The organism is Candidatus Methylobacter oryzae (genome assembly GCF_003994235.2).
Lineage (GTDB): Bacteria > Pseudomonadota > Gammaproteobacteria > Methylococcales > Methylomonadaceae > Methylobacter_A > Methylobacter_A oryzae.
On record NZ_RYFG02000112.1, the window covers coordinates 1 to 57,671 of the forward strand.

General features: G+C 47.2%; 52 protein-coding genes and 1 other RNA gene (1 of these 53 running past the window's edge). 17 read left to right on the forward strand and 36 right to left on the reverse strand.

Annotated elements, in window-relative coordinates; all coding sequences use genetic code 11:
- Positions 1-141 precede the first annotated feature (141 nt).
- The 3 genes from EKO24_RS16620 to EKO24_RS16630 all read left to right on the forward strand — a co-directional run bounded on the left by EKO24_RS16620 (position 142) and on the right by EKO24_RS16630 (position 1,876).
- Entirely contained in the window at positions 142-1,215 is a 1,074-nt protein-coding gene (locus EKO24_RS16620) for a DUF4062 domain-containing protein (protein ID WP_127028055.1), read from the forward strand.
- Between the two features lie 133 nt (positions 1,216-1,348).
- Entirely contained in the window at positions 1,349-1,609 is a 261-nt protein-coding gene (locus tag EKO24_RS16625) for a DUF4160 domain-containing protein (protein WP_127028056.1), read from the forward strand.
- Between the two features lie 12 nt (positions 1,610-1,621).
- The gene (locus EKO24_RS16630; RefSeq protein ID WP_127028057.1) at positions 1,622-1,876 is read left to right on the forward strand and encodes a DUF2442 domain-containing protein; all 255 of its coding nucleotides are present in this window, start codon (positions 1,622-1,624) and stop codon (positions 1,874-1,876) included.
- A gap of 61 nt (positions 1,877-1,937) precedes the next feature.
- Here the strand turns inward: EKO24_RS16630 and EKO24_RS16635 are convergent, their stop codons facing one another.
- The 4 genes from EKO24_RS16635 to phoB form a co-directional block, all read right to left on the reverse strand.
- A complete protein-coding gene (locus EKO24_RS16635; RefSeq protein WP_127028058.1) occupies positions 1,938-2,315 on the reverse strand; it encodes a rhodanese-like domain-containing protein in 378 nt (125 codons plus the stop codon).
- 216 nt (positions 2,316-2,531) lie between these two features.
- Positions 2,532-5,108 (reverse strand): ATP-dependent chaperone ClpB, encoded by a 2,577-nt coding sequence (clpB, locus tag EKO24_RS16640; RefSeq protein ID WP_127028059.1) that lies wholly within the window; start codon positions 5,106-5,108, stop codon positions 2,532-2,534.
- A gap of 303 nt (positions 5,109-5,411) precedes the next feature.
- Positions 5,412-6,692, reverse strand: a complete 1,281-nt coding sequence (gene phoR, locus EKO24_RS16645) for a phosphate regulon sensor histidine kinase PhoR (protein WP_127028060.1) — start codon at positions 6,690-6,692, stop codon at positions 5,412-5,414.
- 5 nt (positions 6,693-6,697) lie between these two features.
- Positions 6,698-7,417, reverse strand: a complete 720-nt coding sequence (phoB, locus tag EKO24_RS16650; RefSeq protein ID WP_127028061.1) for a phosphate regulon transcriptional regulator PhoB — start codon at positions 7,415-7,417, stop codon at positions 6,698-6,700.
- Between the two features lie 250 nt (positions 7,418-7,667).
- Between phoB and EKO24_RS16655 the strand changes: the two genes are divergently transcribed.
- The 6 genes from EKO24_RS16655 to EKO24_RS16680 all read left to right on the forward strand — a co-directional run bounded on the left by EKO24_RS16655 (position 7,668) and on the right by EKO24_RS16680 (position 15,418).
- Complete coding sequence (locus EKO24_RS16655) at positions 7,668-8,714, forward strand: phosphate/phosphite/phosphonate ABC transporter substrate-binding protein (RefSeq protein WP_127028062.1); 1,047 nt, start codon at positions 7,668-7,670, stop codon at positions 8,712-8,714.
- Positions 8,715-8,822: 108 nt separating this feature from the next.
- Entirely contained in the window at positions 8,823-11,897 is a 3,075-nt protein-coding gene (locus EKO24_RS16660; protein ID WP_206667302.1) for an EAL domain-containing protein, read from the forward strand.
- Between the two features lie 88 nt (positions 11,898-11,985).
- Positions 11,986-13,098, forward strand: coding sequence for a hypothetical protein (locus EKO24_RS16665; RefSeq protein WP_127028064.1), 1,113 nt, complete (start codon positions 11,986-11,988; stop codon positions 13,096-13,098).
- Positions 13,099-13,323: 225 nt separating this feature from the next.
- The gene (locus EKO24_RS16670; RefSeq protein ID WP_127028065.1) at positions 13,324-13,668 is read left to right on the forward strand and encodes a hypothetical protein; all 345 of its coding nucleotides are present in this window, start codon (positions 13,324-13,326) and stop codon (positions 13,666-13,668) included.
- Positions 13,669-14,163: 495 nt separating this feature from the next.
- Positions 14,164-15,120, forward strand: a complete 957-nt coding sequence (locus EKO24_RS16675; protein WP_161990617.1) for an NHL repeat-containing protein — start codon at positions 14,164-14,166, stop codon at positions 15,118-15,120.
- Between the two features lie 31 nt (positions 15,121-15,151).
- Complete coding sequence (locus tag EKO24_RS16680; protein WP_127028067.1) at positions 15,152-15,418, forward strand: hypothetical protein; 267 nt, start codon at positions 15,152-15,154, stop codon at positions 15,416-15,418.
- Between the two features lie 26 nt (positions 15,419-15,444).
- Here EKO24_RS16680 and EKO24_RS16685 read toward each other — a convergent pair whose 3' ends face one another.
- From EKO24_RS16685 to EKO24_RS16705, 5 genes are all read right to left on the reverse strand, one after another.
- Positions 15,445-15,993 carry a hydrogenase maturation protease gene (locus EKO24_RS16685; protein WP_127028068.1) on the reverse strand — a complete coding sequence of 183 codons (549 nt, stop codon included), beginning with the start codon at positions 15,991-15,993 and terminating at the stop codon, positions 15,445-15,447.
- Entirely contained in the window at positions 15,986-17,485 is a 1,500-nt protein-coding gene (locus EKO24_RS16690) for a Ni/Fe hydrogenase subunit alpha (RefSeq protein WP_127028069.1), read from the reverse strand. The genes EKO24_RS16685 and EKO24_RS16690 overlap by 8 nt, the downstream gene beginning before the upstream one ends.
- Before the next feature lie 195 nt (positions 17,486-17,680).
- Complete coding sequence (locus EKO24_RS16695) at positions 17,681-18,220, reverse strand: NADH-quinone oxidoreductase subunit B family protein (RefSeq protein WP_127028070.1); 540 nt, start codon at positions 18,218-18,220, stop codon at positions 17,681-17,683.
- A complete protein-coding gene (locus tag EKO24_RS16700; RefSeq protein ID WP_127028071.1) occupies positions 18,210-18,929 on the reverse strand; it encodes a 2Fe-2S iron-sulfur cluster-binding protein in 720 nt (239 codons plus the stop codon). The genes EKO24_RS16695 and EKO24_RS16700 overlap by 11 nt, the downstream gene beginning before the upstream one ends.
- Before the next feature lie 2 nt (positions 18,930-18,931).
- Entirely contained in the window at positions 18,932-20,761 is a 1,830-nt protein-coding gene (locus EKO24_RS16705) for an NAD(P)H-dependent oxidoreductase subunit E (protein WP_127028072.1), read from the reverse strand.
- Between the two features lie 145 nt (positions 20,762-20,906).
- On the opposite strand from EKO24_RS16705, the gene EKO24_RS16710 reads away from it, so the two are divergent.
- Positions 20,907-21,422 (forward strand): DciA family protein, encoded by a 516-nt coding sequence (locus tag EKO24_RS16710; protein ID WP_127028073.1) that lies wholly within the window; start codon positions 20,907-20,909, stop codon positions 21,420-21,422.
- Positions 21,423-21,453: 31 nt separating this feature from the next.
- On the opposite strand, the gene lpxC is transcribed toward EKO24_RS16710, so the two are convergent.
- The 19 genes from lpxC to rsmI form a co-directional block, all read right to left on the reverse strand.
- Positions 21,454-22,377: a UDP-3-O-acyl-N-acetylglucosamine deacetylase gene (gene lpxC / locus EKO24_RS16715; RefSeq protein WP_127028120.1), complete on the reverse strand. Its 924-nt coding sequence runs from the start codon at positions 22,375-22,377 to the stop codon at positions 21,454-21,456.
- 98 nt (positions 22,378-22,475) lie between these two features.
- A complete protein-coding gene (gene ftsZ, locus EKO24_RS16720) occupies positions 22,476-23,645 on the reverse strand; it encodes a cell division protein FtsZ (protein WP_127028121.1) in 1,170 nt (389 codons plus the stop codon).
- A 37-nt stretch (positions 23,646-23,682) separates the two neighbouring features.
- A complete protein-coding gene (ftsA, locus tag EKO24_RS16725; protein ID WP_127028074.1) occupies positions 23,683-24,909 on the reverse strand; it encodes a cell division protein FtsA in 1,227 nt (408 codons plus the stop codon).
- A gap of 37 nt (positions 24,910-24,946) precedes the next feature.
- Entirely contained in the window at positions 24,947-25,678 is a 732-nt protein-coding gene (locus EKO24_RS16730) for a cell division protein FtsQ/DivIB (protein ID WP_127028075.1), read from the reverse strand.
- Positions 25,679-25,749: 71 nt separating this feature from the next.
- Positions 25,750-26,682: a D-alanine--D-alanine ligase gene (locus EKO24_RS16735; RefSeq protein WP_127028076.1), complete on the reverse strand. Its 933-nt coding sequence runs from the start codon at positions 26,680-26,682 to the stop codon at positions 25,750-25,752.
- On the reverse strand, positions 26,679-27,584 hold the full coding sequence (murB, locus tag EKO24_RS16740; RefSeq protein WP_127028122.1) for a UDP-N-acetylmuramate dehydrogenase: 906 nt from the start codon (positions 27,582-27,584) through the stop codon (positions 26,679-26,681). Before murB ends, EKO24_RS16735 begins: the two co-directional genes overlap by 4 nt.
- 348 nt (positions 27,585-27,932) lie before the next feature.
- Positions 27,933-29,375, reverse strand: coding sequence for a UDP-N-acetylmuramate--L-alanine ligase (murC, locus tag EKO24_RS16745; RefSeq protein ID WP_127028077.1), 1,443 nt, complete (start codon positions 29,373-29,375; stop codon positions 27,933-27,935).
- The gene (murG, locus tag EKO24_RS16750) at positions 29,372-30,442 is read right to left on the reverse strand and encodes an undecaprenyldiphospho-muramoylpentapeptide beta-N-acetylglucosaminyltransferase (protein ID WP_127028078.1); all 1,071 of its coding nucleotides are present in this window, start codon (positions 30,440-30,442) and stop codon (positions 29,372-29,374) included. The genes murC and murG overlap by 4 nt, the downstream gene beginning before the upstream one ends.
- Positions 30,435-31,595, reverse strand: coding sequence for a putative lipid II flippase FtsW (gene ftsW, locus EKO24_RS16755; protein ID WP_127028079.1), 1,161 nt, complete (start codon positions 31,593-31,595; stop codon positions 30,435-30,437). The genes murG and ftsW overlap by 8 nt, the downstream gene beginning before the upstream one ends.
- 127 nt (positions 31,596-31,722) lie before the next feature.
- Positions 31,723-33,162 carry a UDP-N-acetylmuramoyl-L-alanine--D-glutamate ligase gene (gene murD / locus EKO24_RS16760; protein WP_127028080.1) on the reverse strand — a complete coding sequence of 480 codons (1,440 nt, stop codon included), beginning with the start codon at positions 33,160-33,162 and terminating at the stop codon, positions 31,723-31,725.
- A 3-nt stretch (positions 33,163-33,165) separates the two neighbouring features.
- Positions 33,166-34,248: a phospho-N-acetylmuramoyl-pentapeptide-transferase gene (mraY, locus tag EKO24_RS16765; RefSeq protein WP_127028081.1), complete on the reverse strand. Its 1,083-nt coding sequence runs from the start codon at positions 34,246-34,248 to the stop codon at positions 33,166-33,168.
- A 3-nt stretch (positions 34,249-34,251) separates the two neighbouring features.
- Positions 34,252-35,619 (reverse strand): UDP-N-acetylmuramoyl-tripeptide--D-alanyl-D-alanine ligase, encoded by a 1,368-nt coding sequence (locus EKO24_RS16770; protein WP_127028082.1) that lies wholly within the window; start codon positions 35,617-35,619, stop codon positions 34,252-34,254.
- Positions 35,616-37,151 (reverse strand): UDP-N-acetylmuramoyl-L-alanyl-D-glutamate--2,6-diaminopimelate ligase, encoded by a 1,536-nt coding sequence (locus EKO24_RS16775; protein WP_127028123.1) that lies wholly within the window; start codon positions 37,149-37,151, stop codon positions 35,616-35,618. The genes EKO24_RS16770 and EKO24_RS16775 overlap by 4 nt, the downstream gene beginning before the upstream one ends.
- 154 nt (positions 37,152-37,305) lie before the next feature.
- Complete coding sequence (locus EKO24_RS16780) at positions 37,306-39,033, reverse strand: peptidoglycan D,D-transpeptidase FtsI family protein (protein WP_127028083.1); 1,728 nt, start codon at positions 39,031-39,033, stop codon at positions 37,306-37,308.
- The gene (ftsL, locus tag EKO24_RS16785) at positions 39,034-39,306 is read right to left on the reverse strand and encodes a cell division protein FtsL (RefSeq protein WP_241674595.1); all 273 of its coding nucleotides are present in this window, start codon (positions 39,304-39,306) and stop codon (positions 39,034-39,036) included.
- The gene (gene rsmH / locus EKO24_RS16790; protein ID WP_127028084.1) at positions 39,307-40,233 is read right to left on the reverse strand and encodes a 16S rRNA (cytosine(1402)-N(4))-methyltransferase RsmH; all 927 of its coding nucleotides are present in this window, start codon (positions 40,231-40,233) and stop codon (positions 39,307-39,309) included. It abuts the gene before it with no gap.
- 20 nt (positions 40,234-40,253) lie between these two features.
- Complete coding sequence (mraZ, locus tag EKO24_RS16795) at positions 40,254-40,721, reverse strand: division/cell wall cluster transcriptional repressor MraZ (protein ID WP_127028085.1); 468 nt, start codon at positions 40,719-40,721, stop codon at positions 40,254-40,256.
- Positions 40,722-41,080: 359 nt separating this feature from the next.
- Positions 41,081-41,429, reverse strand: an RNA gene (rnpB, locus tag EKO24_RS16800) — RNase P RNA component class A.
- A gap of 92 nt (positions 41,430-41,521) precedes the next feature.
- Positions 41,522-42,385, reverse strand: a complete 864-nt coding sequence (gene rsmI / locus EKO24_RS16805) for a 16S rRNA (cytidine(1402)-2'-O)-methyltransferase (RefSeq protein WP_127028086.1) — start codon at positions 42,383-42,385, stop codon at positions 41,522-41,524.
- 32 nt (positions 42,386-42,417) lie between these two features.
- On the opposite strand from rsmI, the gene EKO24_RS16810 reads away from it, so the two are divergent.
- From EKO24_RS16810 to EKO24_RS16830, 5 genes are all read left to right on the forward strand, one after another.
- Positions 42,418-44,307 (forward strand): penicillin-binding protein activator, encoded by a 1,890-nt coding sequence (locus EKO24_RS16810; RefSeq protein WP_127028087.1) that lies wholly within the window; start codon positions 42,418-42,420, stop codon positions 44,305-44,307.
- A complete protein-coding gene (locus EKO24_RS16815) occupies positions 44,294-44,659 on the forward strand; it encodes a YraN family protein (RefSeq protein WP_127028088.1) in 366 nt (121 codons plus the stop codon). Before EKO24_RS16810 ends, EKO24_RS16815 begins: the two co-directional genes overlap by 14 nt.
- Positions 44,660-44,767: 108 nt before the next feature.
- Positions 44,768-45,355 (forward strand): SIS domain-containing protein, encoded by a 588-nt coding sequence (locus EKO24_RS16820; protein WP_127028089.1) that lies wholly within the window; start codon positions 44,768-44,770, stop codon positions 45,353-45,355.
- A 3-nt stretch (positions 45,356-45,358) separates the two neighbouring features.
- Positions 45,359-46,036 (forward strand): BON domain-containing protein, encoded by a 678-nt coding sequence (locus EKO24_RS16825; RefSeq protein ID WP_127028090.1) that lies wholly within the window; start codon positions 45,359-45,361, stop codon positions 46,034-46,036.
- On the forward strand, positions 46,029-47,426 hold the full coding sequence (locus EKO24_RS16830; protein WP_206667303.1) for an FAD-binding oxidoreductase: 1,398 nt from the start codon (positions 46,029-46,031) through the stop codon (positions 47,424-47,426). Before EKO24_RS16825 ends, EKO24_RS16830 begins: the two co-directional genes overlap by 8 nt.
- A gap of 85 nt (positions 47,427-47,511) precedes the next feature.
- Here the strand turns inward: EKO24_RS16830 and EKO24_RS16835 are convergent, their stop codons facing one another.
- The 3 genes from EKO24_RS16835 to EKO24_RS16845 are packed head-to-tail and all read right to left on the reverse strand — an operon-like array spanning position 47,512 to position 50,901.
- The gene (locus EKO24_RS16835) at positions 47,512-47,994 is read right to left on the reverse strand and encodes a flavin reductase family protein (RefSeq protein WP_127028091.1); all 483 of its coding nucleotides are present in this window, start codon (positions 47,992-47,994) and stop codon (positions 47,512-47,514) included.
- Position 47,995: 1 nt separating this feature from the next.
- Entirely contained in the window at positions 47,996-48,805 is an 810-nt protein-coding gene (gene nadC / locus EKO24_RS16840; protein ID WP_421743944.1) for a carboxylating nicotinate-nucleotide diphosphorylase, read from the reverse strand.
- A gap of 14 nt (positions 48,806-48,819) precedes the next feature.
- A complete protein-coding gene (locus EKO24_RS16845) occupies positions 48,820-50,901 on the reverse strand; it encodes a DUF1631 family protein (protein WP_127028093.1) in 2,082 nt (693 codons plus the stop codon).
- A gap of 93 nt (positions 50,902-50,994) precedes the next feature.
- Between EKO24_RS16845 and ampD the strand changes: the two genes are divergently transcribed.
- The gene (gene ampD / locus EKO24_RS16850) at positions 50,995-51,537 is read left to right on the forward strand and encodes a 1,6-anhydro-N-acetylmuramyl-L-alanine amidase AmpD (protein ID WP_127028094.1); all 543 of its coding nucleotides are present in this window, start codon (positions 50,995-50,997) and stop codon (positions 51,535-51,537) included.
- Positions 51,538-51,747: 210 nt separating this feature from the next.
- On the opposite strand, the gene lspA is transcribed toward ampD, so the two are convergent.
- The 5 genes from lspA to EKO24_RS16875 form a co-directional block, all read right to left on the reverse strand.
- Entirely contained in the window at positions 51,748-52,221 is a 474-nt protein-coding gene (gene lspA, locus EKO24_RS16855) for a signal peptidase II (RefSeq protein WP_196240034.1), read from the reverse strand.
- Positions 52,222-52,228: 7 nt separating this feature from the next.
- On the reverse strand, positions 52,229-55,060 hold the full coding sequence (gene ileS / locus EKO24_RS16860) for an isoleucine--tRNA ligase (protein ID WP_127028096.1): 2,832 nt from the start codon (positions 55,058-55,060) through the stop codon (positions 52,229-52,231).
- A 59-nt stretch (positions 55,061-55,119) separates the two neighbouring features.
- Positions 55,120-56,100, reverse strand: a complete 981-nt coding sequence (ribF, locus tag EKO24_RS16865; protein ID WP_127028097.1) for a bifunctional riboflavin kinase/FAD synthetase — start codon at positions 56,098-56,100, stop codon at positions 55,120-55,122.
- Between the two features lie 141 nt (positions 56,101-56,241).
- Entirely contained in the window at positions 56,242-56,520 is a 279-nt protein-coding gene (locus EKO24_RS16870) for an Lpp/OprI family alanine-zipper lipoprotein (RefSeq protein ID WP_127028098.1), read from the reverse strand.
- An 83-nt stretch (positions 56,521-56,603) separates the two neighbouring features.
- Entirely contained in the window at positions 56,604-57,146 is a 543-nt protein-coding gene (locus EKO24_RS16875) for a L,D-transpeptidase family protein (RefSeq protein WP_127028099.1), read from the reverse strand.
- A gap of 72 nt (positions 57,147-57,218) precedes the next feature.
- Here EKO24_RS16875 and EKO24_RS16880 point away from each other — a divergent pair, with 72 nt between their 5' ends.
- Positions 57,219-57,671, forward strand: the beginning of a protein-coding gene (locus EKO24_RS16880) for an alpha-D-glucose phosphate-specific phosphoglucomutase (protein WP_127028100.1). Its footprint extends 1,182 nt past the window's final position; the window shows 453 of its 1,635 coding nt (coding positions 1-453); its start codon is at positions 57,219-57,221; the stop codon falls past the right edge of the window.

The following is a 57,671-nucleotide window of genomic DNA, read 5'->3' on the forward strand; positions in this document are numbered from 1 at the left end:
TGAGGTTATCGCCACGTTCATCACCGGCTTTATGCCCGGCAAAGACCAGCTCAATCCACAATATTAACCAGCGGTCAATGCGTAACTTCTACTTATGATGATCACATTTCAAAAAATATAACCAAACAACGGAGATAGCAATTGGAAAAAAGGTATCAAGTGTTTGTCAGTTCAACTTACGCTGATTTAAAGGACGAGAGGCATAAGGTCATTCAAACATTAATGGAGTTGGATTGTATTCCTGCTGGCATGGAACTTTTTCCAGCCACTGATGAAGACCAATTTGAATTCATCAAACGAATCATTGATGACTGCGATTATTATTTGTTAATTATTGGAGGCCGATACGGATCTATAACCACTCAAGGTATTAGTTATACGGAGCAGGAATATGAATATGCTCTTGAGCGTGGCTTAAAGGTCATTGCGCTACTACATGAAAATCCGAATCAAATACCATTTGATAAATCAGAACAAGATCCAGAGCTACGCGCCCGCCTACAATCTTTCCGCGGTAAAGTAGCCACCGGTAGAATAGTTAAATTCTGGCCAAACGCAGAAGCCCTTCCTGGGATTGTGGCTTTAAGTTTGCCAAAAACAATAAAAATGTTTCCGGCAATTGGTTGGGTCAGGGCAGACAAGGTATCCAACGAAGAGTTGTTAGTTGAAATCAACGAACTTCGCAAGCAAAACGCAGAATTCAGCAAAGCTCTGTCCGAGGTTGAACCTAGTATATTTACAGGAAGTGAAGAGAAAGATTTCGCCTACATCTATAGCAGCCTTAATCGATTAGAAAATATAGAAGTGGCAATCAAGCAAGGAATAAATAGTAAAGCCGAAGTTTTAAATAAAAAATATTCTATTAATCTGGCATCGTTAATTCCATTTATTGCTACATCGGATAGCCATGAATATAAATGGTATTTGATTGTGAATATAATTTTAAGTGAGATTCCCTTAATGCAAACTGAAGTTGCCCAGAACTTTTGGATAGCAGAAATTAAGAACTTGGCTGATGACCTAAAAATGTATGGTTTCCTTACAAAAAACTATATCCCTCCTGTTTCTAATAATAATGAATTACGCAGCATAATAAGAAGAAGGGGTGATGAGTACCGGCTAATTTACTCAGAGAAATTGGAACGGTATAAATACTGGCTAAATGTAAACGGCAAAATGCCCAAATATATTGAGATTAATGAAAAGCCCGAATAGACATAATAGAGCTCTAAAGTGCAATAGGCGGCGCTATTGCTCCACCTAAATAAGGTCACTCATACTAAACCGCTGGTTTAAACGTTGTATGAATAGGCAAATAAAACTTAAGAATTATCGATGAGAAATAACAATGCCGACTATTAGCGTGTTTTACGGAATTATTATTCGTATGTTTTTTGAAGAACATGCGCCTCCGCATTTTCACGCACAATACGGTGAACACAAAGCGGCAATCAACATTCATACCCTTGAAATAATTGAAGGTACATTGCCCCGGCGTGCGCTTAACTTGGTTTTGGATTGGGCTGAATTACATCGTGACGAATTATTGAGCGATTGGGATAAGTGCCGTGTTCATCAACAGCCGGATAAAATAGAGCCGTTACCCTAATGGAGAATTCTTATGTATTACGATGTCATTGAAGCACGAGTTATTGGCGAATTGGCCTTTGAGGTTCGTTTTTCGGACGGTTTAAGCGGAAAAGTCCGTTTTTTGCCGTCTTATCTTTACGGGGTGTTTGAAAAACTCAAAAATCCGGACTTTTTTAACCAGCTTAAAGTAACCGATGGTTTTGTATCATGGAGCGATGAAATCGATCTTGCTCCAGACAGTATGTACCGGGCAATTTCACAAACAGGCGAATGGCTGTTGTCTTGAAATTTAGCGCGAAAGATGGGCACGTGCTCATACTGCCGTACCCATCCTATCTATCTTCTACTTACTCCAAACCGAGCCCCGCTTTCCTCCACGCCTTGGCTCCGCCCTCAAGATTAGTTAAGTTAGCGTAGCCTAATTCATGCAAAGACTTTGCCGCGGCATTGCCCATCGGACCGCCTTCGCAATACAAATAAATCGGCGTGCTTTTATCCACGGGAAGCTTGTCCAAGTGTTTCCCAATTTCGTTGTAAGGAATGAAAACATCTGTGCCTTTGATATGTTTCTGTTCGGGCGTATGCACGTCGACAAGAAATATATCCTGCTGCTTCATGACTTGATCCAATTCAACCGGCGTTATGAATTTCAGGTAATCGGGCTTTTGAAACGTACAGCCATTCAAGAAGAAGATAAATAATAGGAGGGAAAACTGTTTTTTCATGGTTAAGACCTCAGGATTCAGATGTTTTTCTCATACCCAAAGGGCATAAGTTTCGTTTGAGCGGGCAAGCCGCTCAACTCAGCTTTAAACAGCAAGCGGGCCGGAGATTACATCCCCGGCCCCGACGTTGCCAGTATACCGAGATCAATACCAAATTAGTGTAAAACGTTTCGAGCTGGACAACAGGCCCCGTCCAATCAAACTAAGCCCAGGATTTTAGCCTTTCAAGAACCGCAACGCGTCATGCTCGACCTCGACTTTGATCGTATCCCCGGCGACAAAATTGCCGGCCAGAATCTGCTGCGCCAACGGGTTTTCAAGCTGTTGCTGGATGGCGCGCTTCATCGGCCTTGCGCCGTAAACCGGATCGAATCCCGCCTCGCCCAGCAAATCCAGCGCCTGTTCCGAAATCTCGAAACCGATTTCGCGTTCCTGCAAGCGGCTACGCAAGTAATCGATTTGAATTTTGGAAATCGCGCGGATTTGCTCACGGCCCAATGAATGGAACACCACAGCTTCGTCGATCCGGTTGATGAATTCCGGCCGGAATTTGGTGCCGACGATTTCCATGACCGATGTTTTCATGACCGAATACAGCGCTTCGCCGGACAGCGATTGAATGATGTCCGAGCCCAGGTTCGAGGTCATCACGATAATCGTGTTCCTGAAATCGACGGTCCTGCCCTGCCCGTCGGTCAAGCGGCCGTCATCCAGCACTTGCAGCAGGATGTTGAACACGTCCGGATGGGCTTTTTCGATTTCGTCCATCAGGATCACCGAATACGGTTTGCGCCGGACCAGCTCGGTCAGGTAGCCGCCTTCTTCATAACCGACATAGCCCGGAGGCGCACCGATCAAGCGCGCGACCGAATGTTTTTCCATAAACTCGGACATGTCGATGCGGACCATCGCGTCAACGGTGTCGAACATGAACTCGGCCAAGGCCTTGCACAGCTCGGTTTTACCGACGCCGGTCGGCCCCAAAAACAGGAACGAACCGTTCGGGCGGTTCGGATCTGACAAGCCGGCCCTGGAACGGCGGATTGCATTACTGACCGCTTTCAGCGCTTCTTGCTGACCGACGACCCGTTTACTGAGTTCTTCTTCCATCCGCAACAGTTTGTCGCGCTCGCCTTCCATCATTTTCGATACAGGAATGCCGGTCCATTTCGACACGACTTCGGCGATTTCCTCGTCGGTGACTTTGTTGCGTAATAACGTCATCTTGTGATCTTCAGCCGGTACGTCCGCATGCAACTGTTTTTCCAGCGCCGGAATAATGCCGTACTGCAACTCGGACATTCTGGCCAAATCGCCGGCGCGGCTCGCTGCATCGAGTTCGGTCTTGGCTTGTTCCAGTTTTTCCTTGATTGACGCCGAACCCTGCAACGAGGCTTTTTCGGCTTTCCAAATTTCTTCCAAATCGGAATATTCTTTTTCCAAATCGGCGATTTCTTCTTCGAGTATTTCCAGGCGCTTTTTCGACGCAGGGTCGGATTCTTTTTTCAGCGCGACCTGTTCTATTTTCAACTGGATCAAGCGCCGGTACAACTTGTCCATTTCTTCCGGCTTGGAATCTATTTCCATCCGTATGCGGCTGGCCGCTTCGTCGATCAGGTCGATAGCCTTGTCCGGCAACTGCCGGTCGGAAATATAGCGATACGATAGATTCGCGGCCGCGATAATGGCCGGATCGGTAATATCGACGCCGTGATGCACTTCGTATTTTTCTTTCAGGCCGCGCAAAATCGCAACGGTATCTTCAACGGACGGCTCGTCGACCAGCACTTTCTGGAAGCGACGCTCCAATGCCGCGTCTTTTTCGACATATTTACGGTATTCATCCAGAGTCGTCGCGCCGACGCAATGCAGTTCGCCGCGCGCCAATGCCGGCTTCAGCATATTCCCTGCATCCATTGCGCCTTCGGCTTTGCCGGCGCCGACCATCGTATGCAGCTCGTCGATAAACAGGATAATCTGGCCTTCCTGCTTGGCAAGATCGTTCAGCACCGCTTTCAGGCGTTCCTCGAATTCGCCGCGAAACTTGGCCCCGGCAATCAACGCGGCCATATCCAGCGCCAGCACTTGCTTGCCTTTGATGCCTTCCGGCACTTCGCCGTTGACGATGCGTTGCGCCAATCCCTCGACAATCGCGGTCTTACCGACGCCGGGCTCGCCGATCAGCACCGGGTTGTTTTTGGTTCGGCGCTGCAAAACCTGGATGGTCCGGCGTATCTCGTCGTCGCGGCCGATCACCGGGTCCAGCTTGCCTTGTTCGGCGCGCTCGGTCAGGTTAATCGTGTATTTTTTCAAGGCTTGGCGCTGCTCTTCGGCGTTCGGATCGTCGACCGGCTGGCCGCCGCGCATCGCATCGATGGCTTTTTCAACGGCTTGTTTGGTCAGCCCGGCTTTTTTAAACAAGTCCTGAAGCAGGCCTTTTTCATCGAATACCGCCAACAAAAACAGTTCGCTGGAGATGAATTTATCGCCGCGCTTTTGCGCCAATTTATCGGTCAGGTTCAATAATCGCGATAATTCGTTGGAAACCTGCACGTCGCCGCCGGAACCGCTGACCGTCGCCAAACGGTCCAATTCTTTAACCAGCTCGGTGCGCAGTAACTGCGTGTTGATGCCGATCTGGCCCAACATCGGCCTGATACTGCCACCCTGCTGATCCAGTAAAGCCAGCATCAGATGGGTGGGCTCGATGAATTGATGATCTTTGCCCAACGCCATACTTTGTGCATCGGCCAACGCCGATTGAAACATGCTGGTTAATTTGTCCATACGCATAATAGTTGCCTCATCTTAGGAGTTTTTAAGTTACTGCTAACATGGGGGATTGCTCGACTGTTTTCAAGCGAACGGCTGTCCGGCAAACATTAAAAAACCCTGTCGGGAACATCCCGGACAGGGTTCGATTTTACGGCCTGTTACTTTGTCTCACTTTTGCGCCGCTTCCGACTTCGGCCATTCGGCTGCTGCGCTACAGTTCTCAACAAAAACTTTGTTATTTTGGCTACTATGGCGTCACTCTACAGACCTTGCCTCCCTAGCTGCCAATATAGAATGCAGTCAAATAGACGCCATGACCAGCTAATTACAAACCCGCTTAGCCGGAAAATGGCAACTGAAACAACTGCCCTTGCCCAATTCGCTGACGATATTTAATTTGGCGTCATGGCGCATCAGTACATGCTTGACGATAGCCAAACCTAAACCGGTTCCGCCTACTTTCTTAACGCGTTTGACTTCAGAGCGGTAAAATCGCTCGGTCACTCGAGGAATATCAGCTGTCGGGATACCTTCGCCGTGATCCTCAACTTCCAGCACGATGTCATCGGCAATTCGATACCAGCGTATTTTGACTACGGAATCCTCCGGTGAATATTTAAGCGCATTGCCCAGCAAGTTAGTGAAGGCGCTACGCAATTCCTGCTCTTCGCCGGTAATATGCACATTTGTTTCCAGCGTTAGGTCGATCCGGTCGGAAGCCTTACCGTTCATGGTCTCGGCTTCCTTGCAAATCTGGATTAATAATGCAGGGATATTGACGCACTCGGTTTTCTTCTGCCGGGTTTCCAGCCGCGTCAATAATAATAAGTCGTCGACCAGATGCTGCATGCGCTCTGTCTGCCCCTGCATTTGCTGGAACGAGGTGGTCAATAACGGCGACTCTCCGTCATCCATGTCCTGCAAGGTTTCCAGGTAGCCTTTCAATACTGTCAATGGCGTCCTGAGTTCATGGGACACATTAGCAACAAAATCCTTACGCATCCTTTCCATTTTTTTCAGCTCCGTAACGTCCTGGGCCAGCAGCAGCCGCAGGCCTGCGCCATAGGTAACAATCCGCACGGCCAGGGTGATACGGTGATTGACCGGCGAAGGCAATATGACCGCCTCGTTATAATTGCCGGATTTAAGGTAACGGATAAATTCAGGGAAGCGGATAAGATTAGGAATGCGTTGGCCTTTATCGGATTGTTGCAAGCCAAAAACATCCCTCGCGGCCTTATTCGCCCACTCAATCTCGTCATTAGCGCCTAAAACAACGGCGGCATCCGGTAGCGCTTCGGTAGATTGGCGAAATTGATCAACCATTTTGCCCAATTTCTTTTTACGCTTTTTCTCGTTCTTTTTAATGCGGTAGACATGGTAATAAATTTCTTCCCAGATGCCTGTCGTTTTCGGATACTTGGCCCTACCCCCTGCCCGTATCCATTTTTCAAACCGGTTAATTTGAAATAACTGGCGCACTAAAATGCCCAGCGTCACTGCCAACGCCAAAGGCATAAAAAGCCCGGTCATCCCGCCGACTATTGCCACGGCTACAAACAGCAGCAACGCGGTGATAAATTCTCTTTGCCAAACCTCCATATTGCTTACGACGATAAAGATGACGAAGTTGATGAATCCGCAACTGAAAACCGGTAACCGAAGCCGCGCACGGTTTGCACTAAATCCTCCCGGCCGTGTTCGCTGAGAATTTTTCGCAATCTTCGAATATGCACGTCGACAGTACGCTCTTCGATATAGACGCTACGGCCCCAAACCTGGTCCAGTAATTGGGTACGATTGAATACTTTATCGGGATGAGTCATAAAAAACTGCATTAACCGAAACTCGGTCGGACTGACTTCAAGCTGCTTATCGCCAATGCTGAGCCGATGCTGTTCGGTATCCAGAACCAGGTCCCCCAGAGTGATTTGCGCCAGGTCATTGATTTTTCCGCTTCTGCGCAGAACCGCACGAATACGGGCCACTAATTCCTTGGGTGAGAAAGGCTTAGTCATATAATCGTCGGCACCGATTTCCAAGCCTTTAACTTTATCTTCTTCCTCTCCTCGCGCCGTCAGTAAAATAATAGGCAGTTCCCGGAACATCGCGTCTTTCTTTAAGCGCCTGGCCCATTCGACGCCGCTAACTCCCGGCAACATCCAATCCAGCAGGACCAAATCAGGCAAGGAATCGTCCAAGGCTTTTTGCGCATCTTCCGCATCCACAGCCGCAATCGACCTAAAGCCGGCCTGCTCAAGCACCATCATCAACATCTCTCTGATAGCGTCTTCATCTTCAACCACGAGAATATTTAAATTAGGCATAGTTAATTAGAATAAAAAATAAACGGGGCATATTATCAAATTACATATTACCCTTTTATGACAAAAAGGATTTGGCTATTGGAAAGATAACTTGTAGTGCTCATCCTGTATAATTTAGAGGGTACAAAAAAATTCCAAAGCACGCCTAATTACAGGTATCATTCCGCCGAACTCTCCTACGTGATAATGCCTATATTTCGGATTAACGTAGCGTACTCGATGACCGCTGCCGCTGAGCTTCAACCTTAATATGATTGAAATTTTACGCCGATATAGTCTCATAACACTGCTGTTGGTCTTTAACTTCACTGTTCATGCAGAGGCTTCGCCATCGGAGTCCGCGCAAAAAAACCAAACGGCTCAAATATCGGCAGCGGGTTCCGAACACCAGGAATCCGTCGTGATGAAATGGTGGAAGTTGTTGTTGGATTTGCCGTTGATTGCGACTCTAAGCAATCAACCGGATGCCATGTACGAGCCCAGTTTCAGCACGCAAGGCAAATCAAAAGCCGTCAAATATATAATCGGCATTCATCCCTTGCATAATCCCAAACGACTGTTTGAAGTTTACGGACCCATCGTCGATTTTATCAATGCAAATATGCCTGAAGCGGAGCTTATTCTGGAAGCATCCCGCAATTATGAAGAATTTGACCGGAAGCTCTACAGCGGCCATTTTGATTTCGCAATGCCTAATCCTTATCAGACCGTCAACGCGCTTAAACATGGTTATCGTGTATTTGGAAAGATGGCCGATGACGATGATTTTCGCGGCATTATCCTGGTGCGCCGAGACAGCGGCATTAACAACATCGCGGACCTTAAAGGCAAAGCCGTATCCTATCCTGCACCGACGGCCCTGGCCGCAACGATGATGACCCAATATTATCTGCACACTCACGGCATCGATGTTAACCACGATGTCGAGAATCTGTATGTCGGCTCCCAGGAATCTTCAATTATCAATGTATTGCGAGGCCATGTCGCGGCCGGTGCAACATGGCCGGTACCGTGGAAAACATTCAGCAAGGAAAATCCTCAACTAGCCGACCAGCTTGAAGTTAAATGGAAAACCGAAGCGCTGCAAAACAACGGCTGGGTGGCGCGTAAAGATTTGCCTGCGGAGATAGTCAATAAATTTGCCTCACTGTTATTTAGTCTTGACCGGAACGAACAAGGACGGGCAATGCTGTCGCGTATTCCGGTTACCCGTTTCGAAGCGGCTAATGATGACAGTTACAGACCTGTACAAGCCTTTATCGCCACCTTCTCCAAGACGGTACGGCCTTTAGAATAAACGGACATAATGACAACTGATCGTAATCGAAGTAAAAGACAACGGACTTTTTTTAACCAATCCATTAGACAGCAATTAGCTTGGTCGTTTGGCAGTGTTGCGCTAATCATGATGATAGGATTGACCTGCCTGTTATTCGAACAGCAACGTGATTTTCTTTACAGCACTGCGATGCAACAAAGTAGGTCGTTGAGCACTTCGCTAGCCGGCAGCAGCGCGTCATGGGTTCTAGCGAACGATATTGCCGGTTTAAAGGAGGTTTTGCAGAGCTTTACAGGGCTACCCGACCTCAAACGCGCCTATATTTTATCCTTGCACGGCGAAGTATTGAGTTCCACACGGCCTGAAGAAGCCGGGCTGTTCGTTACTGACTCGCAAAATCAAAAACTGTTAAATTCTCCGCCAACGACTCAGGTATTGCTGGCCAATACGCGTCAAATTGATGTTGCCGCTCCGGTGATGGCCGGTCTACGGCATATAGGATGGGCACGAGTGGAAATGACTATGAACGGGGTCAACGCTAACCTACACTCGGTTGCGGTCATGGGCATAAATTTTATAATTTTTGCAGCCCTGACCGTGGTGACTGCCGCAATACTGTTGGCTCGAAGACTGACAAGAAGATTGCATCACCTGATGCGGGTAGCCGCCAAGGTTGAGGGAGGAAATATCAATGTCCGGGCGGATATTTCCGGCAATGATGAGGTTGGCGTACTGGCGCACGGTTTTAACCAAATGCTGGATGTCTTGTCCAATTCCGAACGTCAGCGTGAGCGAATTAATCACTTATACGCCGCCTGGACCCAGAGCGCCGACGTTATCGTCCGCGAGTCGGACGAAGTTAAGTTGCTGAACGAGGTGTGCCGAATCATCGTCAATCATGTTGCCTTTAAGCTGGTCTGGGTCGGTATAACCGAACCGAATGGCTGGGTACGGGCAGTAGCTGCCAGCCATCCGGAATCTCCCTTTCTTAAAAGCCTCAAAGTCTCAATTGACGAGACATTGCCGGAAGGATGCGGGCCAATGGGAACCGCCATTCGGGAAGGCGCCCCTAAAATCTTCAATAACTTTCTCAATGATCCCAGTACTCGGCCTTGGCAGCCCGTGGCAGCGACAGAAAACATTAATGCCTCGGCAGCGTTCCCGCTGATCCGCGCCGGCCGTTGCATCGGAGCTATCGCTGTATACGCCGATGAACAAGACTATTTTACTCCCGACCTGATTGACTTGATGCGTGGTCTAACCGACGACCTTTCTTATGCGCTGGACAACTTCGACCGCGAAAAATTGCGGCTGAAAGCCGAGCATGAGCTGCGTATTGCGGCAGCGGCGTTTGAATCTCAGGAAGGCATACTGGTTACTGATGCCGATAATAATATCTTGCGCGTCAATAAATCGTTTACCGAACTGACCGGTTACAGCGCCGATGAAATTATCGGCAAACCCGCCGGCATACTCAAATCCGGCCGGCAGAACAGCGAGTTTTATGCCCAGATGTGGAATAGCATCAATCGCGATAAATATTGGCAAGGTGAGATTTGGAATAAAAGGAAAAACGGCGATATTTATCCTGAGTGGTTATGCATAACCGCTATTACCAATCCCGAAGGCGTAGTCGTCAACTATGTCGCCACTTTTACCGACATTAGTCAACGCAAGGCCGATGAACAGCGGATCAAAGACCTGGCTTACTACGATTCCCTGACCAAGCTTCCCAACCGGACGTTATTGTTTGACCGGCTCAATCTGGCGCTTAACGCCAGCCACCGTAACAAGACTCATGGCGCACTGATGTTCCTTGATCTTGATAACTTCAAAACGCTCAACGATACCTTGGGACATGATCGCGGCGATCAATTGCTGATTGAAGTCGGACGGCGGCTGCAAGGCTGCGTACGGGAAGTCGATACCGTCGCCAGACTGGGCGGCGATGAGTTCGTGGTTATGCTGGAGTGTTTGGACGAACAGGAAATTGAAGCCGCTGTCCAGGCCCACGCAGTTGCCGAAAAAATCCGCAGCAATCTGGCTGAATTCTATCTATTGAAAACCAATGCCGGTCACGCCAGCACCTTACCGTCTGCGACGCTCCCACCATCCATGGTGGCCGGTCAGGACGGTTCCCTACCGTCTGCGACGCTCCCACCATCCATGGCGGTCGGTCAGGACGGTTCCCTACCGTCCATGACACTCCCACCATCCATGGCGGTCGAAAATAAGGGGCAGTCTTTTATCGAACACTATTCGACGAGCAGTATCGGCTTTGTATTATTCCTGGGCCATGAAAGCAGCTGCGAAGAACTGCTTAAACGCGCCGATCTGGCCATGTATCAAGCCAAACAAGCAGGGCGAAACGTGATACGCGCGTTTATTCCTGAAATGCAGGAAGCTTTAAACCTGCGTGCCTCTTTGGAAAACGATCTACGCAATGCGCTGGACCGCAACGAATTGAGTTTACATTATCAGGTACAAGTCAATGCATCGGGACAACCGGTTGGTGCGGAGGCGCTGATACGCTGGCATCAAGCCGAACGCGGCATCATTCCCCCAAGCGAATTTATTCCGCTCGCTGAAGAAACCGGCCTGATTCTGAGGATTGGACAGTGGATTTTGAAACAAGGCTGTAAAACGTTGGTCGAATGGGCCAAATATCCTGAAACCCGCAACCTGAAATTGGCGGTCAATATTAGCAGCCGTCAACTTAGCCAAACGGATTTTGTAGACCAGATACACGCAGTATTAGCGGAAACCGGCGCTAATCCGGCTCAGCTCAAATTGGAAATCACCGAATCCGTAATTCTGGATAACGTCGAGGATACTATTGCTAAAATGCATGCTATCCGGGATTTGGGTATCAATTTTTCAATGGATGATTTCGGTACCGGCTATTCCTCACTGTCTTATCTACAGAAATTACCACTGGAACAGCTGAAAATAGATCAATCGTTCATCAGGAATATGGCTTTTAACAGCCATGACTCAGCCATCATACGAACCATTCTGGCGCTCGGAAAAAATCTGTCTCTTAACGTTATTGCCGAAGGCGTGGAATCGAAGATTCAGCACGAGTATTTAACGTCTTACGGATGTGAGGTATTCCAAGGTTATTTGTTTGGCAAACCGGTTCCTGCAAACGAATTCAAACAGAACCTGTTAGCTAATAAATTGGCCGACAAACTCCATTAACATACCTCTCAAAATAGATGCTTTAGTGAGCCATCTCACTCCCTTTTTCCTGTAATTCTTTTCTAGCCAATACAAGGAAGATTTTATTTTGCTGTTCAACGCGCTGTTTATTGCCCTGTTGCTGACTTGCCAGTCTTATGCTTATGCCGGCAACACAGACTCTCCCTATTTCAAAGGCGGCAAGATTGACGCATTCTACGACCGTAAGGATAACGGCGACTTCCAGATCAACAGCATTTTATGGACTCCGGTTTTTAAAGGCGGCCACGGCGTACAAATATCCGAAACAGGCGGGCAAGATATTAATTACTTTGGCGGTTTTGCCCGCCCATTGTTGGCGCGTCCCGATCTTGGCGATCTAATTCTTGGCGCTCAGGAAGTGCTTCAAGGCGATAGCAAACAAACCGAAGTACAAGGCGAATACCGCTTGCCGTCCGGATTGGGTTTTGGCGGCGGTTTCGTCGACAGGAATCTCAGCGACCAAGATATTAAATTCGCCAAGATTTCCTACCGGAACGAGTGGCAATCCGTTAAATACATCGTATCCACACAATGGCAAAGCTTTCAAGGACAAGACTACCCCGGCGGCTACATCGCCCTGTTCAATAAACAATTGATGGGCACCTGGGGTAGCGATGGCGAACAATGGCGCAGTACTTTCGGTTATGTTGCGCCCGACCAAGGCTCCAATAAATTGCGCCCGGCACTTGAGGTATTTTATGTCGATAACACGATCGGCCAAATCAACGGCTCAAAAGATTTAATGGTGACCGGCAGTTTGAGCTTTCGTAAAGGTTTTTTAGGGCATGAATCCCGGCTAGGGCGCGCCATGGGGCCGACCGGCGTAGAATTCTCCAATCCGCTAGGTTATCTGAACCCAAACTTCAACCGCCGTTTGACTGCGTGGGAAGTCGGAGAATTGCTCAACTTCCGTTTTATTCACAAAACTTTACCCAATGCCGGCCGTGAAGAAACACTGGAAACAGCCGTTTATCCCGGCCAATTGCTCGGAATCGACAGCTTGGTCAGCGCCGTGTTTGTCGGAGTCGGCGTAACCAGTCCGAATCCGGGGCAAAATGGCGTCAGCGGCTTGCTGGGTTATCACAAACGTATCGAGAACATTGAATCGAGCGTTAGGGTGCAACACGACTTTGACCGTGATGATACCTCGCTCTTTTTCAGCTTGATTCACTGGCTGTAATTTACATTGACGAACGGCTTTGCCGTAAAAAATGAATCTTGCCCGGCGCTAAATCTCTGCCCGGACTGTTTTTATAGGTGTTACAACTTATTGAAGTGTAAGCGGATAAACCTAAAATGACCGGTGTTGTTTATTTATCCGTCAATAATAAATCTTTTGCTTCTGCATAACTCCGATCTTACATACAATTGACTTCCGTTCAACTCAACTACAAAGGTAATGCCAATGAAACACTTATATAAATCAACTGCCGTACTATTACTGTTGTTGCCTATAAGCATGACCAGTTTTGCTGCTGAACCGCAAAAAGCCGAAGAGCCAATGAAAGAAATGGGCATGAGTCAAGGCATGGGCATGATGGGCGGCATGACCGAAGAACAAAAAAACGAACATCTGCGCTCGATGCAGGAACACATGTTGACGATGCATGACCTATCCAATCAAATTCTGTCAGAGAAAGACCCCGCCAAAAAAGAAGCGTTAAAAAAACAACAACTGGACTTGATGAAAGCTCATCACGCCCAAATGATGCAGCATCGCCAACATAAGATGCAAGAACATAAAAAGTAAGCATATCTTCGAAAACTAGAGCTTTCGAAGCAAGACGAAAAAACTTTATCTAATTAACTCGTCCCCAGACCTTCTGCCTGCGGACGAGTTAACCGCCCCCTAAAACTGTTATTGCCCCGCTGCAAACTTAGTCTGCTTTCTGACTGCTTACGCAATAAGCCCATCATAATTCTCCATAACGTTCAGCCTATGACAGCAGTGTTATCCGTTTCGGGATGATTTTAGACATTAGCCGAACGATCGGCATTTTTTAGTCTCTTTTGATATTTAATTTCTGAATTTTCTAATCGGCCTGATCAATAATTCGGCTGAAATCAAGAATTGTCAAAGACGCTAAGCACTTATACTCATTGTAATCATCAGCAATCTATTGAATAGTAATCAGCACTTGAGTCGCATCTAAACTAAAGGAAAAACGCACTGTTAAGTACGATATTCAACCTCGTTACAGCCACATAGAATTAGGTAAACCTTCTTAAGACAATGAAAAGGAACATGATGAAAACATTTGCCATACCGGTCTTAGTCAGCATCCTATTTGTTGCGCAGACTGTATACGCAGATCATGAGCGCTTGTTTTTTGTGAATATTGTCTCTGCAGACGGTTTTATAGAACGCCTGAACCCTAACGGTGCTGAACTTAAATCACTGCTATCAACTGGAGATGGCGCTCGCGGCATTGCGGTTGATCCTGTTAACGGGGAAATCTTTTGGTCCGACGTGAAGCGCCGCGTAATCAGCAAAATCAACTTTAATGGCAAGAATCAAAAAGATATTGTGACGACAAAGCTGGATTTTCCTGCCGATGTGGATATCGAGAATGGAAAGATTTATTGGAGCGATCAATCCAAAAATCAAATTGGGCGGGCCAATTTAGACGGCACAAATCGCGTATTTATTGTTCCCCTGCCTTGCTCTTTAAATGTTGGTTTTTTTTGTACTGCTGGCGGCAACCTCGCAATCGACTCTGTAAAAAAAAAGTTATATTGGACGACTGCATACTGTTCGGATAACTCTTGTTCAACGCCTTCAAGCTACCTCGGAGATATAGTCAGGTCCGGTCTGGACGGCTCAAATATTAAAATCGTAGTCACAGCGGTGGGCCGCCCCTCGTCGATACAAATCGACCCGGTTGAAAAGAAGATCTATTGGACTGATTACGTAAACGATGTTGTTCGCCGATGCAACTTAGATGGTACTGAGGTTGAGGACTTATTTGCTGTCGGAAAAAACAATAACCCGAACAGCTTAGCTCTAGACCTGAAAAATGGTTATGTCTATTGGGATCAAGATGGCGATATTCCAAACCGGTCTTGTCTGAAACGCATGCGTTTAAATGGTAAAGATCCAGAAACCATAAGATGCGGTTTCGGCAACTTAGCGGATATTGAATTTGTACAGTTCCATAACCAACGACCGGATGACTCTGAACAAGCCGACACCATACACTAAAGCGAGCGATTTCCGAGATAGGACCTGAAATATGAAATATCTACTTGCAGCATTACTTCTATCGATATCTCCAGTCATTATGGCTGACCTTACGTACATGAGTCAGCAAATGACTGAAATGAGAGAGTTTCATCAACAACAAATGTTGAAATGGCAGCAACAGCAACAAGAAGCCACCAGGAATTACCTGCAACAGCAGCAAGAGCCAAAACGACGCGTGCAGCGTGAAAGACAACCCAAACAAGAGAGCTTTACGAATCCTTTAGAGATGATTAATACAAAAGATAGGACTCGCTGACAGCGGTAAAAAACATAGTCATAGGTTTAACTCGTGGCCGCCTCTTTCCATACTCCGGCCTCGGACTGGTTTAAATCAGCCCGAAGCAGACTGTCATGTAGACGTGCTTGTTTCAACCAAAAATCAAGATCGGGATTATCTAAAAGCCGCTCTGCAAATAAACACGCCTCAGCTAAATTAGTTTCGGCATTGGCGCTTAAGCCTTCCCCTAATTCAAATTTATCGCCTTTGATGCTCAACAGGAAACACGGCGGCGGCATTTGCTTCTTTATCGATTGATACACCTCTAAAACCGCCGCCGGGCTCATCGCGTGCGTGGTATAGCTTTTATCCCTGGCGGGTTCCAATACGGTAAAATCAAACGCCTCGGTGCCGGCTACCGAAGCATCGACAAACAGCACCAAGCGCCTGTTTTCCAAATCCAGCGCGTGTTCGATTTGTAACTGGAAATCGGACAATATTTCGATTGAATCCAAGCTGCAATGGCTTTCCACATGCTCCAGCAGCAAGGGCCCCAACGCATCGTCGCCGCGACTGAGGTTGCCATAGCCGAACAGCAAAACCGGTTTAGGCATTTTCCCGCTCAATTTGACCGTCGCTGTGCTTGACCAGTTTATCGATCAGCTTGCCATCGGCATCGACCAATTCAAGCTGCAACGGCATTTTGCCTACCGCATGGGTCGCACAAGACAAACAAGGATCGTAAGCGCGAATAGCCACTTCCAGGTTATTCAGCAAAGGTTCTGTCAATTCACGTCCGGATAGATATTCCGCCGCCACTTGCCGTACCGATTCGTTCATCGCCATATTATTACTGGTGGTTGAGACGATTAAGTTAGCCTTTGTTACGATATCGTTTTCATCGACTTGGTAATGATGGAACAAGGTACCGCGCGGCGCTTCGATTACACCGACGCCTTCATAACGTTTCTCGCCTTGCGCAACCAAATTATGGCCCATGATGTCCGGGTCATTGAGCAATTGTTTAATACTTTCGGCGCAATGCAGGACCTCGATCAAACGCGCCCAGTGGAATGCCAATGTGCTGTGTACCATCGCTTCGTTACTGTGCGCTTTAAACTCGACACGCGCGGCTTCCGCCAGCGGTGTGTCAATGTAATCGCAGTTATTGACCCGCGCCAAAGGTCCAACCCGGTACCAGCCTTGCTCCTGCCCCAACGACAGCAGATAAGGAAACTTCATGTAAGTCCAGGAGCGAACTTCTTCATGGATATAATTGTTATATTCGCAATAATCGATATGATCCATGATGGTTTCGCCATGAGCATTTTTGGCACGGATACCGCCGTGATAAAGCTCCAAGGCGCCGTCCGCTTTAGTCAAGCCCAGATAATTGCTGCGTATCGTCGCAAATTCATCGTAATACGGCAGATTGGAGCAATGCACTTTTTTGATCAATGCAACCGAGCCCGCAGCCCAATCGATCATTTGATCGATGTCTTCGAGCAGATAGTCGCGTTCGGCTTTGCTGAGCGACTTATTCATGCCGCCGGGAATCGCTCCGGTACCGTGCACGCGTTTACCCGACACCATACGAATCACTTCCTGTCCGTATTTGCGCAGCTTTACACCTTGTACGCCGATGTCCGGATATTCGCCCAATACTGCCACAATCGAACGCTTGCTGATGTCGCTTTCAAAACCGAACAGTAGATCAGGGCTGGATAAATGGAAAAAATGCAGGGCATGGGATTGCATCACTTGCCCAAAATGCAATAAGCGTCTTAATTTATCGGCCGAAACCGGCAGGTGAGCAGGATCGATGCCGACCAGTTGATCGATGGCTTTGGCGGCGGCCAAATGATGGCTGACCGGACAGATACCGCATAAACGCTGAACTAAAACCGGCAATTCCCAATAAGGCCGACCTTGGATGAATCGTTCAAAACCGCGAAATTCAACGATATGTAGCCGGGCTTGCTGAACTTTATTATCTTCGTCCAATAATAAAGTGACTTTACCGTGCCCTTCAACGCGCGAGACCGGATCGACAACAACGCGTTTTAAACTGTCCCGGTTTTCAGCTGTTTCTAGATGTTCGTACATAATAATTCTCGTATTAATTATTAGATGTTGGTTTCCAATTGAACACGAATGCCAAAAGTAGGCGCCTCTGATTAGGCGGATTTAAACGGATTTTTTACCAGCGTAGAATCGTTTAATCCGTGGTATCCGCGTTCTATTTTTCCAGTTAGCAATTGGCAGTGTGCATGACCTTCGCCTTATTTGACAAAACGCCACTCAATCGTAATGAACCAACTCATAAGGCAATGAAGGTTCTCGCCCTTCAATCAAATCAGTCAGGAACTTCCAGAACACATCCGCTGACGGAGGACAGCCGGGTAAAAAATAATCTATTTTGACGACTTCATGGATCGGGTGTACTTGATTCAACAGCAAAGGCAGTTCTATGTCGCTGGGAATCTTCGGTTTTTCTACGCCGATACCCTCTATATATGCTTCATTCAGACATTCTTCAAGCGGGATATGATTGCGCAGAGCCGGCAACCCGCCATTAATCGCACAGGCGCCAACTGCAACCAGAATTTTGCAGTTTTTACGGAACTCCCGCAGTACATGCACGTTTTCGGAATTACACACGCCGCCTTCAATAAGACCGATATCGCAGTTGGTGCAGTGCTCTATATCGGTGATCGGCGAACGGTCGAACTCAACGACTTCGGCCAGTTGCAGCATGCGCTCGTCTATATCTAAAAACGACATATGGCAGCCAAAGCAACCTGCCAGCGATGTTGTTGCTACTCTAATTTTATTCGCCATGTTTGACATGCTCCGCTTCCAGACTGACTTGATCGATTTCTTTATGATCGTAAATACGCTCGCCTATCGGCACCCGATAACCGGTACGTTTAATCAAAATCGCTCCGGTAGGACAAATATGCGCCGCTCGGTCCGTCGCTTCCAGATCGGTATCTTTTAACAATCCGCTGTCGGAATTGACGATTAAATGCTTGTGAATACCGCGGCCACTGACAGCAAACACGTTTTTACCGTCTTTTTGCTGGCTGGCGCGAACGCATAATGTGCAAAGAATGCAGCGATTCCGGTCAAGCATCACGTCAGGATGGGAGGCATCCACTTCTCGGTCCGGGTAGAACAGCGGAAAATGGTTGTCGAGCATATTTAAATGATAGGCAACGGCTTGCAATTGACAATTGCCGGTTTTTTCGCAACCTGGGCACAGATGATTGCCTTCTACAAACAACATCTGGGTGATTTTCCTGCGATCATCGATCAGTTCTTCGGTTTCACTCAGCACATCCTGACCGTCCATTGCAGGGAAAGTACAGGCGGAGCAGTTACGCCCGTTAACTTTTACTGTACATAACTTACAACTGCCGTGCGGGGTAAACTCCGGCTGATGACATAAATGCGGGATATAAATTCCGGCTGCCGTCGCGGCTTCCATAATTGTCTGCCCTTCTTCAAAAGGGATAACTTTGCCGTCAATGGTGATTGTTTTACTCATGTTCATTCTCCGACTGCCAGGGATGGTGGAAGTGACGCAATCGGCCGGGAACCGGATTCGTCCGTCTGAGCCAAATGCGCTCCGGCATCATACCGATTTGCCATGCGCCGCGCTATTTCCAAGGCGCCGTCCAAATCGAACCCCGGTTCAAAACTGATTTCTTTTAATTGGTTTTCATACAAGCCCAGATAACGCTCCAGCGTTGTTAAAATCGGGTTTGCCGCGGTTTGTCCCAAACCGCAGTGACTATAGTTTTTCACCAATTGACACAGCTCTTCAAGCGCGACAATATCGCCTGCCGAACCGTGACCTTCGACAATTTTGTCGATCTGTTTTTTCAATAACGACGTGCCGACTCGGCAGGGTGTGCAAAATCCGCAACTTTCATGGGCGAAGAAATGGGTGAAGTTATGAACCACGTCGAGAATATTACGGCTGGAGTTAAAAACAATAAATGATCCGCCGGTCGCCAAATCTTCAAAAGCCAGCTTACGTTCAAGCTCCTGATTCGAAATAAAAGTGCCTGACGGCCCGCCGATCTGAACGCCCAACACATCGCTAGCTCCGCAGTCGTTAAGTACTGTTTGAATAGTGGTGCCGAAAGGATATTCATAAATACCGGGCTGCGCACAATCGCCGCTGATACTCAGTATTTTTGTGCCTTTTGATTTTTCGGTGCCGATACTTGCAAACCAATCGCCGCCATTAACCGCAATGCAAGCTGCCGCCAGAAACGTTTCCACATTATTGACGACGGTAGGTTTACCTAAATAACCTTGAGTTACCGGATAAGGCGGGCGATTGCGCGGAACGCCGGCTTTGCCTTCCAGTGATTCAATCAGTGCGGATTCTTCTCCGCAAATATAAGCGCCGGCTCCTAAACGGATTTCAATATCGAAATACAGCCCTGCACCAAGGATATTGTTGCCCAACAAGCCGTTTTGACGGCGCTGATCCAGAATGGTTTGCAGCTTATCGTGAAGATGCAGGTATTCGCCGCGCAAATACAAAAAGCCCTGCCTGGCTCCGATAATCGCAGCACAGACAGTCATGCCCTCAAATACTTGATCGGCATAAGAATTTAATAGAACTCTATCCTTAAATGTGCCGGGCTCGCCTTCATCGGCGTTGCAAACCACATAACGCTCAGCCTGCTGCTCTTCAGAGCAAAATTGCCATTTTATTGCGGTCTTAAATCCGGCACCGCCGCGTCCCCGCAAACCTGAATAGTCAATTTCTTTCAGCGTTTCCTTGATACCCCGTTTAAAAGCCGATTTGAGTGCGGCACCTTGCTCAATTTGCTGGCTCAACAGCAAACCGGGTTTATAAATATTATCATCCACCTGAAATAATTCACTCGGCCATTCATTTAGAGGCTTTTGTTGATTAATCAGCTCTGCGATCTTATCAATTCCGGCGCAATCCAAGCGGGTCAGTGCATAACCGTTAACCAGGCCGGCCGGGCCTTGGTCGCACATACCGGTACATGACGTATTGTCCAAGCTGACCAGCCCATCTTTCCTAACCTCGCCAACAGCAATATCCAATTTCTTTGCCAAATAGTCGAACAAATCTTTCTTGCCCAACATATGGTCGGTTATCGAATCACTGATCAATAACTCATATTGCCCTCTCGGAGTCAGATGAAGAAAGCTATAGAATTCAATGACACTGATAATCTGTGTCCGGGGAATATTGAGTAAACCGGACAACTGCGCTATAGCCTCCTCCGGTATATAATGATAACGGGATTGAACCTGTCTTAGAATCTGCAACAAATGTGTCGCCCGATAATGACTGTTTTCTGCGATATCCTGAATAAATTGTCTCACTTTATCTCCCGGCTTTATGTTTGTGGATACGATACTAGCGAATTATTACAGTAAAGCTACTTATTCCCTTACATAAACTAACTATATCTCACTCTCTTAAATAAACCAATAATCCTTTCCGGTCCTGATGGGCGGATAAAGACCCATGACAAAAAAATTAACTTCTTTTAAAGCAGCATTGTCATTCCCTAACCGGACTATTGCTCACTTTTACAGTCAGATTAAACAGCAAGAACTGATTTTACAGCGTATTCATGAAGTATTACCGGCGGCAATTGCCGAACATGCACTACATTGTGTCGTTAATGGCAAGAAACTACTGCTTTATACAGAAACCTCCGCCTGGGCGTCGCAGCTGAGATTTTATAGCAGCGTGATGCTCGCAGCTATTGCCCCGATAACCAGAGAGTCGATCTCGATTGTGCAGATTAAAGTTAGGGGAGAAACATCGCTCACAGGACGTAAGCAAGAAATGCCGGCGGGAGAGGGATCTTTGCAAACAACCTCTTTCGGCAGAAAACCCAATATTCCTTCAGCAGAAAAAATAGCGTTTATCCATGATTACAGCCTTAATGTTGCAGATAGCCAATTGAAGCAGGCTCTACTGCGATTAAGCTCAACACTGGAAAAGCTGTCAAAAACCAAGCCTCAGACTGATTAACCAGTCTGAGGCCAACCTCTCTCGGCAACTTTTATGCCGCCGACCTGGGAGACTCGGCAGCGCGCATAAAAGAAATCGGGGCAATTTCTTCATGATCGAAAGTAACCATTTCCCAAGCATCTTTATCGTTCAATAAAGCGCGAAGTAGCTTGTTGTTCAACCCATGGCCCGATTTGTAACCGGTAAATTCACCGATCAAGCTATGTCCTAACAAATATAAGTCACCAATGGCATCAAGAATTTTATGCTTAACAAATTCATCAGCATAACGTAGCCCATCTTCATTAATGACCTTGTCGTCATCAACCACAATGGCATTATCAAGGCTACCGCCCAACGCCAGGTTATTTTGGCGCAACATCTCAATATCCTTCATAAAGCCAAAAGTTCTGGCTCGACTGACTTCTTTGACAAATGTAGTCGATGAGAAATCCATTGTCGCTGTTTTTACGTGATCTTCAAAAGCCGGGTGCTCAAAATCAATCGTAAAAGTCACCTTGAAGCCATCAAATGGATCAAAAGCAGCCCACTTGTCGCCGTCTTCAACCCTGATGCTACGTTTTATACGAATATACTGTTTCGGGCTATCTTGTTCTTCAACTCCGGCTGACTGGAGCAAAAATACAAATGGCCCGGCACTGCCATCCATAATCGGCACCTCGGCGGCGCTGACATCTATAATCGCATTATCTATCCCTAACCCGGCAAAAGCCGAAAGTAAATGCTCTATGGTTGATATTTTGACATCGCCCGCGACCAGTGTCGTCGAGAGCATGGTTTCGCCAACATTTTCCGGGGTCGCAAGAATTGTCACCGGAGTCGGCAAGTCAACTCTGCGAAACCTAATCCCTGTATTCGCTTCAGCCGGACGTAAAGTCAGGTAAACTTTATCCCCTGTGTGTAATCCTACACCTGTTGCCCTGATTGTGTTTTTTAAGGTTCGCTGTTTAATCATAAAATCAATAACGCTAAGTAAATAGGGCAAAAAAGTGCCGATATTATCACAATCAGCCTCCAAAATGGAGACTGATTCTATTATCATTGACTGCTCTATTAATCAGCTTGACGTCTTAGGAAGGCCGGAATATCCAGGTAATCTAAATCGATATCTTTCTTAGGCTGGGCTCCAAAACGTGTTTCCCTACCTTCAGTTTTGTTTTGACGCATAACTGTAGGTTTATCCAAACCTTCGTAATTGGCTTCACCGGCTACATTTTGATTAACATAGCCTGCCGTTGCTTTGGGTGCCAATTTAACCACTCGAGACGGCAAGCCCATTCCAGTGGCGACGACAGTCACCTTGATTTCATCGCCTAACTCCGGATTAATAGACATACCGATCTTTATGACTGCATCCTCCGAAGCAAACTCATGGACGATATTGCCCACTTCGTCGAACTCTGCAATGCCCATATCGGCCGCGGAAATATTGACCAAAATACCGCGCGCACCTTGCAAATTGATATCCTCCAACAATGGACAAGCAATCGCTTTTTCAGCCGCTTCACGAGCCCGATATTCTCCTTTTGCCGAACCGGTACCCATGATTGCAGCGCCCATGCCCGACATGACTGTTCTGACATCGGCAAAGTCGACGTTAATCATACCGGGATGAACGATCAGCTCGGTAATCCCCTGTACGGCATCCAACAATACATCGTTAGCCGCTTTAAATGCGTTGACTAAGGACACATCGTTGCCCAGTACCGGCAATAATTTTTGATTTGGAATAATAATTAATGAATCAACAAATCGTTCAAGCTCGGTTATACCCAATTCCGCAGTTGCCAGTTTCTTCTTGCCCTCAAATGAGAACGGCTTGGTCACCACGGCAACAGTCAGGATGCCCATGCTTCTGGCAATTTCAGCAATTACAGGAATTGCACCGGTACCCGTACCACCGCCCATGCCGGCTGTCAAGAAAACCATGTCGGCACCTTGCAGAACTTCCCTGATACGCTCTTTGTTTTCGTCTGCGGCCATCCGTCCAACTTCAGGGTTAGTGCCCGCACCCAAGCCCTTGGTTAATTCAACGCCTAACTGGATAATCGTATCGATATTCAGTTTTCTCAGGGCCTGTGCATCGGTATTTGCACAGATAAACTCAACACCTTCCACAAGACTTCCAACCATGTGGTTAACTGCGTTACCCCCGCCGCCGCCGACACCAATAACTTTGATGACCGCATGTTCATTGTTCATATCCATTAACTCATACTTCATTGCCATTGCCGCTGCCCCTTAATTATTATTTAAACTTTTAAAAATTACCTTGAAACCAATTCTTCATTCTTGAGAACACGCTCGGGCCATCGGTATCAATACCCCTACCAACGCCCTGATGTTCTTTTCCATACATTAATAACCCGACCCCGGTAGAGTGAATCGGGTTTTTCACTACTTCTGTTAACCCTGTCACATTTTGCGGTCCACCCATACGTACCGGCATATGGAAAATTTCCTCCGCCAAGTCGATCAATCCCATTACTTTCGAGCTGCCGCCCGTTAATACTATCCCGGCGGCAATTAATTCTTCATAGCCGCTACGCCGTAGTTCCGACTGAACGAGCAGCATTAATTCTTCATAGCGAGGCTCAATAATTTCCGCCAGATTTTGCGTTGAAATTTTGCGCGGCGCCCGATCGCCGATACTGGGCACTTCAATAACCTCGTCAACGTTTGCCAACTGCGTTAATGCGCAAGCATATTTCCGCTTAATATCCTCAGCATTTAATGTCGGCGTACGTAACGCAACGGCAATATCATTGGTAACCTGATCGCCCGCTATCGGAATCACTGCGGTATGCTTGATTGCGCCTTCTGCAAAAATTGCAATATCCGTAGTACCGCCGCCAATATCGATCAGGCAAACACCCAATTCTTTTTCATCATCCGTCAGCACTGAATTGCAGGATGCCAGTTGCTCCAGCACGATGTCGTCAACTTCCAGCCCACAACGGCGAATACATTTGACGATATTCTGCGAAGCACTGACACTGCCTGTGACCATGTGAACCTTAGCCTCCAAGCGAATACCCGACATCCCGATAGGTTCTTTAATACCTTCCTGAAGATCGATCACAAATTCTTGCGGCAGAATATGTAAAATTTTCTGGTCCGCTGGAATTGCTACGGCGCGGGCGGAATCTATCACTCTGTCAATATCGTACTGAGTCACTTCTTTATCTTTAATGGCCACAATACCGTGGGAATTGAGGCTCCTGATATGGCTTCCCGCAATGCCGGCATAAACCGACCTGATCTGGCATCCCGCCATTAATTCTGCTTCTTCAATGGCTCGCTGTATCGATTGCACAGTCGATTCCAGATTAACGACAACACCTTTCTTCAGACCGCGTGATGGTGTTGATCCAATGCCGATGATTTCAATATTGCCATCACTGGATAGTTCACCAACAATAGCGGCGACCTTGGATGTTCCAATGTCTAATCCGACTATTAAATTACGCTCTGTTTTTTTCGCCATTTTGTTTTACTCTGTGTCACTTTTTATTTTTGTAAGATTAGCCATCTATTTCATGCTGCGGATTGGCAACTTTCTTCCAGTCAATTTCTTCTGCGTCAGGCTTCCATGAAACCGCGTATCCGTTAGGATATCTCAAATCAACTATTGCTATTTTATCAACCTGTTCCGGCCCCAATACTTCCAGCGTTTTCAAAAAACGCTGTAGTTTCTTTAACTGTTCATTTCGTCCCAACAGTATTTCCAAACCTGTTGTTAATTTAATCTTCCACGCCCACCGATCATTAATTGTAAATTCGGCCATTTTCATGGACTGGTCGGCTAACGCTGTGTTAACGCCCTTCATTATCTCCAGCGTCTTCAATTGCTGCTGCTCAGGCCCTTGCAATATGGGCAAGTTGCTAAATTGCTCTATATTCTTCGGCGTAATAATCTCGCCACGCGCACTAACCAGGCTTTGCACCCCCCAACGCACATAAGGCTTCTTTTCGCGTATCTTTATATCTATCGCATCGGGCCAGACCCGCTTAACAGAAACGGTATCAACCCAGGTCAGTTTCGAAACAGCTTGATGAATGGCCTGCATATCGGCATCAAAAAAACTGATCATCACTAAAGGTTCCAAAGCCGTCTTTATCTCGTCCTTACTAAGATATTGAAAGACCCCTTCGGTTCTCACATATTTAATCGGGATCCGCTTAACGCCATAACCTGCAGCCCAAACCAAACCCGTCAGTAACAATAGGGGCGCAACAACTTTTCGAACAGCCATTAAAAATATGCCTGGAACTGACTTTTGCCCTTCGATAAGAGAGCATGGCGGAAACTGTTATACATGGCTCATTATCTGCAGCTGGTTTCCAAAATACGCCAAACCAATTCTTCAAAATCTACACCTGCCTGTTTGGCAGCCATCGGCACTAAGCTATGATCAGTCATACCGGGAACGGTATTAACCTCAATTAATTGGTACTGTCCGAGGTCATCGATAAAAACGTCCACCCTTCCCCAGCCGTTAACACCGACCACCTTACAAGCGGTTACAGCCAAATCTTTTATAAGCTGTTCCTGATCCTGCCCCAAACCGCAAGGGCAATGATATTGCGTCGTTGAGGCCTGATATTTAGCGTCGTAATCGTAAAAAGCATTCGGCGTTTCCAAACGAATAACCGGCAACGCTTCCCCGTCCAATACCGCAACCGTATATTCTTTACCGGTAACCCAAGCTTCCGCATAAACATCGCAGCGATATTTTGCCGCTACTGCCAAGGCTTTTTGCAATTCATCCCGGTTAGTTGCCTTGCTCATGCCTATACTGGATCCTTCCTGTGCCGGTTTGACGATCACCGGAAAGCCCAGCTTTTCAATGCAACTATCAAGATCGGACTCGTCTTTTAATAAGTGCCATTTAGGCGTGACCAAGCCGTAGCCCTGCCAACACAATTTGGTCCGGAGCTTATCCATAGCTAATGCCGACGCCATTACACCACTGCCGGTATAAGGAATTCGCAATACTTCCAGAACCCCTTGCAACACGCCGTCCTCGCCGCCGCGTCCGTGGATAATATTAAACACCCTGTCAATTTTTAACCCTGCCAACGCGTCAATCGGACTACCTGTTACATCAATAGCAATCGCATCCACGCCTTTACGCTTTAAAGCTTCGTAAACGGCCGCACCGCTTCTTAACGAAACCTCTCTTTCCGCTGCCGAGCCTCCCATCATTACCGCGACGCGGCCAAATTGTTCCGGGCTATTTAGCGCCAATTCCTTCATATTGCCACACCTACCATACAAACCTCAGTCTGCAAGACTACCCCCTGTTGTTGTTCAACTCTTTCCTGTACATAATAAATGAGCGCTTCAATATCGGCTGCCGTTGCATTGCCGGTGTTAACGATAAAATTCGCGTGTTTTTCCGACACACATGCACCGCCTATTGCATACCCTTTTAAGCCGGTTTGCTCTATCAATCTTGCTGCGTAATCGCCCTGCGGATTTTTAAATACCGATCCGCAACTGGGCTGATTGGTCGGCTGGGTCGCAGACCGCTTTTCCAACAAGCCTTTAATCTTTTGTTGACTGGCTACCGTATCGCCTTTCGGCAAAGTTAACCGGCAAGCTAGAAACCACTCATTTTCATATCCCTTTACCGACCGGTAACCTATTGTAAAATCTTCAGGCTTTCTGCGCGTTACATTGCCCGATGCGTCCAGCATTTCCACGCTGTTAACGATAGGCCAAGTTTCTCCGCCAAAGGCGCCGGCATTCATTTTTAAAGCGCCGCCCATAGTTCCAGGGATGCCCGCCAAAAACTCTGCGCCAACCAGTCCCCGTTCGCCGCAAAAACGCGCCACATGCGCACAAGGCACACCCGCTTCGACATAAACCGAACCGTCGTCAGACAGGCTCATCTCTTTTAATCGGCCTTTAGTATTGATCACTGTACCGCGTATACCGCCGTCCCTGATCAATAAATTACTACCCAACCCCATCCAGAAAACCGGCTCTGCTTCAGGCAGTGCCCGTATGAATTCAATTAAATCTTGCCGGTTCTCAGGGATGTATAACCGGTCTGCAGGCCCTCCAACACGCCAACTGGTATATTTCGCCAGTCTTTCGTGCTTTAGCAAACGGCCTTTCGGCAACTGCTCCCTGCGTTGCTCTACCTCCTGCATCCTTGCAGTCGTCGGCAACTGCTCCCTGCGTTGCTCTACCTCCTGCATCCTTGCAGTCGTCGGCAACTGCTCCCTGCGTTGCTCTACGTCTTCCATTTTTAAACCTGCATCTCCTGCATCCATGCAATCGTCTAACTTCGTCAATGCAGATGTCATTTCAATTGTCATTTCTTGTAGAGGCCTTAATTTATGAAAAACAATCCGCCTATTTTAATGATTCCACAATAATAATGTACGGTATTAATCAGTATAAATACATACGTAGAACCACTTACACCATGCTGACATATCGCTTATAACCTTTTATAAACAGTGCATTGCAAATAGAAAGCGAATTAGCGGATACTTTTAAATATCCGTAGAAAATGCTGACGCCAATAATTGCGGCAACTGTGCAGCAATCTGCCCAACATTGCCCGCCCCCATCGTCAATATCACGTCATCGGCTTTTACAATGCGGGTCAATATTTGCGGCAATTCCTCCCAATTTTCGACAAATACCGGATCAACCTGTCCACGAATACGAATTGCCCGGCTTAATGCCCGACCGTCCGCTCCGGGAATCTCCGTTTCACCTGCCGAATAAACGTCCATTAGAATCAACACATCAACGGTTGCCAGCACTTGCACGAAGTCTTCAAATAAATCCCGTGTCCGCGTATAGCGGTGCGGCTGAAAAACAACAACTTTACGGCGGTCCGGCCAAGCTTGGCGCAAGGCTTCAAGCGTCGCGGCAATCTCGCGCGGATGATGTCCATAATCGTCAACCAATGTCAGCTTGCCCTCGCCGAGCGGCAAATCGCCATTGATCTGGAAACGCCTGCCTACACCTTTAAAGGCGCCCAAGCTCTTGATAATGGCCCGATCATCGACAGCCAGTTTGGTGGCAATGGTAATCGCAGCCAGCGCATTGAGCATGTTGTGCCAGCCCGGCATATTCAAAGTGACTTTTAACGGCGGATAGTCGCCTCTTCGTATAACTTCAAAAGAAGTATGCATGCCCTCTTGGTTAATATTGACTGCCCGGACATCGGCGTCTTCATGGACGCCGTAAGTCATCACCGGTTTGGATATTTCCGGCAAAATCGCCCTGACGCCTTCATCATCCAGGCACATCACCGCCAATCCGTAAAAAGGCAGATGATGCAGAAACTCTCTAAAGGTATCTTTTAATCGCTGAAAGCTGCCTTCATAAGTCGCCATATGATCTTGGTCGATATTGGTGACAATCGCCATCATTGGCTGTAGATATAAGAACGATGCATCGCTTTCGTCGGCTTCGGCGACCAAATAATGGCCTAAGCCTAATTTCGCATTACTACCTGCGCTGTTTAAACGTCCGCCAATAACAAAGGTAGGATCAAGTCCGCCTTCAGCCAAGATACTTGCAGTCAAACTGGTCGTTGTGGTTTTGCCGTGGGTTCCGGCAACGGCAATGCCAAACCGGAAACGCATTAGCTCGGCCAGCATTTCCGCGCGAGGAATGACCGGTATTCTTTGAATATAAGCTTCGTCTATTTCTTCGTTACTACGGTCTATCGCGCTGGAAGCCACGACCACGTCGACCTTGGCAATATTGGCCCGCTCATGACCAATGTTGATGGTCACGCCTAAACTTGCCAATCTTTGGGTTACCGCGCTTTCTTTAATATCCGAACCTGAAACTTGATAACCGAGATTCGATAGTACCTCGGCAATGCCGCTCATACCGGTTCCGCCTATGCCGACAAAATGTATCCGATCGACGCTACCTAATGCTTGAGCCGGCATCTGGTTATTATGAGGAGTCATAGTTTAGCCTCGGCCATGCAAATACCGGCAACGACTTCCGTTGCATCCAACCTTGCGTATTCTTTTGCAGTTTTACTCATTAAATCCAATTGCTTAATTACCTTCGTTATGTTTTCAACCAGCGCGGTTGCATTCAAATCTTTCTGGCTCAATATCAGTCCGGCACCGGCATCGGCTAAATATCTGGCATTAGCAGCCTGATGGTCGTCAATCGCGCTCGGCAACGGTATAAATATGGCCGGAACGCCTGCAGCCGCCACTTCGCTGACTGTCATTGCACCGGACCGGCAAATCACTAGATCCGCCCATTGATAGGCTGCAACCATATCTTCGATAAAAGCGTCCACTTCCGCGTTTATGCCTAACTCTTGATACCGGCTCTCGACCTGCTTTTGCATCGCAGCGCCGGTTTGATGTTTTATTTGTATTGTTTTACCAGTGGCGCTATCCGAACCTAAGGCTGCAAACGCACCCGGTACCGCTTCATTCAATGCCTGTGCGCCTTGACTGCCGCCGACGATCAGGATGTTAGTACCTTGATGAGCGATCTTTCGCTCAGCACAGCCAATAAACTGCTTCCTTAACGGATTGCCGGTAAATTTGGCGCCCAGTTTTTTGTTAAAGCTGCCTGGAAACGCTTCCAATACTTGGTTGGCCATACGTGCCAATAATCGGTTAGTGGTTCCGGGCACCCGGTTTTGCTCGTGAATGACCAAGGGAATACCTAATAGCTTGGCCATCAGTCCGCCAGGCCCGGCAACAAAGCCGCCCATTCCCAGTACCACATCGGGTTTACGTTGGCGCAGAATTTTCAAGGCCTGACTACAGGCTTTGATCAACAACAACACGGCTGTAATAAGCGATAACCATCCTTTGCCCCTCACACCGGCCACCGACAGCCAATCGATTTCTATTCCCTGCTCAGGAATCACGCGACCTTCGAGTCCCTTCTGCGTACCTAACCAACTGACTTGCCAGCCTTTTTCAATCAACTCTTGAGCCACTGCCAGCGCGGGGAACACATGACCGCCGGTTCCCCCTGCCATGATAACGATACGCTTAGCCATGGCGGCTTCTCTTTGGCGTACCGGCATTGATCTCGGCAACTTCACTTTGCACCCGAAATAACAACGCAACCGCACAGCACATGATCATCATGCTGCCGCCGCCATAACTCATTAGCGGTAAGGTCAGACCTTTGGTCGGCAAAATTCCCATATTGACGCCCATGTTGACGAATGACTGAAAGCCAAACCAGATACCCAAACCGTAGGCTATAAACGCGGAAAACCGTTGCCCAGCCTTTTCGGCAGCCACGGCGATTGCAAAAGTACGCCAAACCAATACTGAAAATAAACCAATCACTGTAACAACGCCCAACAAACCTAATTCTTCCGCAATCACTGAGAACAAAAAATCCGTGTGAGCTTCGGGTAAATAAAATAACTTTTGCACACCGCTGCCCAAACCGACACCCAACCATTCTCCACGTCCGAACGAAATCAGCGCCTGGACTAATTGAAACCCGGTTTTCAATGGATCGGCCCAAGGGTCCATAAAGCTGGTAACCCGAACCAAACGGTAAGGCGAAAAATAAACCAGCATCATTGCCAATAAGCCAATTATCAGCAGCAGCACGATAAATTGCGATAATCGGGCTCCTGCTAAGAACATGACACCCATGGCTATCATCATAATAACAACAGCCGAACCGAAATCCGGCTCCATTAACAATAGCAAACTGGCCACCGAGAAGAGCCCCAGCGGCTTAAGCAAACCAAAAGCTGCATTCTGAACTGACTCTTGATAGCGCGTTACATACCCCGCCATATAGATGACGGCGAAAAACTTCACCACCTCGGATACTTGTATTCTTAAGCCGCCTAACGACAACCAACGCACACTGCCGTTAACCTTTACGCCAAGGCCTGGGATCAACACAATAATTAGTAACAGTAATCCTGCTATAAACAATTGTGGGCCTTTCTCCGCCCAAACCCGCATTGGAACTGCCGCAACGCCTGCACCGAAAATCAGGCCCAAACCAATATGCACCAACTGTCTTACAGGATAATACAAACCGTTACCGGTCATTTTTATACCGAGATGTAGCGATGCAGACGCTACCATCACATAGCCGATCAACAGTAAGCTCGTGCTCACGGTCAGTAATACCGGATCAAAATGGAATTGTCCGATCCGTATTCGCGGTGATTTCATTGATAGTCTCCAGATAGGGCGGCGGCATCACAATTTGTAAAGAACAAATAAAATCGCCCCCCCAGAAGACCCGAAGTATCGCAATCAGTAAAGAAACGACGCGACCAATCTCCAAACAGCCGCCTACTCATATGGCTGCCACGACTGGCGGAAAACCGCTGGAGCGGTCAACCAATGCCAGAACGGCTTTGGTAAATTTTTCGCCCCGATCCTGATAGTTTTTATATTGGTCAAGACTGGCGCAGGCAGGAGACAGCAAAACACTCTCACCGGCATCGGCAAGGCTCGCTGCAATCTGTACGGCTTGCGCCATATTGTCTGCAGAATAAACGGGGACGCAACCATCCAAGGCCTGCTTTATCAAGCCTGCATCCTTACCCATCAATACCACGCTTTTTGCTTTTTCCTTGATTGCAGGCGCTAATTCATTCATATCGGCACCTTTTGCATCGCCGCCGGCAATCAGAATCACTTTACGCGCATAACCTTGTAATGCCGCAACGCAAGCCCCAATGTTGGTCGCTTTCGAGTCATTAACCCAGGTAACGCCGCGTATTTCCGCAACGCGCTGCATCCTGTGACTTAAACCTTTAAATCTTCTTAAAGCGTCACACATAACCTGCTCGTCTAATCCCATGGCGACACCTAAAGCCAACGCAGCCAAAGCATTCGCCGCGTTATGTCTGCCTTCAAGCGGTAACTCAGCCAACGGCATCAGGCATAATTCATCGTGCATCAGATATTCTACGTCGTCCTTGTATTCGAGATAGAAATCAGCTTTTTTATTAATTGAGAAGGCAAATGTCTTTCTACCCTCGTTGCGCATCGCAGAAACAACAGAATCATCCAAATTGATGACCATGAGCCCGTCACCTCTAAAAATTCTCTGTTTCTCCCGCGCATATTCATCCATGTTAATGTGCCTATCCAAATGATCGGCACTGACATTAAGTACTGTCGCTGCCGCCGCACTCAAAGCTGAGGTTCGTTCCAGCTGGAAGCTCGATAATTCGAGCACATAGAGTTGTGCATTTAACGCCAATAAATCCAAAGCCGGAGTCCCCAGATTCCCCCCTACGCCCACTTTCAACCCTGTTGCTTTGGCCATTTCCCCCAACATAGTCGTTACCGTGCTTTTGCCATTAGAACCGCTAATCGCAACAATAGGTGCATCGACAGAGCAGGCAAACAGATCAATATCGCTGACTATTTTCGAGCCGTTAGCAATGGCTTTCATTATCGCCTGTTCGTTCAACGATATTCCCGGACTGACCACCAGGTGCGTCGCCACCTTAAACGCGGCTTCATCGAATCCTCCGGTGAAAACCGGTGTGTCGGGCATTTGCTGAAAAAACTCTTCCATCATCGGAGGCTTGTTACGGCTATCCGTAATAGCGAACTTAAAGTTTAAGTTTTGCAAGTAATGCGCAACCGAAATTCCTGTGTCACCAAGGCCCACAACCAAAACCTTGGCAGTTTCCGGATCCAAAGCAAAATTCTTTTTTAGCAATGCAATAATGGCTTCATTGCTGACAGAATCCTGAATAGGGGCATGAGCTTTATTCATTTATTATCTCAGTTTCAAGGTCGCCAAACCGATCAGCACCAAAATGACAGTAATAATCCAGAAGCGCACAATAACGCGAGGTTCCGGCCAGCCTTTTAATTCAAAATGATGATGTATCGGCGCCATACGAAAAACACGCTTTCCGGTCATTTTGAATGAGGCTACTTGAATGATCACCGATACCGTTTCCATCACGAAGACGCCCCCCATAATCATTAATACGATTTCCTGCCTGACCAGAACCGCCAGTACACCTAAAGCGCCACCCAGCGCCAGCGCGCCGACATCGCCCATGAATACCATAGCGGGATAAGCGTTAAACCATAAAAAACCTAATCCGGCACCGACCAAGGCCGCGCAAAATACAATCAGTTCGCCGGCATTCGGCAAATAAGGAATTGCCAGATATTGTGAAAATGTCACATGCCCGGATAGATACGCAAAAATCCCCAAGCCTGTTGCGACCATCACGGTCGGCATAATCGCCAATCCGTCCAAACCGTCGGTCAGGTTAACGGCATTGCTGGTTCCGACGATCACAAAATAGGTCAGGACAATGTACAGCCATCCCATGTCCAACATAACGTCTTTGAAAAACGGGACGATCAATTGCGTTTCTGCCGGCAATATTGCTGTTTTATATAAAAAAACAGCCGCCATTAAGCCGATAATCGATTGCCAAGTGTATTTGGCCTTAGCCGATAAGCCATCACTATTGCCTTTGATGACTTTTCTATAATCATCAATAAAACCGATCACGCCGTAACCCAGCGTTACCAACAAAATAACCCAAATATATCGATTGCCGAGATCCGCCCATAACAGCGTACTGAACGCAATGGCAACCAGAATCAACGTGCCGCCCATCGTAGGCGTGCCTTTCTTCTCATAATGCGATTGCGGGCCCAGCTCGCGGATACTTTGCCCAATCTTGTTGCGGCTTAATTTTCTTATCATTATCGGTCCGATAATGAAAGAAATGATCAATGAGGTTAAAGCGCCAAGAATGGCGCGGAACGTCAGGTAGTGGAACACCCTGAAACCGCCGTCAAAGGTCATTAAATAATCTGCAAAATAAAGTAACATTATTTATTTCCTGAAGTTCTCAACCAGTGCGGCCGCTACATTCTCCATGCGTTGAGCCCTTGATCCTTTGATCAAAATCACTTCATCACCTTTGAGTTCTTGCTTTAGCACTTCAATCAAATCATTTTGGCTATCAAAAAAAGTGGCTCCTTCACCAAAAGCCTTTACCGTATTTACAGCGTCGGCCCCAACGGCCAAAAGCCGCACTACACCACTTGATTTAATTAATTCGCCCATTTGTTCATGTATTTTCGGGCTCTCGGGCCCTAACTCTCCAAAAGCTCCGAGAACCAGCCAACGCCTCCCGTCACAGTTGGATAGCACATCCAGTCCGGCTTTCAGCGAGGCCGAATTGGCGTTATACGTATCATCAATAACGATATTGCCTAACCGGCTTACCAGCGGCTGCAACCGCCCCGTAACCGGTTTTACGCTTTCCAGTCCTTGTTTAATCTGCTGCAGATTAATATCCAGGGCTAAACACGCGGCAGTTGCCGCCAATGCGTTAATCACATTATGCCGCCCCGCCAGTCTTAGTTTTACGGTTAACGCTCCTTTTTCAGTCACTAATTCAAAGGTAGTGGCGAAGGCATTATCAATAACTTCCGTTTTAATGGAATGCGCCGTTACGTCGGCCCGGCCATCTATGCCAAACGAGATAACTTTTCTTGTTCCGGCTACCGAATTCCAATAGTCGAAATAGTCATCATCGCGGTTAAGCACCGCCGCGCTGTCCGGTCGTAGCGACCGAATTATTTCGCCCTTTGCTTTAGCTACACCGTCAACGCTGCCGAAGCCTTCTATATGAGCAGGCCCTACATTGGTAATAATCGCAACGTCAGCCTGTGCATATTGACTGGTATATTCAATTTCGCCCGGATGGTTTGCGCCCATTTCAATGACGGCAAACCGATGCTGGTCATTCAAACGCAATAAAGTTAAAGGCACACCGATGTCATTATTCAGGTTGCCTTGCGTGAACAGCGTATTGCCATCAATGCTCAATATCGCCGCAACCATTTCCTTGACGGTGGTTTTGCCGTTACTGCCGGTAATACCTACAACTGCCAAGGAAGAAGATGTTTTTTTTCGCCAAACCCCAGCCAATTCTGCCAAAGCCAAACGTGTATCATCAACAACGACATGCGGCACCGTTGCGTTAATTCCCCTGTGTACAATTGCCGCTACGGCCCCTGCTCGTACCGCTTCGCTTACAAATTCATTTCCATCGAAATTAAGGCCTTTAATAGCAACATAAAGCTGCCCAGGCTGTATCGCTCTGGTATCTATACTGATTGATGGAATGACGACGTCTTCCCCAACCAATTCTCCATGCACGCAGGCCGCGACCTCGCTCAGCATCATATTCATCTATCTTGCTCAACTTGGGCATGACGTTTATTTAACGCATCCATCACGACCTGCCGGTCACTGAAAGGCACACACACGCCATTGCTTTCCTGATATTGCTCATGGCCTTTACCCGCAATCACGATGCAGTCATTCTTAGCCGCACTTACTACCACTTTTTGTATCGCCTGTTCTCTGTTTCGAATAACTTGAATCTTACCGGTTACTGCAGCACTCCTATCCTCTATGACTGACGAACTGCAACCGGCCAAAATATCATTGACTATATCTAATCCATTTTCATATCGCGGGTTGTCATCGGTAACGACTATATAATCCGCCCATCGTTCTGCAATTTTTCCCATTTGCGAACGTTTACCCTTATCCCTATTGCCGCCACAGCCGAACACTACCCATAAAGCCTGTTTACAATGCTTACGCAAACTGGACAAAACTTTATCCAAGGCGTCGGGAGTGTGGGCATAATCCACAAAAATCAATGGATCATTCTCAGCCCCGAAACGCTCCATGCGGCCAACAACCGGCTTTATGCAAGTCAGTCTTTTTGCTGCTTCAGCCAACGAGACGTCCATCGCTAACATTACAGTTAAAACAGCCAAGACATTCTCTACATTAAAATCGCCGTATAACGGTACTTTTACTTGCTGAGTTTGGTCTTTATAGTGAACATCGAATTCGATCCCTTCAGCTTGACACTGTATATTTGCAGCACAAACATTCTCGCCTGGATACGACTTTCCCGCTTTTACGCTAAATGTCCATAACTGCACGGATCCCGGTACCGCAGCAATAATCTGCTCGCTGTAAGCGTCATCCAAATTCACTACAACAAAAGCCAACCCCGGCTTTTTCAATAATTCCAATTTGGCTAGCACATAAGCATCCATCGTACCGTGGTAATCCAAATGGTCGCGGCTGATGTTGGTAAATACCGCTCCTTTAAATAAAACCCCGTTTACCCTGCCTTGCTCCAAGCCATGCGAAGAAACCTCCATCGCTACGGTATGTTTTTTACTTTTTAGTAATTCAGCCAGTATTTTATGAATCGCCAGCGCATCGGGCGTGGTATTCAGAGTTTTGCTAAGCTTGCCCCATTCACCCCAACCCAATGTCCCAATGATTCCGCAGTTATCCAACATCTGGCTTAAAAATTGGCTGCAAGACGTTTTACCATTAGTGCCGGTAATACCGATAACTCTCATAGCCCGGGAAGGATCGCTATAAAAGCGCGACGCTATTTCACCCAACTTTAAGCCCAGATCGTCTACCGGAATCATCGGGACTCGGTTAGCGATGTCGCATTGCGATGCTTCTGCCAACTGCCGGCCATTCCCTGCCGGGTCAAAAATTACCGCACAGGCTCCGTTATTGATAGCCTGTTCAACATGCGCCAATCCATGCTGTTTAGCTCCGGCTAAAGCAATAAAAGCATCACCGCTCACCACTTCCCGGCTATCTAAAGCCAAACCGGTGACCGCCAAGGACGATGGCCACGACTGCTCCCGGCAGTCATCGGTATTTCCTCCATCCATGGAGGTCAAAAGTGTCGCAATCGGTAGGGAATCGATGCGACCAACCGGCATATCACTTTGGCATAGAAAAGGGGCCAATCCGTCTAATAAATCGTTCAATCGCAGTAATTGCTGCATGCGCGGAACCGTTTCTTTATTCATGACGTTCGTCATGTTATGGCGCCTTTCCTGTCAATAAGATAGGCATATTATCCTGCTGGTCAGGAGCAACCTCTAACACTCTCAACGCGCCAGCCATTACTTTAGAAAACACCGGAGCCGAAACTATCCCGCCGTAATATTGGCCTGCAGACGGCTCATCAACCATGACGACGATAATCAACCGCGGATTTTTGGCGGGAGCCATGCCGGCAAAAACAGAAAAATAACTTTTCTCGACATATCCGCCCGCACCGGCTTTCTTCACTGTTCCGGTTTTTCCGGCTGCGCTATAGCCCTCGACTCTACCTTCGTAAGCGGTACCGTCTTTCATAAGTACAGTTTCCAGCATAGCCCTGACTCTTTTGGCTGTCTTTGCTGAAAATACCCGTTGTTGATCGACATCTTCGTCCCGCCGGAACAAACTAACCGAGTGCAGAATGCCGTCATCCGCCAATGCCGTATAAGCTCTTGCCAACTGGAGTGCGGAGGTGCTCACACCGTAACCGAATGACAAAGTCGCCCTATCAAACTCATGCCAACTTTGGTAGTCAAGCAAACTGCCATTGGCTTCTCCGGGAAAGCCTGAACCGGGAGCGACACCGAAACCCAACTTGTTATAAACTCCCCAAAAATATTCCGGGGGCATTCGCAATGCCATCTGGCTTACTGCAACGTTGCTGGATTTTTTCAACACACCTGTCAAATCCAACGTTCCGTAATTATGCACATCCTTTACCAGATGACTTCCAACCTGATAAGTCCCATGAGTTTCGAATACCTCATTTGGCTTGACATATCTTCCGTCTAACGCAGCCGCGACAACAAAGGGTTTCACTGTCGAGCCAGGCTCGAATACATCGGTTATCGACCTGTTCCTGTACAGGCTTTCCTTTAAACCCTTCCTGCTATTCGGATTGAACGACGGCTGATTGACTGCCGCCAAAATTTCTCCTGTCTTCGCATCCAGGACTACCAGCGCCGCTGATTTTGCCTTGTTCAGGTTAACCGCCAGTTGCAGCTCCCGATACGCCAAATACTGGATGCGCTGATCGATGCTTAAATCCAGGTTCTTGCCCGCAACCGGCTCTTTTATATTTTCTACATCCTCAATAATGCGGCGCTGCCCGTCCCTGATAACGCGTTTGCTACCTGGAATTCCTTTTAATGATTTTTCATATCCCGACTCAAGGCCTGCCTGGCCAATATCATCGATATCGGTAAAGCCGACGAGGTGTGCCGAGACTTCTCCGGCCGGATAAAAACGCTTGAATTCCCGCTCGAAATAAACACCTGCAAGCTTAAGCGCCTTGACTTGATCGGCAATCACCGGACTCACTTGGCGGGCAACATAAACAAACTGTCTATGCGTATCGCCGTTAATCAGCTCATTCACTTTTCCCTTCGGCGAATTCAACAATTTTTCCATTTGCCTGATTTCGTTTTCTTTAGCAGGATCCACCTCTTGCGGATTCATCCAAATGGACTCAACAGGCGTGCTGATCGCCAACGGTGCTCCGTTTCTATCCTTTATCATGCCTCGGTATGCCGAAACCGGCACATCACTGACATGGCGCATATCTCCTTGCTCTTTTAGAAACTGTTTATTCAACACCTGTAAATCGACAGCTCGACCTACCAGCACTACCATACAAGCCATTATAAAAATGACTACTATTTGTCTTCGTCCTGAAAAGTTGCCGGCTGTTTTATTTGTCCTGCTTCTGCCCTGAAAATGCATCATTTACGGCTTTATATAAATAATCTTTTCTCGCAATGGCATAATCAGTTTCAATTGATCCCGTGCCACTTGCTCTACCCGATTCAGTTCTGCCAAAGTAGTCAGCTCTAATTGCAGCTGTCCCCATTCCACTTCATACTGATCCAATGCCCTTTCCTGCTTTTGGATCTCGATAAAAATTAACCGCGACTGGTATTTACTGTAAATTACAGCCAGAGCAGATATCAAAAGCACCAATATCAGTGCCCCTATACCTAAATATCGACTTATTGCCACTTAAACTTTCTCGGCTACTCGCATAATTGCACTTCGCGCCCTCGGGTTCAGGTTAATTTCCTGCTGTTCAGCTCTCAGAGCTTTACCTACTTTCTTCAAGATACCTTTGGCAATATCAACTTCTTTAATAGGCAGTTTGCCCGGATTATATTTAGCTCCGGACTCAGCCCTGATAAAGCGTTTAACAATCCGGTCTTCCAATGAATGAAAAGAAATAACGACTAAGCGCCCGGAAGGCTTCAAAATTTTGGCTGACTGTTGCAAAACAGTTTTTAACTCATCCAACTCACTGTTAATTTTTATACGGATTGCTTGAAAACTGCGGGTTGCAGGATGTTTATGCTTCTCTTTGACCGGTACGACATCTTCAATAAGCTTTGCCAACTCCCTTGTGGTTCTAACCGGAGCATCGACTCTTCTTTCAATAACCGCATGAGCTATGCGTCGTGCAAATCGCTCTTCGCCGTATTCAAATAGAACCTCAACCAGTTCCTTTTCATCAACGCTAGCCAGCCATTGCTCCGCCGTAATGCCGGCATTGCCATCCATCCGCATATCCAACGGTCCGTCGCGCAAAAAGCTAAAACCTCTTTCAGGATTGTCTAGCTGAGGCGAGGACACGCCCAAATCCATTAATATGCCGTCAACTTTTCCAACCAAACCTGCATTTGTAACTATATTTTCCAGCTCGGAAAAAGGTGTATGTTTTAGATCAAACCGTTTGTCTTCAAGCATGGCTTGCGCATAATCTGAATCAATCGCATCCAAATCCCGATCGAATGCCAACAGCCGCCCCGCAGGCCCCAATAAATTTAAAATTCCTTGACTATGTCCGCCCCGACCAAAAGTACAATCCAGATAAACGCCGTCTTCTTTAATAGCCAATTGCTGCAAAACTTCTGCAAACATAACGGGCAAATGTTCCACTAACAAATCTCCCGCATTAATTAAAAGGATAAAGATCCTAAATCTTCCAACCCTTCGTTATCGTCGCCATCCAGCCATTCACTTTCTTTTGCCGTCCAGGCTTCTTCATTCCAGAGCTCAAATTTATTAAGCTGACCAACCAAAACAATTTTCTTATCTATATTTGCAAATGTTCTCAACTTTTCAGGCAGCAACAAACGACCTTGTCCATCCATCTCACATTCGGACGCATTTCCAATCACAAATCTTCTTAACTTACCGGCCATCTTGTTTAACGTGGGTAACTTACTAATTGTTTGTTCGAGTTTTTCCCATTCAGGCATTGGGTAAAGCCATAAGCAACCATTCTCTCCAACGCAACGCTCATTGACAGCAACAGTCACAACCATCTGGCACTCGCAACACTCCTGTAACTCTTCCCGATAACGAGTAGGAATTGCAAAACGTCCTTTACCGTCTAAATTGATTGAGCTAATGCCTCGTAACAAAATTCACCCCGAAAAACCCTTTTTCTCCACTTTTCTCCACTTATGCCCACTATAGATTTCAAACACACCCTAGTCAAGAATGATTTCATTTAGATTCTTTCTTTTTCGACAATGACTTAGACAACGATCCAGATAGCGCAAAATACCCTAAAATATCGCACAACAAATACCATCTTTTATCAAAAAGTTAATTAGCTCTAATTAGAAATTACTTTAAGTATTAAGCGTTAGAAATGCTTATGGATATTTTGGTAAAAATGAGGATTGGCTCAAAGAATGCTGTCGAGATAATTATCGAACAGTCTTTTCGGCGTCTTTGGCGACACCATGAAGGAAGGCCGGGAAATCCCGGAAAAGAAAGAAAGAGTCGGCCTATAAGCCGGGTTCTGTCGAGAACAGCCATTCATCTAGGCTGCAAGTCACCTTACAGCTCAAGCAATCTACCCAGGGACCGCGCGGGCCACGCGTCTGCCCCTCTATTTGATCTTGCTCCGGGTGGGGTTTACCATGCCACTCCTGTTACCAGTTGCGCGGTGCGCTCTTACCGCACCTTTTCACCCTTACCGGTTATAAAAACAGGCGGTATATTTTCTGCGGCACTTTCCGTAGGCTCACACCTCCCAGGCGTTACCTGGCACCCTGCCCAATGGAGCCCGGACTTTCCTCCATTTTATCTTGCGATAAAACAGCGACTGCTCAGCCGACTCTTTCAATAGATAGTGTAACACACATCCGCATCGACGCGATACGCCACAACCTTAATCAACAAGCAAAAACCAGACCAACGGAAGTCGCTAAAACTAGCGACCTTGTTTGGCTTTTTCTATATCTAAAGCGGCTTGGTACAACAACTTCTTTCTGACACCGGTTATTTCCACAGCCATTGATACCGCTGTCTTAATAGAACATTCACTCAACAAAACGCTCAGTATTTTTTCTTGCTCAGGCGTAAGAACTTGTTCTTTTTTATCAATGACGGCGCCATCGACAATAACGACAAATTCGCCTTTTCTCATATTTGCGTCTTCTTCAACCAATTTAAGCGCCTCACCTAAACTAGCTTTCACGATAGTCTCATGCAACTTAGTCAATTCCCTGGCAATAACAACTTGCCGATCCAACGGCAATACTTCTGCCATATCCTGCAATGAATCCAGAATTCGATGACTGGATTCGTAAAATACCCAAGTTATCGGGCACGTCAGCCTTTCGCTAAAAAAGGCTTTTCGGGCCGACGAGGTTCTTGGCGAAAAACCTTCAAATACAAACTGAGTGACCGGCAATCCCGCAGCGGATAATGCCGCAATCAAAGCGCACGCGCCCGGCACCGGCACAACTTCGATCCCCGCCTCCTTTGCCATTTTCACCATTGGCATACCAGGATCGCTTAAAAGCGGAGTTCCCGCATCGGAAACCAACGCGATAGATAAACCTTCGCGAAGCTTTTCCAATAACCCCTCCGAAGCTTTATCCTCATTATGTTGATGTAACGAAACCAGTTTATTGCCAATACCATAATGCTGTAACAGCATTTTTATATGCCGGGTATCTTCCGCGGCAATCAAGTCGACCTGTTTTAATATTTCAATCGCCCTGAAACTAATATCCCCCAAATTACCTATTGGAGTGGCAACCACGTATAATTTGCCGCATTCATTTGACATTCGATACACTCACATGAAAACCACTAATAAAGATGCAACCAAAATATAAACCGCCATTGTTGTACGCCCTACTTCCCAGCCTACTGCTTTTTTCCGGCTGCGTGCCTACATCTACGACAAACCCGGAAAGCGGAACGGTGCAAGAGCGGCATGACAAAGCACCTGACCCTGAAGCCCTGACAACGCAGCCGATAATAATAAATGATCAGCCAGGCCAAATCGTTGAATTATACCAATCTTCTGTCCCTCTATCGCCCCAGGAACAAAATCAGCAGCGCTTACACTCCATTGATTCATTACTTCAGGCTGGCGACGGGGCTAGCGCAAAACAAACTGCCGACACTATTAATCCTGCCGAGTTATCGCCCGAACAGCGTGTGCTACTGCGCCTTCTTTATGCCCAAATCCAGCTCAGCTTTGGCGAGGCCGAACAAGCCATTGAAAACTTGGCACAAATTCAACCGCAGCAGCTCAATTTGGAAAATCGCATTAAATACCTTCAATCTCAAGCTTTTGCTTATTCGCTAACAGGAAATCTACTAGAAGGCGCCCAATCCCGGATTGAGCTACACAGCCTGATAACATCACCTGCCGAACTGGAAAGAAATCAAGCTGCTATCCTTGAGGCATTACGCCTATTGCCCGATACCGACTTACAAACCAACCAAACAGATACCCTAGCTGGCTGGATGTCTCTAGCCAATATTTTAAAATACATAAACCAGCCTGACTTTAATACCCAAATAAATCAATGGCGCGCAACTTTTCCGGCACATCCTGCAAACCTCAGTTTCTTGGATCATCCTCAAGATACGCAGGAAAACATGCCCGGACAACCCGAAATAATCGCATTATTGCTACCTGAATCAGGTACATTCGCCCAGGCCGGCAAAGCTATTCGTGCAGGATTTACGGCAGCTTACAATCATACAAGCGGTCATTCGAAGCCCGTCATTCGCTTTTACGATAGCGAACAATCGGCACCCGCTACTTTATATAATCAAGCTACATCGGAAGGAGCCCAATTGATTATAGGTCCGCTCGCCAAAGAGCAGATCCAAAACTTGGCCGACACCGTCAGCTTTAACATACCGGTGTTGGCGTTAAATCACATACCAGGCCTGCAAAAAAATCAGCTCTACCAGTTTAGCCTCAGCCCGCTGGATGACACAGAACAAATTATCCAGAAAGCAAGAGAAGACGGCCATCGAAAAGCACTGCTGCTGATCCCCGATAATTCGCCAGGTAAACGCACCGCAAGCTATTTAAAAGAAGACTGGCAAAACCTGGACGGCATCCTTCTGGAAACGCAAACTTATAATCCCAAGGAAACCGACTTTTCATTACCGATTCAAAAGCTGCTCAACTTGGATGAAAGCGAACAACGTTATGACAAGATTCTTACACTGATACCTGGAATAAAATACACGCCTCGAAGACGGCAAGACGCCGATGCTATCCTATTAAGCGCCTATAGCGCAGAAGCACGCGCCATTAATCCCCAACTACAATTTTACCAAGCCGGAGACCTTCCCGTTTACGCGATGCCCACGGTTTATTCAGGCCAAGTCAACGCAGCATTGGATGCCGATCTGAATAAAATAATTTTTTGCGATATTCCTTGGTTATTCAATAAAACTTATCAAGGAGAACTTGGGATGGACGCCCTAAAAGAAACCTGGACGCAATTTCCCAGCTCCTATTTCCGCCTGATTGCGATGGGCATTGATTCTTATAACCTGATTACACACTTAGATAATTTGGAAGCCGACTCTTATTCCGGCGCAACCGGGAACCTATCGCTAACCACCGACCAACGCATTAAGCGCAAGCTGACATGCGCCAAATTCATTGACGGTCAACCCGAAAATACTAGCCCAGCTCCCGACAAAGAACAACCGGACAATCATGCTATTCAATAAGCTCAAGACCAAAGCCGCCCATTTAATTCGCGGCGCAAGCGCCGAGGAGCAAGCTCACAACTTCCTGATCAATAAAGGACTTAAACCGGTATGCCGGAACTTTCGCTGCAAACACGGCGAACTCGACTTGATAATGACAGACCGGCAGACATTGGTCATTATTGAAGTCCGGTTCCGCAAAACCGATAGATACGGCAGCGCAGTTGAAAGCATCACCCGCGCCAAACAATCCCGGATCATTGCAGCGACACAGATGTATCTTGCCGCCGGAAAGACGGATTGTCCTATCCGCTTTGACGTGGTCGCCATCTCAGGCAACGGACGGATAGACTGGATACAGAATGCTTTCTAAGCGGAGAGCTTGCATATAGCAAATCCAAGAATAACCAGGCAAATCCTTCAGCCTATTAAACCCAAAAAGTGTCGCAGGCTTAAGTGATAGTCTTTATAATTGCCCTCTATGAGCCTACAAAATCGCATAATTAACCATTTCACAACCAGCATCCAAACCCAGCACGATACGCTTGCCAGTCTTAGCGAACTGATCGAGTTTGCCTCGCAACGGCTGGTCGCGACCTTGCTTAACGATAAAAAAATAATAGCCTGCGGCAATGGACGCTCGGCGATTCTTGCCCAATTGCTGTCATCGGCAATGCTTAATCAATACGAGCGTGACCGCCCCTCATTACCCGCAATCGCCTTAACCACCGACACAACGACCATCACCGCGATAGCCAACGACTATCATTTTGACGATATTTTCGCTAAGCAGCTCAGGGCCTTAGGACAAAACGGCGACATAATGGTTGCTTACACCGATGGCAACAACTCCGCCAATATCGCCAAAGCCATTACCACGGCTCACGACAAAGATATTACCGTTATTGCGCTGACCGGCAACAACGGCGGCATGATTGCACCGCTACTGAATGAAACCGATATAGAAATTCGCGTGCCGTCAAACTCCAGCGTACACATTCAAGAAACCCAGGCATTGATTACCCATTGCTTGTGCGGCTTAATCGACCATCAATTATTCGGCGGTTAATTCATGAAAAAACTCTTGTTACTGTTCATAGTACCAAGCCTTCTGATCACGACGGGATGTGCGGCAATTAAAACGGACGGTCGCGTCGATTCCCTACCGATTGCGACACTTCTGACCTGCATGGATGATGGGAATGCCGAAGACTGCCGGGAGCAGTCTCGGCCGCCATCCCTGGCAGCCGGAGCGGAAATAACCGGCTTATCCTTATTAAATGACCGCCGCAGCCGCGATGCGATTTTAGCTGACGAGGCCATTGAAGATCGTGCCAACGCCAAGCTGAACACTTACTATGATTTACGCGAACAGTGCCATTTTAATATCACCGCATATAATGGCGCGGTGCTGATCACCGGCGAAACGCCGAAGGAAGAATTTCGCGACAGGATCATCGATATCGTACGCGTCATTCCCAAGGTGAAACTGGTACACGACAAGCTGGTGATAGACGATCCCAGCCCGTTAAATTTTCGCGCCAACGATACGCTGATTACCGGCAAGGTAAAAACAGCATTGGCACAAATACCAGAATTCGATGCTTCCTGGATAAAAGTCGTTACCGAACAAAGAACAGTTTACCTGATGGGCTTGGTGCATAGAAACGAGGGCGCTACCGCTATCGAAGCAGCCAGACGTCAATCCGACATTAAACAAATCATCACCGTTTTTGAATACCTTGACTAACATTGCCGCTTTACCCGCCGATTTCTTAAATCTATTAGCTAAGATTTTTGCCCCACAAAACATTTTGACCGCACCTGAAGACTGCTGGACTTACGGCTACGACAATAGCCGCCGCCATGCATTGCCCCAGGCCGTGGTATTTGCAACCACGCATGAACAAGTGGTCAGCGTCGTCAAGGCTTGCAATCAATTCAATATTGCCTTGACCACCCGCGGCCGCGGCACCGGCACGACCGGCGCGACGACTCCGCTAAAAGGCGGCCTGATCATGTCCTTAGAACGCATGAACAAACTGGTCGAATTTTCGCCGGACAACCGCTACATCACCGTAGAACCGGGTATGACCAACCAGCAGGTGCAGGACATCGCCAAAACCAAAGGGTTTTTCTGGCCGCCCGACCCAACCAGCGCGGCCTTCTGTAGCATTGGCGGCAACCTTGCCTACAATTCCGCCGGCCCCAGGGCAGTCAAATACGGCACGCCAAGAGAAAACACGCTGGGCCTGCGCGCCGTAACAGGCACAGGCAAAGAGATTCGCGTCGGCGTTCATACCAGCAAAGGCGTGGTCGGCTACGACCTGACCCGGCTGATACTCGGCTCGGAAGGGACTTTGGCGATTATTACCCAAGCCACACTGAAACTGACACCGCTACCGGAAGCGACTAAAACGCTCAGAGCCATCTATAACTCTGTTTTTGACGCAGCAAAAGCTGTTTCGGCGATCATGTCGCAACCGGTTGTTCCCTGCGCACTGGAGTTCATTGACGGCAATGCAATCAATATGATTCGGCAATATTCGGAATCCGACCTGCCCGAACATGCAGGCGCCATGCTAATGATCGAAGTCGATGGACAACGCGAAGGTCTTGATACAGCCGCTGAGAAAGTAGCGGCTGCGGCCAGCAATAACGGTCTTTTAGATATTAGGCTGGCGCAAACCGAGGCGGAAGTTAAAGCGCTATGGCAAACCCGAAAAGCGCTGTCTCCGGCATTGCGCAAGGTAGCCCCTAAAAAAATCAATGAAGACGTCGTCGTACCGGTTACTGAAATACCTGCGTTGATAGCGGGCCTGGGTGAATTATCGAAAAAATATGACTTACCTATTATCAACTTCGGCCATGCAGGTAACGGCAATATTCATGTGAATTTATTGCTCGATCCGGACGAACCCGAGCAAGGCAAAAAAGCTCACACTTGCCTGGATGAGATTTTTTCGTTGGTGCTAAAACTCAACGGCACATTATCCGGCGAACACGGCGTGGGCCTGGAAAAACGGGATTTTGTCGACAGGGAGCTGGACATGAATTCGTTGGAATTGATGCGCGACATCAAGCGCCAATTCGATCCGAACGGGATATTGAACCCGGATAAGATGTTTCCTCTGGTTTGATTAGCTCTCACCACGAAGACACGAAGTTTATATTTTTCCCTGCGCTATTAGTATCTTCGCGGCTAATAATAGAACTGAGTACATCTTACCCGTATAGTTCGCTACTGCCGTCCATATCGCCTGTCTGATTGTACAACATTGGCCGTCCTTGATTCAGCATTGCCGCCGCCGAGACAACTTTGCAAACGGCGATTTTATGGTCCCCGGCATCGGCATAATGACTGACCTCGCAATCGAAATACGCCAAACTCTCGGCTAAAACCGGCGCCCCCGTGCTAGCTGCCTGCCACTCAAATCCTTTCATCTTATCCGGTGCGGAACGGCCGAAATGCTCGGCAATTGCATAGTGCTGCTGCCCCAGCACGTTAACAGAGCAAACGCCGCTTTCTTGCAGCAAGCGGTAAGAATAATGCCCGGGATTAATGCTAATCGCCAGCAACAACGGATCAAAAGATACCTGCATCACCCAGGCTGCGGTAAACGCGTTTTGCCGCTCGCCTTTACCAACGCCGATCACGTAGATGCCGTGACTGATTTGTTTAACTAAAGTCTCAGCATTCTCGATCATTTCAATTCACCAGCTTGATGCGCATCGATAAATCGACGGCCCTGACATTCTTGGTTAACGCACCGATAGAAATATAATCAACGCCGGTTTCGGCAACGGCCCTGATATTGTCCAGGCCGATGTTGCCGGACGCTTCAAGCGCTATGCCTGCATTCAATTTGACTGCCGCCGCCATATCGTCAAGACTGAAATTGTCCAGCATGATACGGTCAGGTTTTGCTGCGACCGCTTCCAGAAATTCCTGCATCGATTCAACTTCCACTTCCACCGGAACTGAACTCAGCTCTCGCGCCGACCGGATTGCGTTAGCGATGGAACCTGCGGCAATGATATGGTTTTCCTTGATCAACACGCCGTCATATAAACCAATCCGATGGTTGTAACAGCCGCCGCAAGCAACCGCATATTTCTGCGCGTTCCTAAGGCCGGGAATGGTTTTGCGAGTATCCAGCACTTTACAGCCCGTACCGGAAACCGCTTCGGCATATTGCCTGGCAACAGTTGCTGTTGCAGATAAGGTCTGCAGCAAATTTAGGGAGGTCCGTTCTCCGGTCAGCAAAGCTCTCGCCGGGCCGCTGAGCTTGCATAAAAGTGTGTTTTTATCGACCGTCTCGCCTTCTGCAACTAGCCAATTGATGTTAATGCCCGAATCCAAATGCTTAAAGATCGCATCAAACCAGGCTTGCCCGCAAAGCACCATATCTTCCCTGGTAATGACTTCGGCTTCAGCCGCCGTAGGCTCAGGAATGATAGCAGCTGTAATGTCACCCGAGCCCATATCTTCGTCAAGGAAATGTTTAATATCTATCATGTTCAGATGTTCCGTCATAAGCTCATCAATTGTGAAAGCGCTCGCTCGGTAAGCCTTCTATTATCAATATTAACAATAGTAGCGAGCCCTTTGCGCAGTTTTTCCGCCAACTCATCAACTTGGGTTTCAAGCATTTTTGCCCCGTTTTTGCCGACAAACAGCATAGTTTCCGCCCCAGCATCTCTCCAAAGCAACTTACCCCATTGCCTTCCTGATTCCGAAAGAAACTCAACCCAGCTTTCCTCGGCAAGACTTCCGGCCTGCTCCGAGCTCTGATCCACTATCGTTTCGCTTTCTATTTTTATATCTTGGACAATTACTGAGTCGGCAGCCGGCTTGCCTTTTTTATCCATTAAAATGATATGCCATACGGCAAGATCTTTAAAAAAGCGCGCCTGTGCAGCTTTGTCATATGAAATTTGCTTCAGACCTCTCCTTAATTCCGCAATCAGTCCCGGCAGTAATTTCAATATCTGTTTTCTTTCATTATCATCGGCCGGCGGCATAACGCTTGTAATCAGGTCGTCCATCGCCTGCACCGACTTTTGCCACTGACCGTCTTCACGCGTATAAGCGTCCAACAGCACCTCAAACCAAACATTATTTAAAAATTCGCCTATCGCGTTCGGTACAGCTTTACCGATAATGCTTTTTTCAATGGTTTTAAGAACTATTTTTTTGCCTGACGCCGCTGCGTATTTATTGATCATAAACTGCTTGGCGTTTTCTTCTATATGCTGACTGCACTGTTTTTGCTTGTTTAAATAATTCGAGAACTCATACGCTTCCATTTTCCAACCGGAAAGCTCAATCCCTCTTCCGGTTATTTTTTTAATTGCGATTGTTATACGCTCCAGTATTAGCCGGTCATCATGATCATCGGCATTTAAAAACATCCCGGCTTCAATCAAATCATCAAGCAGTTGCCTGACGGGATGGCATTCATTTGTAAAAATACTGTACTGCCTCAAAGACACGGCTGCCAGCGGAATTTCCAGCCGTAAAACAGCTTTTTTTACCGAGTCTTCCAGCCACTTGTCCCGCTCTATTTCGCTAAAGATCAAAGCGACCAAATCCAGCAGGTCTTCATCATGCCTGGCCAAGATTTTGACATCAATGCTAAAGCTTAGTTCTTCCAATTTTTTAAGAACCTTGATCTTTAACGGCTGTCTTTTTGCTATCAGACCCGGGCCATCGTCAGCCAACTGAAGAGCCCGCAATGCATTTTCTATTTCGGAATATTCGTAAAATACATTTCCGGTAATTGAAATTAAATCATAAACAGAAGGAAAATGAGCCAGCCGCCATCGCTCCAATTTTTGCTGCAACAGCTCAAATGCCGCACTTGGCTGCTCGGGACTTGCATGAACAGGCTCGACCCACCGCTTGTTATCTTCCACCACGTGTAATGAAACCGGACCATCAGTTTTGCATTGCTTGATCAATTCACGGTAAATGAACCCTAGTTGAGCAAAAACATTAGCTTCAAATGTTTTATACAACGCAATCCGGCCTTCTGTGTTGAGTTTCAGCGAATTAACGACATCGACCAAGGCACGAACCAGTTTTTCAGGAAAAATAGGATTTTGACTGTCGGAAATAACTTGTTTACCCTGCTGAATCGCAAGAAGTTTGTTTAAAGCGGCCATTTCTTCATAATATGATTGTTCGCAGTGGCGAATAATCAGCATGACGGCATGATTTTCTTTTACAGTCTCGTCATTGACTAGCGATACTTTGGAAAAATCTAATTGCTCTCTTTGGCTGGTCGTTGATTTTTGGTAATTGCCATCGAAAATTTCGTTAACTTTTAGTAAGTAATTTTGCTTAATATCGCTCCGAACTAAACGAAGATATTCCAGCAGTTTGATATATTGATCTTTATTTGTTCTTTCCCTGCTCTTGCCCAGCTGCAAGCCAAACTCAAGATCAATATGCCGACAGCAATCGTCAACCGCCTGCTCAAAATGCTGGAAGAAAATTGCTTTAATTTTACTTAAAGTCTCAGTTTTATTGGATTTACCTAAACTCGAATTTGTCTGTTGCCGGTTATCCATTGCAATATATCTATTGTCATTTAAAAATAAGTTCGTCATAGCCTAGCTCCCTAATAGCATTTTGGCTAATAATAAGAGCATCTGTCTTAAATACTGTGTTTTTGCTTCCGTTTTTACTTCTCTAATTAGCTCATGAAAATAAACCGGCATTGGTTAACCGATATTCCCCGAATCCCTTCACCCAATTCTGACGAAAGACCGGACCCTGAAGACATTTCACTACTCGTTATCCACTGCATCAGTCTTCCGCCCGGCGAGTTCGGCAATCATTATATCGACCAGTTGTTCTGCAATCAGCTTAATCTTGATGAACATCCTTATTTTAAAGATATTTATCAACTTACCGTCTCGGCGCATTTGCTGATCAAGCGTGACGGAAGCTGTGTCCAATATGTACCGTTTGATAAACGCGCATGGCACGCTGGAAAATCGATATACGAAGGCAGGGAGCGATGTAATGATTTTTCTATCGGTATAGAGCTTGAAGGCACTGAACTTATCGATTACACCGATCAACAATATGCTCAACTCGCCAAGGTAATTCGCGTTTTATTTGAAACCTACCCTAAGCTATCGGCACAACGTATTACCGGGCATAGCGATATTGCGCCTGAACGAAAAACCGATCCGGGCGCATCTTTTGATTGGCAAAAACTTTCAGAACTGCTGAGGTAACTTTGATTCACCACGAACGACTGCATGGACGCAGGAGGTAGACAGAAAACCGCTCCTGCGTTTTCTGCATTCGCCACATCCTTGTGGCTTAGCAACGCAAGGAGCAGCTGCCGAGACACAAAGTGGCTAAGCCTACGTCTCCGTGATAAAAACTTTTTATACCCAAGGGGCATAAGTTTCGTTTGGGCAGACACGCTGCCCAACTCAGCTTTAAACCGGCTCTTTCGGATGCCCTAGGCCGAACGACTCGGCCAGCATTAACATCACGCCTAACGTAATAGCTGAGTCCGCAATATTAAAAGCGGGCCAATGCCAAGAATCGTAATAAACATCAAGAAAATCGATCACATATCCATAAGCCAGCCGGTCAATCAAGTTACCGACAGCTCCGCCCAAAACCAGCGCCAAAGCCACAGCCAGCAAGGTTTCATGCTTTTTCAAGCGGGTCAGCCAAACCGCTATGACCGCGCTGATCACCACCGCCAAACCGGCAAAGAACCAGCGCTGCCAACCGCCGGCTTCGCTTAAGAAGCTGAAAGCCGCGCCGGTGTTATGCACATAAGTCAGCTTAAAAAACGGCATGATCTGAATAGACTCATAAAGCTGCATCGAACCGGCGATCGCAAGCTTGCTGGCTTGATCCAAAATGACTGCCAGTAACGACAGCCATAACCATTTCAACATAACCTTATCACGCATATTGCCTATGCTCGCCATTGCCGGCTACGTTTTCGACGCAACGGCCGCACAGTTCGGGATGCTCTGCATGTTGACCGACATCAGGCCGCTGATGCCAGCAACGTACGCATTTTTCATGCCCGGAAACAACGACTTTCAATTTAACGCCTTCAATTTCAGTCTGAATAGCTTCTTCGGAAGCATTATCCTCAGTCATAACCGCAGCATTCGAGGTAATGAAGATAAAACGCAATTCATCCGACAATTGATTTAACACATCAAAAAATTCGGCATTGCAATACAGTTCGAGTTCTGCATTCAGTGAAGAGCCGATATCGCCTTTGGTCCGGCTTTTTTCCAGTTCTTTACCCACAGCCGCCCGGACTGCCATTATTTTTTGCCAGCACTCGCGATTCAGGGCCGCATCGTCGTCCAGCTTGACCAAGCCCGAATACCAGGTTTCCAAAAATACCGACTCGCTACGCTTACCCGGCATGTATTGCCAGATTTCATCGGCGGTATAACTGATAATAGGCGCCAACCAGCGAGTCAGCGCCTCAAGCACATGATACATTGCGGTTTGCGCCGAACGCCGCGCCAAGCCGTCGGCTTTGGCGGTGTATTGACGATCCTTGATGATGTCCAGGTAAAATCCGCCCAAGTCAATCACGCAAAAATGATGCACTTTTTGGTAAATATGCTGGAATTGATAGGTTTCATAGGCAGTTTTAACTTCCTCCTGCAATGTAAACGCCCTATCCATAACCCAACGATCCAGCGCCAACAAATCCTTATTGTCGACCAAATGTTGCTCAGGATCGAAATCGTCCAGGTTAGACAGCAGGAAACGCGCGGTATTTCTTAAACGGCGGTAGCCGTCCGAAGTACGCCGTAAAATCTCGTCCGATACGCTCATTTCGCCACGATAATCGGTCGAAGCAACCCATAACCGTAACACATCGGCACCAAGGTCTTTCATGACCGATTGCGGGGCAACGACGTTGCCTTTCGACTTGGACATTTTCTTGCCGTCAGCATCGACGGTAAAACCGTGTGTCAGAACGGCTTTGTAAGGCGCCACTTCGTTCATCGCGACCGAAGCCAGCAATGACGACTGGAACCAGCCTCGGTGCTGGTCGGAGCCTTCCAAATACAAATCGGCCGGAAAGTGCAATTGCTCGCGCTTTTCCAGCACGCAGGCGTGAGTCACGCCGGAGTCGAACCAGACGTCCAGCGTATCGTTGATTTTTTCGTATTGCCCTGCTTCATCGCCTAACAATTCTGCTGCGTCCAGCTCGAACCAAGCATCGATGCCTTTTTGCTCGATGCGTTCGGCCACTTGCTCAACCAGTTCAGCCGTGCGCGGATGCAATTCGCCGGTTTCTTTATGAACAAAAAACGCGATCGGTACGCCCCAAGTACGTTGACGGGAGATACACCAATCAGGCCGCCCTTCCATCATGCTTTCAATACGCGCCTGCCCCCAATCGGGAATCCAGGTTACACGCTTGACTTCGTTCAATGCCTGTTCGCGCAGCTTGTTTTTATCCATTGAGATAAACCATTGCGCCGTGGCCCGGAAAATAATCGGGGTCTTATGCCGCCAGCAATGCGGATAGCTGTGCAAAATCGCCTCGTGATGCAGCAATTTTCCTCGTTGTTCCAGCACTTCCAAGACATGGGCATTGGCGTTAAACACATGCTCGCCGGCAAACAGCTCGGTATTCGGAAGAAAAACGCCGTCGTTGCCGACCGGGTTATCGACCGGCAAACCGTATTTCAAGCCGACTACATAGTCGTCCTGGCCGTGGCCCGGCGCTGTATGTACCGCACCGGTACCGGCATCGGTAGTAACGTGATCGCCGAGAATAATAGGCACTTGCCTGTCGTAAAAAGGATGGCGCAATAACTGATGCTCTAAAGCTGCGCCTTTACAATAAGCAATAACATGATAATTTTCGATGCCATAACGCAGCATCGCATCTTTGAGCAATGCTTCGGCAACGACCAATCGTTCTTTTTCGCCGTCTTTTTCGCATTGCACTACCGCGTATTCCAAATCCGGGTTTAACGCAACGCCCTGATTCGCCGGCAATGTCCAAGGAGTAGTTGTCCAAATGACCACCGATAACGGCCCGTAACCATCATGCTCAGGCACATGATGGCATTGATTCAAAAATCCATCTTCATCGACAACCAGAAACCGCACATCGACAGCAGGCGAATGTTTATCTTCATACTCGACCTCCGCTTCCGCCAGTGCCGAACCGCAATCGGTACACCAATGCACAGGCTTGGCACCTTTTGCGATATGGCCGTTCCGGCTGATTTTGCCCAATGAACGAACGATATCGGCTTCAAACGCAAAGTCCATCGTTAAATAAGGATGATCCCAATCGCCCAAAATACCAAGACGGATAAACGCCTCTTTCTGGATATTGACCTGCTTGCCTGCATACTCGCGGCAAGCTTTACGGAATACGGCCGGAGAAACTTTAACGCCTGCTTTGCCGACTTTTTTCTCTACCTGTAGCTCAATCGGCAAACCGTGACAATCCCATCCCGGCACATAAGGTGCATCGAAACCGCTTAATGACTTGGATTTAATGATGATGTCTTTCAACACTTTATTAACTGCGTGGCCGATGTGAATTTCGCCGTTCGCGTACGGAGGGCCGTCATGCAGGATAAATTTTGGCCGTCCGGCAAATTCCTTTCTGATCTTATTATATAGATCCATTTCATTCCATTTTTTCAGGCGTTCCGGCTCGCGTTGCGCCAGATTGCCTTTCATAGGAAATGCGGTATTGGGTAAATTCAGTGTTTTTTTATAATCCATCGTCATAACAATTAAACTCGGCAAAAATCTTTATCATCAGAGATGATGTGTATGCCGCCAACCGGTCAGAAACCGGCGCGGCGATCACCAGAAACGGTGTCCATACTGCTAGCGTACATGGAGCTCAGAGCAGCTTTGGCCGCAGCCACATCTTTTACAATCTGGGCTTTAAGCTCATCTAGTGACTGAAACCGCATTTCATCCCTGATCTTTTGTTTGAAATGCACTTCGACATAACGCCCGTAAATTTCTTTATCAAAATTAAATAAGTGAGCTTCCAATATAACCTTTGAACCACCATCAACCGTAGGCCGGGTACCTACATTCGCAACACCTTCAAACTCGCAACCGTCAATACCGGTCATGGTTACGGCAAATACGCCGTTAACAGGAGCGTTTTTTCTAAACATCTGTATGTTGGCAGTGGGATAGCCAATAGTCCGCCCTCGTTTGTCGCCATGAGCCACCCGTCCGCAAACAGAATAGCAATAACCCAGCAATTTTTCAGCCAAAGCCAAATCGCCGCTTCCTAACGCATCCCTGATCAAGGTACTGCTCACTCGAAGCCCGTCTACTTGATAAGACCCGGTGTCTTCCACATCGAAGTTAAATAACTTGCCCTTATCCTTAAGCATCGCGAAATTGCCGCGTCTGGCCTTGCCAAAATGAAAATCATCGCCAACCACCAGATGTTTTACATTCAACTTTTTTACCAAAACATCTTCAATGAACTGCTCTGCATCACAGTTGGCAAAGTATTGATTAAATCGTAATATCAGCAAATCATCAATGGGTAATTCAGAAAACCGGATCACTTTCTCGCGCAAGCGCATTAGCCTCGACGGCGCATTTTCTCCCAGAAAATACTCCAACGGTTGCGGCTCAAAGGCCATGGCGACAACGGGCAGCGCTAATGCCTTACCTCGCTCAGCCAGCTTTTTTATTACTGCTCTATGCCCTAAATGCAATCCGTCAAAATTTCCGATCGTCAATACACAACCGTTTCTTAACGGTTCCAAATGAGATAATCCTCTAATAAGACGCATGAATGTAGTAAATTCAAAAAGGTTTTATTCTACCATGGGTAGCTATAGCGTGAACTAAATCATCCTAACCGAATTGTTGTACTCAAAAAAAAAGCCCGGTGGAATCCCACCGGGCTTTCTATTTTGTAAATCAGTAATGATTTATTTCAGCATTGATTTTTTGAACATGCTGTCCAATTTGCTGTTTGTGTCTTGAGCATATTGAGCTGCACGGTTAGCAGCTGCTTCAGCAGAAGCAGCTTGAGCAGAAGCAGAATCAGCAGCGCTTTTTGCACTAGCTGCATCAGCAGATGCTTGAGCAACTGAAGTTTTCAAACCGTCAATTTGTGATTGCAGGTTTTCTACGTCTGAAGTGCTTGCGCAACCAACAGCCAAGCTAGCAACCAAAGCAACCATTGATAATTTCATTACTTTTTTCATATTATTTTTCCTTCTTAAAGTGATTACAACAAAAAAACGCTACTAGCTTTAATTCTGCACTGTTTTTAAATTATTTTCCAGTTTTATTTTATTTTTACGACTGTTCCTTTGTCCAACCATTGACTCAAATGATCAATTTGCCCGTTAGTCAACGCAATACATCCATGCGTCCAATTCATTGATTTATGAATTTTTTCATCCGCTCGACCTAGGCCATGAATACCAATTCTCCCGCCTAAAGGCGTATTTTGCGGCGGCACCTGATGAGCCCGGTGAGCACTTATAATACTGTTGTAGGTTGCTTGGTTGATGACCCCCTGCTCCAAGGCTTTTTGAGCATCGTCAGCAGACGGGTAAGTCAAACCGAAGAACTTTCGGAAAGAACTATTCTCACCAACCCAACCTATTCTGTAATCCCCAAAAGGCGTAATGTTATCGCCCTGATGACTTTTAAATCCGGCGCCTCCTCGACCAATGGCAATATCATTTATGGTGTCAATCGTTTGTTTACCTTTTTTGACCTCAATAGTCAGCGCTTTTGTGTCGACCAAAAGCCAAACATCGTCATCAGCAATGACCGAAAAAGAAAACAAACTAAAACACAGCAATAAATAAATTCGCGACATAAATGCTCTACACTAGATAAGAATTTTGGTGTACTTTAGTCACCAGGTTAATTGTCGAATTAAGGATCCCGCATGCAAATAGAAATTATCACAACGCATCCATACAACGACCAAAGTCCTGGCACCTCCGGTCTTAGAAAAAAAGTTAAAGTCTTTCAACAAACCGGTTACCTGGAAAATTTTGTTCAATCAATTTTCGATTCGTTACATAATTTTACCGGAAAAACGCTGGTACTGGGCGGAGACGGACGGTATTTTAACAGACCGGCCATACAGACCATTATCAAGATAGCAGCAGCCAACGGTTTCGGCGAACTTATTATAGGTCAAGGCGGCCTCCTGTCTACCCCGGCCGCATCACATCTTATTAGAAAAAATAATGCCTTCGGAGGACTGATTCTATCCGCCAGCCATAACCCCGGCGGACCTGATGAAGATTTCGGCATTAAATACAACGTCGGTAACGGCGGCCCTGCCCCCGAAAAATATACCAACGCATTTTTTCAGCGCAGCCTGAGTATCGAT

Coding starts and splice junctions, on each gene's coding strand:
- ribF (WP_127028097.1), bottom strand. CDS start 56,100: ATGCGTCTTATTAGAGGATTATCTCATTTGGAACCGTTAAGAAACGGT.
- EKO24_RS16835 (WP_127028091.1), bottom strand. CDS start 47,994: ATGATCGAGAATGCTGAGACTTTAGTTAAACAAATCAGTCACGGCATC.
- EKO24_RS16735 (WP_127028076.1), bottom strand. CDS start 26,682: ATGAAGGAATTGGCGCTAAATAGCCCGGAACAATTTGGCCGCGTCGCG.
- EKO24_RS16875 (WP_127028099.1), bottom strand. CDS start 57,146: ATGTCGCGAATTTATTTATTGCTGTGTTTTAGTTTGTTTTCTTTTTCG.
- EKO24_RS16635 (WP_127028058.1), bottom strand. CDS start 2,315: ATGAAAAAACAGTTTTCCCTCCTATTATTTATCTTCTTCTTGAATGGC.
- EKO24_RS16675 (WP_161990617.1), top strand. CDS start 14,164: ATGATGAAAACATTTGCCATACCGGTCTTAGTCAGCATCCTATTTGTT.
- phoR (WP_127028060.1), bottom strand. CDS start 6,692: ATGGAGGTTTGGCAAAGAGAATTTATCACCGCGTTGCTGCTGTTTGTA.
- ileS (WP_127028096.1), bottom strand. CDS start 55,060: ATGACGATGGATTATAAAAAAACACTGAATTTACCCAATACCGCATTT.
- EKO24_RS16655 (WP_127028062.1), top strand. CDS start 7,668: ATGATTGAAATTTTACGCCGATATAGTCTCATAACACTGCTGTTGGTC.
- EKO24_RS16690 (WP_127028069.1), bottom strand. CDS start 17,485: ATGTACGAACATCTAGAAACAGCTGAAAACCGGGACAGTTTAAAACGC.
- ftsA (WP_127028074.1), bottom strand. CDS start 24,909: ATGGCGAAAAAAACAGAGCGTAATTTAATAGTCGGATTAGACATTGGA.
- EKO24_RS16810 (WP_127028087.1), top strand. CDS start 42,418: ATGCAACCAAAATATAAACCGCCATTGTTGTACGCCCTACTTCCCAGC.
- EKO24_RS16660 (WP_206667302.1), top strand. CDS start 8,823: ATGATGATAGGATTGACCTGCCTGTTATTCGAACAGCAACGTGATTTT.
- EKO24_RS16820 (WP_127028089.1), top strand. CDS start 44,768: ATGAGCCTACAAAATCGCATAATTAACCATTTCACAACCAGCATCCAA.
- EKO24_RS16845 (WP_127028093.1), bottom strand. CDS start 50,901: ATGACGAACTTATTTTTAAATGACAATAGATATATTGCAATGGATAAC.
- EKO24_RS16685 (WP_127028068.1), bottom strand. CDS start 15,993: ATGCCTAAACCGGTTTTGCTGTTCGGCTATGGCAACCTCAGTCGCGGC.
- EKO24_RS16870 (WP_127028098.1), bottom strand. CDS start 56,520: ATGAAAAAAGTAATGAAATTATCAATGGTTGCTTTGGTTGCTAGCTTG.
- EKO24_RS16695 (WP_127028070.1), bottom strand. CDS start 18,220: ATGGCGAATAAAATTAGAGTAGCAACAACATCGCTGGCAGGTTGCTTT.
- lspA (WP_196240034.1), bottom strand. CDS start 52,221: ATGTTGAAATGGTTATGGCTGTCGTTACTGGCAGTCATTTTGGATCAA.
- ampD (WP_127028094.1), top strand. CDS start 50,995: ATGAAAATAAACCGGCATTGGTTAACCGATATTCCCCGAATCCCTTCA.
- murC (WP_127028077.1), bottom strand. CDS start 29,375: ATGACTCCTCATAATAACCAGATGCCGGCTCAAGCATTAGGTAGCGTC.
- EKO24_RS16710 (WP_127028073.1), top strand. CDS start 20,907: ATGACAAAAAAATTAACTTCTTTTAAAGCAGCATTGTCATTCCCTAAC.
- rsmI (WP_127028086.1), bottom strand. CDS start 42,385: ATGTCAAATGAATGCGGCAAATTATACGTGGTTGCCACTCCAATAGGT.
- murB (WP_127028122.1), bottom strand. CDS start 27,584: ATGCAGGAGGTAGAGCAACGCAGGGAGCAGTTGCCGAAAGGCCGTTTG.
- murD (WP_127028080.1), bottom strand. CDS start 33,162: ATGAATAAAGCTCATGCCCCTATTCAGGATTCTGTCAGCAATGAAGCC.
- ftsZ (WP_127028121.1), bottom strand. CDS start 23,645: ATGAAGTATGAGTTAATGGATATGAACAATGAACATGCGGTCATCAAA.
- nadC (WP_421743944.1), bottom strand. CDS start 48,805: ATGATAGATATTAAACATTTCCTTGACGAAGATATGGGCTCGGGTGAC.
- EKO24_RS16775 (WP_127028123.1), bottom strand. CDS start 37,151: ATGGATGGAGGAAATACCGATGACTGCCGGGAGCAGTCGTGGCCATCG.
- EKO24_RS16670 (WP_127028065.1), top strand. CDS start 13,324: ATGAAACACTTATATAAATCAACTGCCGTACTATTACTGTTGTTGCCT.
- lpxC (WP_127028120.1), bottom strand. CDS start 22,377: ATGATTAAACAGCGAACCTTAAAAAACACAATCAGGGCAACAGGTGTA.
- clpB (WP_127028059.1), bottom strand. CDS start 5,108: ATGCGTATGGACAAATTAACCAGCATGTTTCAATCGGCGTTGGCCGAT.
- EKO24_RS16700 (WP_127028071.1), bottom strand. CDS start 18,929: ATGAGTAAAACAATCACCATTGACGGCAAAGTTATCCCTTTTGAAGAA.
- EKO24_RS16780 (WP_127028083.1), bottom strand. CDS start 39,033: ATGATGCATTTTCAGGGCAGAAGCAGGACAAATAAAACAGCCGGCAAC.
- EKO24_RS16630 (WP_127028057.1), top strand. CDS start 1,622: ATGTATTACGATGTCATTGAAGCACGAGTTATTGGCGAATTGGCCTTT.
- ftsW (WP_127028079.1), bottom strand. CDS start 31,595: ATGAAATCACCGCGAATACGGATCGGACAATTCCATTTTGATCCGGTA.
- EKO24_RS16770 (WP_127028082.1), bottom strand. CDS start 35,619: ATGAATATGATGCTGAGCGAGGTCGCGGCCTGCGTGCATGGAGAATTG.
- EKO24_RS16815 (WP_127028088.1), top strand. CDS start 44,294: ATGCTATTCAATAAGCTCAAGACCAAAGCCGCCCATTTAATTCGCGGC.
- EKO24_RS16680 (WP_127028067.1), top strand. CDS start 15,152: ATGAAATATCTACTTGCAGCATTACTTCTATCGATATCTCCAGTCATT.
- murG (WP_127028078.1), bottom strand. CDS start 30,442: ATGGCTAAGCGTATCGTTATCATGGCAGGGGGAACCGGCGGTCATGTG.
- EKO24_RS16730 (WP_127028075.1), bottom strand. CDS start 25,678: ATGGCTGTTCGAAAAGTTGTTGCGCCCCTATTGTTACTGACGGGTTTG.
- mraY (WP_127028081.1), bottom strand. CDS start 34,248: ATGTTACTTTATTTTGCAGATTATTTAATGACCTTTGACGGCGGTTTC.
- phoB (WP_127028061.1), bottom strand. CDS start 7,417: ATGCCTAATTTAAATATTCTCGTGGTTGAAGATGAAGACGCTATCAGA.
- EKO24_RS16825 (WP_127028090.1), top strand. CDS start 45,359: ATGAAAAAACTCTTGTTACTGTTCATAGTACCAAGCCTTCTGATCACG.
- EKO24_RS16625 (WP_127028056.1), top strand. CDS start 1,349: ATGCCGACTATTAGCGTGTTTTACGGAATTATTATTCGTATGTTTTTT.